Consider the following 57671-nt stretch of genomic DNA (forward strand, 5'->3'; position numbering starts at 1 on the left):
TATCCGCTGGCGCCAAGCACCAGAATATGTTGCGGCACGTGATACTCCTTAACCCTGTAAAAACGCCTGCCAGTGTTTCACCACGTCGGCCAGCTGTTCGCGGCTCACGTCGAGATGCATCACCAGGCGCACGACCGGGGAGGCGTTGATCAGCACGCCACGCGCTTTCATAAACTCACCCAGCGCAGCGGCGTGCTCGTCGCCCACGCGCACAAAAAGCATGTTGGTGTCGTGACGCATCACGTCCGCGCCGATCTCGCGCAGCTGCGTTGCCATCCACGCGGCGTTGTCATGATCGTCCTTGAGGCGCGCCACGTTATTTTTTAACGCGTACAGTCCCGCAGCCGCCAGAATGCCCGCCTGACGCATGCCGCCGCCTGTCATTTTACGCCAGCGGTTGGCGCGCTTGATGTAGTCTGCGCTGCCGACCAGCAGCGAACCCACCGGCGTGCCCAGCCCTTTTGAGAGGCAAATGGTGAACGAGTCGCAATATTGCGTTATCTCTTTCAGCTCGCAGCCATACTCCACCACGGCGTTAAAGATGCGCGCGCCGTCGACGTGCAGGCCGAGGTTGCGCTCGCGGGTAAACGCCCACGCCGCTTTCAGGTATTCGCGAGGCAGCACTTTACCGTTGTGGGTGTTTTCGAGGCTGAGCAGCCGGGTGCGGGCGAAGTGAATATCGTCAGCTTTGATTTTTGCCGCGACTTTATCCAGCGGCAGGGAGCCGTCCGGCGCGGCGTCAATCGGCTGCGGCTGGATGCTGCCAAGCACCGCCGCGCCGCCAGCTTCGTACAGGTAGTTATGCGCACCCTGGCCGACGATATACTCTTCGCCGCGCTCGCAGTGGCTGAGCAGTGCCACCAGGTTAGCCTGCGTGCCGGTCGGCAGGAACAACGCGGCCTCCTTGCCGCTCAGCTCTGCCGCATAGCGCTGCAGTTCGTTGACCGTCGGGTCATCGCCGTAGACGTCGTCCCCGACCGGGGCGGCCATCATCTCTTCGAGCATGGCGCGGCTCGGGCGGGTAACGGTATCACTACGCAAATCAATCATTTCACATCCCTTTATATTAAGAGGTCATGCGAAACGTTTTACCTGAGCCAGTTGGTTTTTGCCAGTTCGATCACTTCGTCACCGCGCCCGCTGATGATGGCGCGCAGCATGTAGAGGCTAAAACCTTTGGCCTGTTCCAGCTTGATCTGCGGCGGGATAGCCAGCTCTTCTTTGGCGACGACGACGTCAACCAGTACCGGACCGTCGATGGAAAAGGCGCGCTGCAGGGCTTCATCCACCTCAGAGGCTTTCTCCACGCGAATACCGGTGATGCCGCACGCTTCGGCGATGCGGGCAAAGTTGGTGTCGTGCAGCTCGGTGCCATCCGTGAGATAGCCTCCGGCCTTCATCTCCATCGCCACGAAGCCCAGCACGCTGTTGTTAAAGACCACGATTTTCAGCGGAAGCTTCATCTGCACCACCGACAGGAAATCCCCCATCAGCATGCTGAACCCGCCGTCGCCGCACATCGCCACGACCTGACGCTCCGGTGCCGTCGCTTTTGCCCCCAGCGCCTGCGGCATGGCGTTGGCCATTGAGCCGTGGTTGAACGAGCCGAGCAGGCGACGTTTGCCGTTCATCTTCAGGTAGCGCGCCGCCCAGACGGTGGGCGTGCCGACGTCGCAGGTAAAAATAGCGTCGTCGTCCGCAAAATGGCTGATCTGCTGCGCCAGATACTGCGGATGAATGGCTTTGTCGCTCGGTTTGGCGAGATCGTCCAGCCCCTTGCGCGCGTCGCGATAATCGCTCAACGCTTTATCAAGGAATTTGCGGTCGGTTTTCTCTTCCAGCAGCGGCAGCAGGGCGGCAAGGGTGGATTTAATATCGCCGATAAGCGCCATATCGACCTTGCTGTGCGCGCCGATGCTGGCCGGGTTGATATCAATCTGAATGATTTTGGCGTCCGTCGGGTAGAACGCGCGGTACGGGAACTGGGTGCCAAGCAGGACCAGCGTGTCGGCGTTCATCATGGTATGGAAGCCGCTGGAAAAACCGATCAGTCCGGTCATGCCCACATCAAAGGGGTTGTCGTACTCGACGTGCTCTTTGCCGCGCAGGGCGTGGACGATCGGCGCTTTAAGCTTTCCGGCAAATTCCAGCAGCTCTTTATGCGCGCCCGCACAGCCGCTGCCGCACATCAGGGCGATATTGCTGGAGTAGCGCAGCAGCTGCGCCAGCTTTTTCAGCTCCTCTTCGGCTGGCGTTACCACCGGCTGCGGGGCGTGATACCAGTGGGTGCTGGCCCCTTCAGGCGCAGCCTTGAGCGCCACGTCTCCCGGGATAACGACCACGGAAACGCCACGGTTTAGTACGGCTTTGCGCATGGCGATCGCCAGCACCTGCGGGATCTGCTCCGGGGATGAAACCAGCTCACAGTAGTGGCTGCATTCACGGAACAGCTCCTGCGGATGCGTCTCCTGAAAATAGCCGCTGCCGATTTCGGAAGAGGGGATATGGGCGGCAATCGCCAGCACCGGCACGTGGTTACGGTGACAGTCGAACAGGCCGTTGATCAGATGCAGGTTGCCAGGTCCGCACGAGCCTGCACACACGGCCAGTTCTCCTGTGAGCTGCGCTTCGGCACCGGCGGCGAAGGCAGCGACCTCCTCATGACGGGTCGGCATCCATTCGATGGTTTTCATCTTGTTCAGGCTGTCGCTAAGCCCGTTCAGGGAATCGCCGGTCACGCCCCAGATACGTTTTACGCCAGCCTGTTCGAGCGTTTTCGCTATATATGCAGCCACGGTTTGTTTCATGGTTGTCCGTCTCCTTTTTGTGATATCGCTTACAAGCTTAGAAGAAAGTCACTGTATTGCCCGTCAAATCCCCCCATTTAAAAGGTGCTTTTCATGCGCCACGCTTCGGCATAATCTGGTGATGTCTCAGTGAAAACAGGAATCATTTCAAATGGTTAAAACATTGTTAATTGCTGTTAATGAAAAGCTATCGTGCGACGATCTCGGCAAACTCTTGTTACGACTTGCCGTCGGTGGGCTGATGCTTTTTCACGGTTTGCATAAGCTGTTTGGTGGGGTGGGCTTTATCAGCGGCATGCTGGTAGAGAAAGGGCTGCCGGGATTTATTGCCTACGGCGTGTTGATTGGCGAAGTGGTGGCACCGATCCTGATTATTGTCGGGCTCTTTACGCGCCCGGCCGCGCTGGTGCTGGCGTTTACGATGATCGTGGCATGGCTGATGGTGGGAGTGGGTGAAACGTTCGCGCTCGATAAGGTTGGGGCATGGGCGATTGAAAGTCTGGTGTACTTCTTTGTTGGCTCGCTGGCGGTGGCGTGTTTAGGGGCAGGGCGGTTTGCGTTAGGGAAAGCGCCTGCGTGGCAATAAAGCTGGGTACTGAAAATATAAGGGTCTCTGGCCTCTTTTTATTGGTGGTTTTTAACTCTTTGATTTTATTAAGCGGAATTATTTGTGATGAAAAAGGGTTTAAGGGGTATTTTTTAGGGGAATTCTTTATCTGACAAGGTGATAGGTGTCGATTGTTCCAGTTCACTGCCGTACAGGCAGCATGCACAACGTAGGCCGGGTAAACGCAGTGCCACCCGGCAAAAAAGCCCGGTGGCGCTGACGCTTACCGGGCCTACGATCGAACGTTTATTGCTTATGCGAGGACCAAATCCCCCTGCGGGTGGCACGAGCACGCCAGCACGTAACCCTCGGCAATTTCCGCGTCGGACAGCATCATGGTGCTGGTGACGGTATATTCCCCGGAAACCACTTTCGTTTTACAGCAGCCGCACACGCCCGCACGGCAGGCCGCGACTACCGGCACCTTGTTGCTTTCCAGCGCTTCCAGCAGCGTGGTGCCCACGCGGCCAAAGAAGGTCTGTGCGGGCTGCAGTTTGGTGAACTGAATCCCGCTGGTTGCCGCTTCCGCCACCGGCGTGAAGAACCGCTCTTTGAAGAAGCGGGTCACGCCAAGCGCTCTAACTTCTTTCTCCACGATATCCATGTACGGCGCCGGGCCGCAAGTCATCACGGTACGGTTCGCAATGTCCGGCACGCTTTGCAGCAGCTCACGGCTCAGGCGACCGGGCACAAAACCGTGGGTCGCGTTGTGTTCCGCCACCAGCGTCACCGGATAATCACGCCACTCATCAGCAAAAATCACATCTTCCGGAGAGCGCACGCTGAAGATTGTCTGCACGTCGGCCTGCGGGCGGTTCTTCGCCAGCCAGCGGCGCATCGACATGATCGGCGTTACGCCACAGCCCGCCGCCAGCAGCAGGAATTTATCGTCTGCCTTGTCGTCACAGGTGAAATCCCCCTGCGCGTCAGACAGCCAGATGTAATCTCCGCGCTTCACGTCACGGGTCAGCCACTGGGAGCCTGCACCGTCATCAATGCGGCGGATAGTGAGCGTAATGTACTCGCTCACGCCCGGCGTGGAGGAGATCGTATAGGCGCGAAGCGTGTCCGCCGAGTTGCGAATGCTGACCAGCGCATACTGGCCCGCACGGTACGGATAGTAGTCGTGGCAGAGCAGCGACAGCGTCCACACATCCGGCGTCTCCTGATGGATGTGATGAACCTGCATCCGCCACGGACATTGTGAGGTTGGCATGGTCATGAATCGCTCCTTATGCGCTCAGCAGCTGCTTCATATCGTCTTCAACGTTGGTCACGGAACGCAGACCGAATTTTTCATTGAGCACCGCCAGCAGGTCCGGCGTCAGGAAGCCTGGCGCGGTCGGGCCGGTTACGATGTTGGTTACGCCCAAAGAGAGCAGGGTGAGCAGGATGACAATCGCTTTCTGCTCAAACCAGGAGAGCACCAGCGAGAGCGGCAGGTCGTTGACGCCGCAGCCGAGTTTTTCCGCCAGCGTGACCGCCAGAATGATGGCCGAGTAAGCATCGTTGCACTGGCCTGCATCAATCAGGCGCGGCAGGCCTTCGATGTTGCCGAAGTCCAGCTTGTTGAAACGGTATTTACCGCACGCCAGGGTCAGGATCAGGCAATCATCCGGCACGCTGGTAGCGAAATCGGTGAAGTAGTTACGCTCGCCGCGCGCGCCGTCGCATCCCCCAACGAGGAAGATGTGGCGCAGCTTTTCACGGCTGACGAGGTCAATCAGAGAATCTGCCGCACCCAGCAGCGTTTCGCGACCGAAGCCGACGGTGATCAGATGTTCGATTTCGCTGTACGGGAAGCCCGCCATCTGCTGCGCCTGCTCAATAACCGGACCGAAATCGTCGCCTTCAAGGTGGCTCACGCCCGGCCAGCCGACGATGCTGCGGGTCCAGATGCGGTCGTCATACGCGCCCACGGTAGGGTCGATGATGCAGTTTGAGGTCATCACGATAGGGCCAGGGAAGCGGGCGAACTCTACCTGCTGATTCTGCCAGCCGCTGCCGTAGTTACCCACCAGATGCTTGAACTTGCGCAGTTCCGGGTAGCCGTGGGCGGGCAGCATTTCGCCGTGGGTATAGACGTTAACGCCGGTGCCTTCGGTCTGCTTCAGCAGGTTGTAGAGATCTTTCAGGTCGTGGCCGGAAATCAGGATGCATTTGCCTTCGGTCGCTTTGACGTTGACCTGCGTCGGGGTCGGATGACCGTAAGTGCTGGTTTCACCGGCATCCAGAATGCTCATGACCCTGAAGTTCATCTGGCCGATTTCCATTGCGCACTCGAGCAGGGCGTTCATGTCGGAAGGCCAGGTGCCGAGCCACGCCATAATTTTGTGGTACTGGGCGTAAATGTCGTTATCTGACTTACCGAGAACGTGCGCGTGTTCCATATAGGCCGCTGCACCTTTCAGGCCGTACAGGCACAGCAGACGCAGGCCGAGGATGTTCTCGCCAATCGCCGCTTTGTCCTTATTAGGGGTAAATTCTGCGGCCTGGCGCTGTAGCTCGCCCAGGTCGTCGCTCACCAGCTGAAGCTCCGCCATTGGGTTGTCCACGCGGGCACTGGTATCGGCATTCAGGCACTGCGCTTTCAAAGCTTCGCGCAGGGCAATCGCTTCGCGGGCATAGCCGACGATGCGCGGAGAATCGAAGTTGACGTTAGTCAGCGTGGAGAAAAACGCGCGCGGCGCGAAGCTGTCGACGTAATGGTCGACGATGCCGTATTCACGGGCTTTGAAGGCCCAGGCGGAAAGACCATGCAGGGCGGCTATCAGCAGATCCTGCAGGTCTGATGTTTCTGCGGTTTTACCGCACATACCCTGCGCGTAAGAGCAGCCGTTGCCTGCCGGGGTACGGATGGTTTGTTCACATTGCACACAAAACATAATCACACCTGTAAAAGTTATATTTAATATACATGTTTAAGGGTATGCCTGTGCCAGAACGGTGAAAAGAGCTTTCTGCGACAAAATAGAGGGAGATTGATTTAGCGCAATTTTGGCGGCAGGAGCCCTACCGCCACAGAGGTATCAGGCAGAGAAAAACGCCATCAGGACGGGAACCAGCAGGCTCAAAATAAAGCCGTGAACGATGGCTGCGGGCACCATCTCCAGCCCGCCCGAACGCTGGAGGACCGGCAGGGTAAAGTCCATCGACGTGGCGCCGCACAGGCCCAATGCCGTCGAGCGGCTGCGGCGAACCAGACCCGGGATCAGCATGATGGCAATCAGCTCTCGCGCCAGATCGTTAAAGAAGGCAGCGCTGCCGATCACCGGGCCGAAGGATTCGGTCAGCAGAATACCGGAGAGGGAGTACCAGCCAAACCCGGAGGCCATCGCCAGGCCGGTTTTTAGCGGCAGATCGAGAATAAAGGCATTAATCACGCCCGCGACCATGGAGCTGACGACAACCATAACGGCAACGATCATTCCCCGACGGTTCAGGACAATCTGTTTCAGCGTCATGCCGTTATTTCGCAGCTGAATACCAATAAGGAACAGCAGGAAGATCAGGGTATATTCGCTGGCGTCCGTCGCGTGCTGCAAAAAAGTCCATCCGGTAAGGCCCAGAAGAAATCCAAGCACCACGACGCCGCAGAGCTTTAATGATTCCAGCGCCATTGCAATTCGGGAGGGAAGCTTTTCCTGGTGGTGATTATTTTTCCACGGAATAGTGCGTTCCAGCCACAGCAGGGCGGCAATATTGCACAGCAAAATAACCACCACGGTGACCGCAGAATAATGCAGGATGGAAAGTAAATTTGTCGCCAGATTATCCAGGAAGGCCAGGCTGATCCCCATAAAGAACAGAATGACGTAAACAATCCAGCTGAGAAAACGGTTAATAAGCTTTAAGGCCGATTCATGACGCAGCGGAATAAGATAGCCCACAATCAGGGGCAGCAGAATAATGAGGAGTCCTGAAAACATGAACAGCCGGTCCTTTTGAGTTTCTGTTAAGCGCCAGAGACACTACCCAATAAAGGCTGCTCAGTAAAGCGGCAAAAGAAAGCCGGGCGGCGGCTGCGCCTTACCCGGCTTGTGTCTATGTGGGGGTGCGGCCTGTTGCCCTCACCCCGACCCTCTCCCACGGGGAGAGGGAGGGAAAGATTAATCGCGTTTTTCCAGCAGAGTGCGGTACAGCACGCCGCCCAGAATACCGCCGACGATCGGCATCACCCAGAACAGCCACAGCTGCTCAAGCGCCCAGCCGCCCTGGAAAATGGCGACGGCGGTGCTGCGCGCCGGGTTAACGGAGGTGTTGGTCACCGGAATGGAGATCAGGTGGATCAGCGTCAGCGCCAGACCAATGGCGATGGGCGCGAAGCCTGCAGGCGCGTGTTTGTCTGCTGCACCGTGGATCACCAACAGGAAGCCTGCGGTCAGTACAATTTCAATTACAATGGCAGAAAGCATGGAATAACCGCCCGGAGAGTGTTCGCCGAAGCCGTTAGAGGCGAAGCCGCTGGCCGCCGCGTCAAAACCTGCTTTACCGCTGGCAATGACGTACAGCACGCCCGCCGCAATAATACCACCAACCACCTGCGCCACGATGTAGCCAATAACCTCTTTCGCCGGGAAACGCCCGCCCGCCCATAAGCCTAATGTCACCGCCGGGTTAAAATGACCGCCGGAAATATGCCCCACGGCGAAAGCCATGGTTAATACGGTTAAGCCAAATGCCAGCGCGACGCCGACAAAACCAATACCTAATTCCGGGAATGCTGCTGCCAGAACGGCGCTACCGCAGCCACCAAATACCAGCCAGAATGTACCAAAGCATTCTGCTGCCAATTTTCTAAACATAACCACCTCAAAATAATTTTCCACGCGTTTTCCCGCGCGCGGGATATATCGCCATAAAGGGATGACGACTCAAAGAGCCCGTATTTTAAAAACCAACAACATCCCTTCGCCACTTAAATAAATTCGGTTAATTTGATTTAAGGCAATGTGATGTTAATCCTTGTTCAAATCAGCGGTAAATAGAGCATAGTTCAAATCCCGCAAGGGTGAATGTTCTGCTGTCGTGCCAGGGTTCCTGCCGCTATACTGCTGATAACTTAAAGGAAAAAGTGATCATTTCGCGGGGGATCTATGCTTCTCGAACGTGTGGAAATTGTCGGGTTTCGCGGTATTAACCGCCTGTCGCTGCAGCTGGAGCAGAACAACGTCCTGATCGGCGAGAACGCGTGGGGTAAGTCCAGCCTGCTTGATGCGCTGACGCTGCTGCTTTCACCCGAAGACAAGCTGTATCACTTCGTCCACGATGATTTCTGGTTCCCGCCCGGCGATATCGCGGGCCGCGAGAAGCACCTGCATATCATCCTGACGTTCCGTGAATCCGAACCCGGCCGTCACCGCGTGCGTCGCTTCCGCCCGCTGTCGCCCTGCTGGGTGCCCTGCGACGACGGTTTCCACCGGATTTTCTATCGGCTGGAAGGTGAGATGGCGGAAAACGAGGGGGTACTGACCCTGCGTGAATTCCTCGATGAGAAAGCCAACCCGATTCCGCTGGAGAATATCGACGATCTGGCGCGTCACCTTATCCGCCTGACGCCGGTGTTACGCCTGCGCGATGCGCGCTTTATGCGCCGTATTCGTAACGGCACCGTACCGAATATGCCGGAGGTGGAAGTCACCGCCCGCGAGCTGGATTTCCTGGCGCGAGAGCTGGTGTCGCGTCCGCAAAACCTCACCGATGGTCAAATTCGTCAGGGGCTGTCGGCGATGGTGCAACTGCTGGAGCACTATTTTTCCGAGCAGGGCACCTCGGAGTCGCGCCATCGTTTGATGCGCCGCCGTTCTCATGATGAACAGCGCAGCTGGCGCTATCTCGACATCATCAACCGGATGATCGACCGGCCCGGCGGGCGTACCCATCGGGTGATTTTGCTGGGGCTGTTTTCAACGCTTCTGCAGGCGAAGGGCACCGTGCGTCTTGACCGGGATGCCCGCCCGCTGCTGCTGGTGGAAGATCCGGAAACGCGCCTGCACCCCATCATGCTCTCCGTGGCGTGGCACCTGCTGAATCTGCTGCCGCTCCAGCGGATTACCACCACCAACTCCGGTGAGCTGCTATCGCTGACGCCGGTGGAGCACATTTGCCGTCTGGTGCGCGAGTCCTCCCGCGTATCCGCGTACCGCCTCGGGCCCGGCGGGATGAACGCCGAAGACGGGCGGCGAATCGCGTTTCATATACGCTTTAATCGCGCCTCGTCGCTCTTCGCCCGCTGCTGGCTGCTGGTGGAGGGGGAAACGGAGACCTGGGTCATCAACGAACTGGCGCGCCAGTGCGGCCACCATTTTGATGCCGAAGGTATTAAGGTGATCGAATTTGCCCAGTCGGGATTAAAACCGCTGATAAAATTTGCCCGGCGAATGGGAATTGAATGGCATGTGCTGGTGGACGGCGACGAGGCGGGGAAAAAATATGCCTCAACCGTGCGCAGCCTGCTGAACAACGAGCGGGAAGAAGAACGGGACCATTTAACGATGCTGCCCGCGATGGACATGGAGCATTTTATGTACCGTCAGGGCTTTGACGACGTATTCCACCGCATTGCGATGGTGCCGGTCGACGTCCCGATGAACATGCGGCGCGTGATCGCCAAAGCGATTCACCGTTCGTCGAAACCGGACTTAGCCATTGAAGTGGCGGCGGAAGCGGGAAGGCGGGGCGTAGAGGCGGTTCCGACCCTGCTGCGGAAAATGTTCTCCCGCGTGCTGTGGCTGGCACGCGGAAGGGCGGATTAACGTTCGGTCGCCTGTTTCACCTGCTGAATCAGGCTATCCAGCAGCGCGTAGCGGCGACGGTATTCGGCGCGTTTCTTGCTCGCGATATCTTCTACGGGTTTACGCGGCATGGCAAGCGGCAGCATAAAGTGGCCGCTCTCCTGTTTTTCCCCACCGAGGGAACTCCAGAAGCCGTCGTAATCGGCCAGCAGTTTTCCCTCTTTTTTCTTGCGGTAGCGCCAGCTGCGATAAATATGGGTGGCATTACTGACGGCAACAATCTGCGCGACCGGGAATGCGGCGCCGAACGTCATGGCGGCTTCAACCAGCAGGCGTTTCGGGAACAGACCGTGGCAGGCCTTCGTCGCTTTCTGGATCAGCTCATGAGGAACATGCGCTTTCGCGCCCTGCAAACCGCCGATGAACAGCGTCGATTTTCCTTCAAACTGGCAGAGCGTAAAGGTTAGCTCCGCCAGCACCGTATTCTGAACGTCGCAGAAGGTAAGGGTCGCCTCTCCCTCTTTATCCAGGAACGCATCGGCACACAGGCGGACGGTAAATTGCTGTTCATCTTTCCCGGTTAAGGTCAGCAGCGTAGTCCCCTGCGTCGAAAGATAGCCCTTCAGGAGCGTGGCCGGGAGCTGGCGGCTCATGGCCTGATAGTGCCAGTTCAGGGATTCCAGCGCGTGCTGGCGATCCATCTTCACCGTCAGCCAGGGACGATGAAGCCGACACGGCAAACCGGGCTGCACCTGCAGCATCTGCATCAGACGCGGCTGCTTAGCGAGGTTTGTTAACAGGCGAGACGTGCTCACGGGCGTCGCCAGAGAACGCAGCATGAACTTACGGCGATAGGCGGGGTTCTGCCATGCAAGGCCGGGCGCGATCTTGCCGAACGCCAGGTTTTTGAAGAGTTGCCAGCCGGATGTCGGCTGCGTCAGGTTTGGAAGAGGTGTATCGACGATAGAAGACATGATAAATCCTGAGTCTTTTGGAATACCGCTATTTCAGCAGGGGAAATATCAACGTCTTGTAAACAAATTAGGGTGATTTCGGAGAACAGGGGTTTCGTTAAGGAGTCGTTTAGATAGAATCAACGTTTATTATTGCCAGAACATTTATTTGGAATATTTATGAACCTCAAGGGAAAACGCAGAACGCTGTTTCTGCTGCTGGCGCTGGTGATTGTAGCCGGTGGATTCTGGTTATGGCAGGTGCTTAACGCGCCTGTGCCGCAGTACCAGACGCTGATCGTTCGTCCGGGTGAACTGCAGCAAAATGTCCTTGCGACGGGCAAACTTGATGCGCTGCGCAAAGTTGACGTCGGCGCTCAGGTCAGCGGCCAGCTGAAAACGCTGTCGGTAGAGATTGGCGACAAGGTGAAAAAAGGCCAGCTGCTTGGCGTTATCGATCCCGAGCAGGCTGAGAACCAGATCCGCGAAGTGGAAGCGACGCTGATGGAGCTGCGCGCGCAGCGTGCGCAGGCGCAGGCAGAGCGTAATCTGGCGCAGGTGACGCTGACCCGCCAGCAGGCGCTGGCGAAAACCCAGGCTATCTCGAAACAGGATTTAGACACCGCCGCGACTGAACTGGCGGTGAAACAGGCGCAGATTGGCACGATCGACGCGCAAATCAAGCGTAATCAGGCCTCGCTGGATACGGCGAAAACCAATCTTGATTACACAAAGATCGTCGCGCCGATGGCCGGGGAAGTGACGCAAATTACCACGCTGCAGGGCCAGACGGTGATTGCCGCCCAGCAAGCGCCAAACATTCTGACGCTGGCGGACATGAGCACCATGCTGGTGAAGGCCCAGGTCTCCGAGGCAGACGTGATCCATCTTAAGCCGGGGCAGAATGCCTGGTTTACCGTACTCGGCGATCCGCAGACCCGCTACGAGGGCGTGCTGAAAGACATTCTGCCGACGCCGGAAAAGGTTAACGACGCCATTTTCTACTATGCGCGTTTTGAAGTGCCAAACCCGAAGGGCGTGCTGCGCCTGGACATGACCGCGCAGGTGCACATCCAGCTGACCGGCGTGAAGAACGTGCTGACCGTTCCGCTCTCCGCGCTGGGTGAATCCGCCGGGGACAATCGCTACAAGGTGAAAGTGCTGCGCAACGGTGAAACGCGCGAGCGCGAGGTGGTGATTGGCGCGCGCAACGACACCGACGTGGTGGTGGAGAAAGGGCTGGAAGAGGGCGAGGAGGTTGTTATCAGCGAAAGCCTGCCCGGAGCCGCTAAATGACCGCGCTGCTTGAGCTGAAGGACATTCGTCGCAGCTATCCGTCCGGCGACGACCCGGTAGAGGTGCTGAAAGGCATCTCCCTGAGCGTGGAGGCGGGCGAGATGGTAGCGATTGTAGGCGCGTCGGGTTCCGGTAAATCGACGCTGATGAACATTCTCGGCTGTCTGGATAAACCCACCAGCGGTACGTACCGCGTGGCCGGGACGGACGTCTCGACGCTCGACGGCGACGCGCTGGCGAAGCTGCGCCGGGAACACTTTGGCTTTATTTTCCAGCGTTACCACTTGCTCTCTCACCTGAGCGCGGCGCAGAACGTGGAGGTTCCCGCGGTGTATGCGGGCGTTGAGCGGAAGAAACGCCTTGAGCGCGCGAAGGCGCTGTTAACGCGTTTGGGGCTGGCGGAGCGGGTGGAGTACCAGCCGTCGCAGCTGTCCGGCGGCCAGCAGCAGCGCGTGAGTATTGCCCGCGCCCTGATGAACGGCGGGCAGGTGATCCTCGCGGATGAACCGACCGGGGCGCTCGACAGCCACTCCGGCGAAGAGGTGATGGCGATCCTGCACCAGCTGCGCGATCAGGGCCACACGGTGATTATCGTTACCCACGATCCGCAGGTGGCAAAGCAGGCCGAACGCATTATAGAGATCCACGACGGCGAGCTGGTGAGCAACCCACCGCCGCGTGAGTCCCGCGCGGCGGCACCGAAGGAAGCGCTGCCTGCGTCGACCGGCTGGGCGCAGTTCTCCAGCGGCTTTCGTGAAGCGCTGACCATGGCCTGGCTGGCGATGGCGGCCAACAAAATGCGCACCCTGCTGACCATGCTCGGCATCATTATCGGTATTGCCTCGGTGGTGTCGATTGTGGTGGTGGGCGACGCGGCCAAGCAGCTGGTGCTGGCGGATATCCGCGCCATCGGGACCAACACCATTGACGTCTATCCCGGCAAAGACTTCGGCGACGACGAGCCGCAGTATCAGCAGGCGCTCAAGTATGACGATCTGGCGGCGATTCAGAAGCAGCCGTGGGTGAACTCCGCCACGCCTGCGGTCTCGCAAAACCTGCGTCTGCGCTACGGCAACATCGACGTGGCGGCCAGCGCCAACGGCGTGAGCGGCGACTACTTCAACGTCTACGGCATGACCTTCAGCGAAGGGGCCACTTTCAACGCCGAGCAGCTGGCGGGGAGGGCGCAGGTGGTGGTGCTGGACGCCAACTCGCGCAGGCAGCTTTTCCCCAATAAAGCGAACGTGGTGGGCGAAGTGATCCTCGTCGGCAACATGCCTGCCACGGTCATTGGCGTGGCGGAAGAGAAGCAGTCGATGTTCGGCAGCAGCAAAATCCTGCGCGTCTGGCTGCCGTATACGACCATCTCCGGGCGGATTATGGGCCAGTCGTGGCTTAACTCCATCACCGTGCGCGTGAAGGAGGGCTACGACAGCGCGCTGGCGGAACAGCAGCTGGAACGGCTGTTAACGTTGCGCCACGGGAAGAAAGATTTCTTCACCTGGAATATGGACGGCCTCTTGAAAACGGCGGAAAAGACCACACGTACTCTTCAGCTGTTCCTGACGCTGGTGGCGGTGATCTCGCTGGTCGTTGGCGGTATCGGGGTGATGAATATCATGCTGGTGTCGGTAACTGAACGCACCCGGGAGATTGGCATCCGCATGGCGGTCGGGGCCAGGGCCAGCGACGTGCTTCAGCAGTTTTTAATTGAAGCGGTGCTGGTATGCCTGGTGGGCGGCGCGATGGGCATTGCGCTCTCGATGATGATTGCCTTTGCGCTCCAGCTTTTTTTACCCGGCTGGGAGATTGGCTTCTCGCCGATGGCGATACTCACCGCGTTTTTGTGTTCCACCTTTACCGGGATTTTGTTTGGCTGGCTGCCTGCGCGCAACGCGGCGCGGCTGGATCCGGTGGACGCGCTGGCTCGGGAATAACCCGAAAATAAAAATGCCAGCCGATCGGGCTGGCATTTTGACTGCGTGATGTACACAATAAAACAGAGAGCTATGCAACCGTTTCTGCTTCAACGGGTACGATTAGGCTTGCATGATTGCCTTTTGGTCCCTGGTGTACATCGAACCGGACGGACTGCCCGGCTTTGAGCGTCCTGTAACCATCCATCTGAATGGTGGAATAGTGAGCGAAGATATCTTCGCCGCCGCCTTCGGGGCAGATGAAGCCAAACCCCTTGGCGTTGTTGAACCACTTAACAGTACCCATTTCCATGCTTCGACATCCTTCGTAAATCTTATAAATTAAGATGGAATGAACCGGTGGTGGAGTGGGGGCTGTTCAAAACCTCGCCATCTCACGCTTGTACAATTTAGATAAACGAAAGACGTCGTCAAGCGTTTGGCGCTGGAGTTGGGACAATAATCAACCAAAGTTTGAAGCAGTTAACGCTATTGCAACAGTTTGTGACAGACATCGCGGATGACAGTAATAGATGATTGTTATCTAACATCTGAGGTAGATTCAAAGTGGTTATGCAAAATGGGTAAGACCAACGACTGGCTGGATTTTGACCAGCTGGCGGAAGATAAAGTGCGCGACGCGCTAAAACCGCCATCTATGTATAAAGTTATGTTAATGAACGATGATTACACGCCGATGGAATTTGTTATTGACGTGCTACAAAAGTTCTTTTCTTATGATGTAGAACGTGCAACGCAACTGATGCTTACCGTTCATTATCGTGGCAAAGCTATCTGCGGCATTTTTACCGCCGAGGTGGCGGAAACCAAAGTGGCGATGGTGAACGACTATGCGAGGGAGAACGAGCATCCGTTGCTGTGTACGCTGGAAAAGGCCTGATAAGGCATAAAATTGGGGGAGGTGCCTATGCTCAATCAAGAACTGGAACTCAGTTTAAACATGGCTTTCGCCAGAGCGCGTGAGCACCGACATGAGTTTATGACCGTCGAGCATTTACTGCTCGCACTGCTTAGCAACCCATCTGCCCGCGAAGCGCTGGAAGCCTGCTCCGTGGATCTGGTGGCGCTACGTCAGGAACTCGAAGCCTTCATCGAACAAACCACACCGGTGCTGCCAGCCAGTGAAGAGGAGCGCGACACGCAGCCGACGCTCAGCTTCCAGCGCGTGCTGCAGCGCGCTGTATTCCACGTCCAGTCTTCCGGACGTAGCGAAGTGACTGGCGCAAACGTCTTAGTCGCCATCTTCAGCGAGCAGGAGTCACAGGCTGCCTACCTGCTGCGCAAACACGAAGTCAGCCGCCTCGACGTGGTTAACTTTATTTCTCACGGAACGCGCAAAGACGAGCCTAACCAGGCATCGGATTCCAGCAATCAGGTCAATAACAATGAAGAGCAAGCAGGCGGGGAGGATCGTATGGAAAACTTCACCACCAACCTTAATCAGCTTGCTCGCGTTGGCGGCATCGACCCGCTGATTGGCCGCGATAAAGAGCTGGAGCGCGCGATTCAGGTGCTGTGCCGTCGCCGCAAGAACAACCCGCTGCTGGTGGGCGAGTCAGGCGTGGGTAAAACGGCGATTGCCGAAGGTCTTGCCTGGCGCATTGTGCAGGGCGACGTGCCGGAAGTGATTGCCGACTGCACCATCTACTCGCTGGATATTGGCTCGCTGCTGGCGGGCACTAAATACCGCGGTGATTTTGAAAAACGCTTCAAGGCGCTGTTAAAACAGCTGGAGCAGGACACCAACAGCATCCTGTTTATCGATGAGATCCACACCATCATCGGCGCAGGTGCGGCCTCCGGTGGCCAGGTGGATGCGGCAAACCTGATCAAACCGCTGCTTTCAAGCGGCAAGATCCGCGTGATGGGCTCCACGACGTACCAGGAGTTCAGCAACATTTTTGAGAAAGATCGCGCGCTGGCGCGTCGTTTCCAGAAAATCGACGTCACCGAGCCGTCGGTTGACGAAACGGTGCAGATCATCAACGGCCTGAAAACAAAGTACGAAGCGCACCACGACGTGCGTTACACCGCGAAAGCGGTGCGTGCGGCGGTGGAGCTGGCGGTGAAATACATCAACGACCGTCACCTGCCGGATAAGGCGATTGACGTGATTGACGAGGCCGGGGCGCGTGCGCGCCTGATGCCGGCCAGCAAGCGTAAGAAAACCGTTAACGTGGCGGATATCGAGTCCGTGGTCGCCCGCATCGCGCGTATTCCTGAGAAGAGCGTTTCTCAGAGCGATCGCGATACGCTGCGTACCCTCGGCAATCGCCTGAAAATGCTGGTCTTTGGTCAGGATAAAGCCATTGAGGCCTTAACCGAAGCGATCAAGATGGCCCGTGCTGGCCTGGGGCATGACCACAAGCCCGTTGGTTCCTTCCTGTTTGCCGGCCCGACCGGCGTGGGGAAAACCGAGGTGACGGTTCAGCTCTCCAAAGCGCTGGGCATTGAGCTGCTGCGCTTTGATATGTCCGAGTATATGGAGCGTCACACCGTCAGCCGTTTGATTGGTGCACCTCCGGGCTACGTGGGCTTTGACCAGGGCGGCCTGCTCACCGACGCGGTGATCAAGCATCCGCACGCGGTACTGCTGCTCGATGAAATCGAGAAAGCGCACCCGGACGTGTTCAACATCCTGTTGCAGGTGATGGACAACGGGACGCTGACCGATAACAACGGGCGCAAGGCGGACTTCCGCAACGTGGTGCTGGTGATGACCACTAACGCCGGGGTACGTGAAACCGAGCGCAAATCCATCGGCCTGATCCACCAGGATAACAGCACCGATGCGATGGAGGAGATCAAGAAGATCTTCACGCCGGAGTTCCGTAACCGTCTGGACAACATTATCTGGTTCGATCACCTGTCTACCGAGGTGATCCATCAGGTGGTGGATAAGTTCATCGTCGAGCTGCAGGTTCAGCTGGATCAGAAAGGCGTCTCGCTGGAAGTGAGCCAGGAGGCCCGCAACTGGCTGGCCGAGAAAGGCTACGACCGCGCGATGGGGGCCCGTCCGATGGCGCGCGTGATTCAGGACAACCTGAAGAAACCGCTGGCGAACGAGCTGCTGTTTGGCTCGCTGGTAGACGGCGGTCAGGTGACCGTGGCGCTGGACCAGGCGAAGAACGAATTGACGTACGATTTCCAGAGTGCGGCGAAGCACAAGCCGGAAGCGGCTCACTGAGTTGTAAGGTAGGTCTTAAAAACCGGGCTATAGCCCGGTTTTTTTATGCCTGCTTTTCTCCCTATCCCCGTGGGAGAGGGCAGCAGGCCGCAGAGGAATTTTGCGAGGCGCTTTCCAGTTTCTTTCGAAGTCAGTTGCTGGATAAATCCACAGTAATAAAATGGCGGCGCACCTGCAAAATCAGGTGCCGGGATTGGCGTCCTGAAAGTGTGTGCACAGATAATCTTGCGTGCATAAAGGATCACATATGACTAATATTAATAGCTTCGCCCAACTCTACACCGAACTCTCCCTCAACCCCGATCTCCCAACCCTTGCAGAGCGCTGCCAACTGCTCACCGAAATCCTGCTGGATTGCAAATCACTTCCGCAAACGCAGCCCGTTTGCCGTTGTCTCGGAGCCTACCTGGAAGAGGTGAAATCCGGCCTCACAGAATCAATGCGTGATTTTCAGGTGGTGGAATTTGAGGAAGAAGCGGAACAACCGCGACAAAAAGAGTGGTTGCTTGAAGATACAGAAACGAAATGTGACTACTGCCGGGCGTTGAATCATGTGCTGCTGGTGTCGCATTTTGACCGTGATATGCTGCCGCACCTGACGGGATTACTTCATGACATGGCTCATTCTATGGCGGGGGATTTAATCGCTCCTGTACAACCATGGATGACAATACATCTTCCGAAGCAGCAACACTAACGCCATAAATAAAAAAGGCCGGGATTAACCCGACCTTTTATATATTCATCTGCCATTACAGGCGAAAAAATTAGCGACTACGGAAGACAATGCGGCCTTTGCTCAGGTCGTACGGGGTCAGTTCAACAGTCACTTTGTCGCCCGTCAAAATGCGGATGTAGTTTTTGCGCATTTTACCGGAGATGTGCGCAGTTACCACGTGACCGTTTTCCAGCTCTACGCGAAACATGGTATTAGGCAACGTATCAAGTACGGTACCCTGCATTTCAATATTGTCTTCTTTGGCCATCTAATCCTCTGGGGTATCACTACCAAGTTTTGAACCGGCAAGATAATGCCGAAATTCATCAATTAAGTAAAGAATTGCGCGATTAAAACGCAGCAAAACAGTTTCGGCGCATTGCCCAAGCGTCACGGTACAACCGAACAGGAAGCGCATTCGTAAAGGGGAGACAACAGGATAAACGTCAGGACGTTATCTGAAGCGAGGGTCCCAAACGGCGGCGGGGCAACAGGCAGAAGCTACTCTGCGGCATAATTATAACACCCTCACAAAAAATATGCGGAAAACATTTAAGCATTGGGCATAAAGAGCATTCTGGGGATCCAGAAGTCGCGCGGGAGCTTCTCCTGACGGCAGGCGTCAAGATGCTCAATATACTGTCGTCGCGGGATGTCAACTGCACCGAGAGAAGCCGTGTGCTCGTTGAGCACCTGACAATCGATCAGGCGTCCGCCGCGCTGGGCAAAGGCCTCGCAGAAGACCAGCAGCGCGGTTTTCGAGGCGTTAACCGCACGGGAGAACATCGATTCGCCGCAAAACAGCGTCCCTTGCGCCACGCCGTACATGCCGCCAACCAGTTCCCCCTTTTCCCAAACCTCAATGGAGTGGGCGTAGCCAAGCTCATGGAGCTGGTGGTAGGCGTTGACGATATCGCGGGTGATCCACGTCCCTTCATGGCGATCTTCGGCACAGCCTTCGATCACCTGCCCAAAGGCGTGATTCAGCGTGACGCGATATGGGGATTTAGCATGGAAACGCTTCATGCTGCGGCTCAGATGGAACTGCGCTGGCCACAGCACGGCGCGCGGGTCGGGAGACCACCATAAAATCGGGTCGCCGGGAGAAAACCACGGGAAGATGCCGCGCTGGTAGGCCATTAATAGCCGCGCAGGGCTAAGGTCACCGCCAAGGGCCAGCAGCCCGTTGGGCTCACGCAGCGCTCCCTCCGGCGAAGGAAACGCGATGTTATGACGAGAAAGCTGGACCAGGCGCATGACAGCAAAACTCCAGTACGCGAGTGAGGACGCTACAAATATAGTCTACAGACGCTGTTTGAACTGGTAGTAGCGACCCTGTTTCGCCAACAGCTCTGCGTGACTACCTTGCTCAATAATTTGTCCGTTGTCCATCACAATTATCCGATCAAAACTTGCCAGCCCGCGCAGGCGGTGCGTCACCATCAGGACGGTTTTTCCTGCCATAACGTTTGCCAGTAAATCAAGGATTTGACTCTCGGTTGTCGCATCAAGCCCTTCTGTAGGTTCGTCGAGCAGCATCAGAGGTGCATCATGCAGCAGCGCGCGTGCAATGGCCAGACGGCGCAGCTCTCCGCCGGAAAGCTGACGACCGCCTTCTCCCAGCCAGCTGTTCAGTCCTTCGTCCTCAAGCAGCTTTTGCAATCCGACCTGCTCCAGTACGGAGCGAAGATCATCGTCTGAAGCCTCTGGCGCGGCCAGCAGCAGGTTATCGCGCAGGGTGGCGCTAAACAGATGCACGCGCTGTGGAACAACGCTCACGGTCTTGCGCAGGGCCTGCTCGCTGAAATCAGTCAGCAACGTGTTATTAAAACGAATCTGACCGTGCTGTGGATCCCAGGCGCGCGTCAGCAGCTGCAGCAGCGTCGACTTACCGCAGCCGGTACGGCCGAGGATCGCAATCCGCTGCCCTGCATTAACGGAAAGGTTGATACCCTCCAGCGCGTTCTGCGCCTGTTTGTCATAGGCGAAGGTCACGTTATCAAGCGTCAGCGCCACCTGCTCAGGCACGGTGGTTTGCCCGGCACTGAACGTGACTTCAGGCTCCTGTTCGGCAATCTGGGTGATGCGCAGGGCAGAGGCGATCACCTGTCCAAGATGCTGGAAAGCGCCCGTCACCGGGGCCAGAGCCTCAAATGCGGCCAGCGCGCAGAAAACAAAGAGTGCAATAAGAGGGCCTGGCTGGGTATTACCGCCAATCCCGCCGGATGCCAGCCACAGCATGGCGATCACCGCCACGCCGCCGATTAACACCATCAGCGCCTGCGAGAAGGCCGTCAGTTCCGACTGGCGGCGCTGGGCTTCATGCCAGTTCAGCTCCGTACTTTCCATTCGGGCACGGTAGCGCTTGCTGGCACCAAAAATGGTTAGCTCTGCCTGGCCCTGAAGCCAGGAGGTCAGCTGCTGGCGGTAATCCCCGCGCAGCCGCGTCAGGTTTTCCCCGGTGGATTTCCCGGCGCGATAAAACAGCGGCGGCAGAATGATAAGCGTCAGCAGCATGATCCCGCCCAGCGTCAGCGCAACGGGAACATCCAGAACGGACAGCCCCAGCGTAACTACCACAATCACCACAAGCGCGCCCACTATCGGGGAGATCACCCGCAGGTAAAGGTGGTCCAGCGTGTCGACATCCGCAACGACACGGTTCAGTAATTCGCCCTGGCGAAAACGCGCCAGCCCGGCAGGGGAGAGGGGAAGCAGTTTGCTGAAGGTGTAAATGCGCAGGTGCTGCAGGACGCGGAACGTCGCGTCGTGGCTGACCAGCCGCTCGAAATAGCGTCCGGCAGTACGGGTAATGGCGGTACCCCGCACGCCTGCCGCCGGCAGCATATAGTTGAAGCTGTATAATCCGGCGAACCCGGCTACGGCGGAGGCCGACAGGAACCAGCCGGAAAGCGTGAGCAGGCCGATGCTGGCGAGCAGCGTTACAATCGCCAGCACGATCCCCAGCGTCAGCATCCACTTGTGGCGTTTATAGAGCGCAAGATAAGGCAGCAGAGCACGCATCAGATGTCCTCCTGACGGTTCGCCAGCAGGGCGGCGAACGGCCCCTGCGCGGCAACAAGCGCGGCGTAATTGCCTTGCTCAACAATATGACCGTTTTCCATCACCCAGATCTCATCCCAGTCAGCAATGCCTTCCAGCTGATGGGTAACCATAAGGGTGGTTTGCTGCAGGGAAGCGGCGCTCAGGGCCGCCATGACGCGCTGCTCGCTGTGTGAATCCAGGCTGGCAGCAGGCTCATCCAGCAGCATCAGCTGGCACGGGTTCAGCAGCGCACGGGCGACGGCCACGCGCTGTGCCTGGCCGACAGACAGCCCGGCAGACTGATCGCCTACCACGGTATCGACACCCTGCGGGAGCAGCGGCAGAAATTCACTGACCCACGCGCGGTCGAGAACGGACTGCAGTTCATCTTCACGAGCATCCGGGCGTGCCAGGAGCACGTTTTCGCGCAGCGTGGAAGCAGGTAGCTGAGGGTTTTGTCCGACCCAACTGAGCTGCTTACGCCACGCGTCGGGATCGAGATTACGCAGTTCAGTTTTGTTTATCCGCAGAGAACCGGTGTAGGCCATAAAACCGGATAACGCATTCAGCAGAGAACTCTTCCCTGAACCGCTGGTGCCGACCAGCACCACGCGTTTTCCGGCGGGCAGGCTAAAGTTCAGCGGGCCAGCCAGCACTTTTCCTTCCGGTGAGAGAATGCAGAAATCGCTCGCTTCGACGGTTACCGGCTCTTTAGCGTTCAGCGCCACGTCACCGCGCTCCGGGTGCGCCAGCGGCGTCTCCAGGAAGGTTTTCAGGCTGTCGGCCGCGCCAACGGCCTGCGCTTTGGCATGATAGAAGGTCCCCAGGTCGCGAAGCGGCTGGAAAAACTCCGGAGCCAGGATGAGCGCGAGGAAACCGGCAGAGAGGGTCACCGCCGTGCCGTAGTGGCCGAAATCCAGCGCGCCGAGATAGGAGAAACCGAAATAAACCGCCACGAGGGCAATCGACAGCGAGGTAAAGAATTCCAGCACGCCGGACGAGAGGAACGCCAGGCGTAACACTTCCATCGTGCGCTGGCGGAAGTCCTGTGATGCCAGGCGAATGTTCTCGGTTTCCGCTTCACCGCGACCAAAAATACGCAGGGTTTCCATCCCGCGCAGACGATCGAGGAAATGTCCGCTCAGCCGGCCCAGCGCCAGGAAGTTGCGGCGGTTGGCATCAGCCGCACCCATGCCGACCATCGCCATAAACAGCGGGATCAGCGGGGCGGTCCCCAGCAGGATCAGCGCCGCCACCCAGTTAACCGGGAAGATGGCAATAACAATCAACAGCGGCACAAAAACCGCCAGCGCCATCTGCGGAAGATAGCGCGCGTAGTAATCGTGCATATCGTCGATCTGCTCAAGGATCAGCGTCGCCCAGCTTCCGGCCGGTTTACCCTGGATCCACGCGGGCCCGGCTTCCTGCAGGCGGTCGAGCACCTGACGACGGATCTCGTAGCGGATATGCTGTCCGGCGTGGAAGCCGACACGTTCACGCAGCCACACCACCCAGGCGCGCAGGACAAAAACCAGGATCAGAACAATAAAGGGCAGCAGGAGCGCTTCGCGGGGAATGTTCTCCATGATCATGTGATTAAGAATGCGGGCCAGCAGCCATGCCTGGGCAACAATCAACAGACCGCTAACGAACCCCAGAAGACGGGAGATCGTAAGCCAGCGGCGGGAAATAACGCTTTGCTGTTTCAGCCAGCGTGTTAACTCTTGTTGACGGGTTTTTTCCATTGCGTATTTTGCAGGTGACGTTATAAGAAATTAGACATCTGCATGTTACACGCGAGCAAAAATAAAGGCGACCTGTGGCCGCCTTTATTTACGTTTGTTACTGACTTGTAAAGATTATTTACCTTGTTCAGCCAGTCCGTCGAGGTAGCGTTCAGCGTCCAGCGCGGCCATACAGCCGGTGCCCGCAGAGGTGATCGCCTGACGATAAATATGGTCCATCACGTCACCGGCAGCGAACACGCCCGGGATGCTGGTCTGGGTCGCGTTACCGTGAATGCCGGACTGCACTTTGATATAGCCGTTTTCCAGCTCCAGCTGGCCTTCGAAGATCGCGGTGTTCGGGCTGTGGCCGATTGCCACAAACAGGCCCGCCACTTCCAGCGTTTCGACGTTATCGGTGTTCTGGGTATCACGAATGCGCAGACCCGCAACGCCCATCTGATCGCCCGTGACTTCTTCCAGGGTACGGTTGGTGTGCAGCACGATGTTGCCGCTCGCCACTTTATCCATCAGGCGCTTAATAAGGATCTTCTCGGCGCGGAAGGTGTCACGACGGTGGATCAGATGCACTTCAGAGGCAATGTTCGCCAGGTACAGCGCTTCTTCCACCGCGGTATTACCGCCGCCGATAACCGCGACTTTCTGGTTACGGTAGAAGAAACCGTCGCAGGTCGCACAGGCAGAGACGCCGCGGCCTTTGAACGCTTCTTCAGACGGCAGGCCGAGATAACGGGCAGAGGCGCCGGTGGCAATGATTAGCGCATCGCAGGTGTATTCACCGCTGTCACCCGTCAGGCGGAACGGACGGTTCTGCAAATCCACTTTATTAATGTGGTCGAAAAGGATTTCGGTTTCGAATTTGGCGGCATGCTCGTGCATGCGTTCCATCAGCAGCGGCCCGGTCAGATCGTTCGGGTCGCCCGGCCAGTTTTCCACTTCCGTGGTGGTGGTCAACTGACCGCCTTTTTCCATGCCGGTGATCAGAACCGGCTGCAGGTTTGCGCGTGCAGCATAGACCGCCGCGGTATATCCCGCAGGTCCAGAACCAAGGATTAACAACTTACTGTGTTTGGTCGTGCCCATGAGATCCCCATTGTTGTTGGCAGGCAATGGGCTGGATTGTAGGGAATTTGTTGCCGTAAAAAAAGAGCACTGGGATTTTGCTTTCGATATATGTAATAGCTGCGCCCGATGAATCCAGTGCCGTTACGTCACGTTTTCTACTGAAAACCGCTCGTTTATAAAGCAGTAAAATGAGGATTAATACCCCCCCGTAATGAATATCCGGCATCTTGTACTAAAAAACGATGTTTTGCTTTGACAATCCCCTGCGCATTTGCGAAAACATTCAAGGAAGAAAAAAAACCGCGTTAACCGTATGCCGCATAGGCATGCACGTAAATGCCATTTTTACCGTGTCAGTGAAATCTACGCATGGCGTGGACAGACGCCATACGTGATGTCGGTGACAGCCTTCGGGCAGCGGTCTTCTTACCAACAGAACCCGAATCCGCATCGCGTCTAATACATAACCAGGCGATGTGATGACTAACGGGTACAGGCTCTGAACAGTGATGTGCACAGGGTCCAGGCAGGAGTAGGGAAGGAATACAGAGAGACAATAATAATGGTAGATAGCAAGAAGCGCCCTGGCAAAGATCTCGACCGTATCGATCGTAACATTCTTAATGAATTGCAAAAGGATGGGCGTATTTCCAACGTCGAGCTTTCAAAACGTGTGGGACTTTCCCCGACGCCGTGCCTTGAGCGTGTGCGCCGACTGGAAAGACAGGGTTTTATTCAGGGCTATACGGCTCTGCTGAACCCGCATTATCTGGATGCCTCACTTCTGGTATTTGTTGAGATTACTCTGAATCGTGGTGCGCCGGATGTGTTTGAGCAATTTAACGCCGCTGTACAAAAACTTGAAGAAATTCAAGAGTGTCATCTGGTGTCCGGTGATTTCGACTACCTGTTGAAAACGCGTGTGCCTGATATGTCCGCCTACCGTAAGCTGCTGGGGGAAACCCTGCTGCGTCTGCCAGGCGTGAACGACACCCGTACCTATGTGGTGATGGAAGAGGTCAAACAGAGCAATCGTCTGGTTATTAAGACGCGCTAACACGGAACAGGTGCAAAATCAGCGTAGTTTGATTACACTCCTGTTAATCCATACAGCAACAGTGCCGGGGAGCCCCGGCGCTGTTGTCCGTTTTAGCAAACAGGCAGGATATGCCTGATACCTGGAGAGCCTTTCTTGAGCCAGGAATACACTGAAGACAAAGAAGTCACACTATCGAAGCTAAGCAGCGGACGTCGTCTCCTCGAGGCTTTGCTGATCGTTATTGCCCTTTTTGCCGTCTGGCTGATGGCAGCCTTACTCAGTTTCAACCCCTCCGATCCCAGCTGGTCGCAAACCGCGTGGCATGAGCCTATCCATAATTTAGGTGGCGTACCCGGAGCCTGGCTTGCGGACACGCTCTTTTTCATTTTCGGTGTGATGGCCTACACCATTCCCGTCATAATCATTGGCGGATGCTGGTTTGCATGGCGTCATCGTCAGAACGATGATTACATCGACTATTTTGCGGTTTCCCTGCGCCTGATTGGCGCCCTGGCGCTGATCCTCACCTCCTGCGGGCTGGCGGCGATTAATGCCGATGATATCTGGTACTTCGCCTCCGGTGGGGTGATTGGCAGCCTGCTGAGCTCTGCGCTACAGCCGATGCTTCACAGCAGCGGCGGCACGCTGGCGCTGCTCTGCATCTGGGCGGCCGGGCTGACGCTGTTTACCGGCTGGTCATGGGTGAGCATTGCCGAGAAGATCGGCAGCTTTATTCTGACGATCCTGACCTTTGCGAGCAACCGTACCCGCCGCGACGACACGTGGGTCGATGAAGAAGAATATGAAGATGAGTACGAAGAGGAAGACGATGCGCCGGTGCAACGTCGTGAATCTCGTCGTGCCCGTATTCTGCGCGGTGCCCTGGCGCGTCGCCAGCGCGTTGCTGAAAAATTTGCCAACCCGCTTGGACGTAAAACCGATGCGGCGCTCTTCTCCGGTAAGCGTATGGATGAAGACGAGCAGGTGGAGTACCGCGCAGCGGGTAGTACAGTCGATCCTGATGATGTACTTTTCTCCGGCAACCGTGCGATGCCGGGGGATTTCGATGAATACGATCCGCTGCTTAACGGCCATACCGTTACCGCGCCGGTTGACGCGGCCGCAGCCGCAACGACAGCATCACAGGCGTATGCCGCGCCTGTCGAAGCCGTGATGCCATCCGCGCCGGTTCCGCCTCCGGAATCCGCTATTCAGCAGCCTCAGGTTGCCTGGCAGACCGCGCCGGGTGTCCACACGCCGGAGCCTGTTATCGCGCCGGAACCAGAGAGCTATATCCCCGTGCAGCAGGAGCAGTGGCAGCAGCCTTATCAGCCGCCGCAACCTGAGTATGAACAGCCGCACTATGAGCAGCCTGTGGCCCAGCCTTATCAGGAGTACGTGCCTGAACCGGTTGAACCTGTGCAGCCTTATGTCGAGCCTCAGCCTGAACCTGAGGTGGTGGAAGAGGTGAAACCGTCTCGTCCGCCAATGTACTATTTTGAAGAAGTTGAAGAACGCCGTGCTCGTGAGCGCGAACAGCTGGCGGCATGGTATCAGCCTGTGCCTGAACCGGTGCAGGAACCTGCGCCAAAAGCCCCGTCGGTTTCGGTTCCACCGGTCGACCCGACGCCTGCTGTTGCCCCCGTAGCGGAAAGCGTGAAGCAGGCTACCGCAGCCGCAGCGGCGGCGGCACCTGTCTTTAGCCTGGCAACGGGCGGTGCGCCGCGTCCGCAGGTGAAAGAGGGAATTGGTCCGCAACTGCCTCGCCCTAACCGCGTCCGCGTTCCAACTCGTCGTGAGCTTGCCTCCTATGGGATCAAGCTGCCTTCCCAGCGGATGGCCGAAGAGAAAGCGCGTGGAACGGACTACGAAGATGATGCTGATGAAATGCAGCAGGACGAGCTGGCGCGCCAGTTCGCCGCGCAGCAGAATCAGCGCTACGGTGAAGACTATCAGCATGATGAACCGATGCTGGAAGACGAAGATGACGCGGCTGAAGCCGAATTAGCGCGTCAGTTTGCGGCAACCCAGCAGCAGCGTTACTCAGGTGAACAGCCAACTGGTGCGAACCCGTTCTCATTATCGGATTTCGAGTTTTCGCCGATGAAAGATCTGGTGGATGATGGCCCGAGCGAGCCACTGTTCACCCCGAGCGTGATGCCTGAAGCAGAGCCTGTGCGCCAGCCGCCAGCGCCGCAGGCACAGACTTACGCGCAGCCGCAGCAACCTGTTCAGCAGCCGTATGCGCAACCGCAGCAGCCACAACAGCAGCCGCCGCAGTACCAGCAGCCAGCACCGCAGCCGCAGGAGAGCCTGATTCACCCGCTGCTGATGCGTAACGGTGATAGCCGTCCGCTGCAGCGTCCGAGCACGCCGCTGCCGTCGCTGGATCTGCTGACGCCGCCACCGGCTGAAGTCGAACCGGTTGATACGTTTGCCCTGGAGCAGATGGCCCGTCTGGTGGAAGCCCGTCTGGCAGACTTCCGCATCAAGGCGGACGTGGTGAACTACTCGCCCGGTCCGGTGATCACCCGCTTCGAACTGAACCTGGCGCCGGGCGTCAAAGCCGCGCGTATTTCTAACCTCTCCCGCGACCTGGCGCGTTCTCTGTCGACCGTGGCGGTACGTGTGGTGGAAGTGATTCCGGGTAAACCGTACGTTGGCCTTGAGCTGCCGAACAAGAAACGTCAGACCGTTTACCTGCGTGAAGTGCTGGATAACACCAAGTTCCGCGATAACCCTTCTCCGCTGACCGTGGTGTTGGGTAAAGATATCGCCGGCGACCCGGTAGTGGCAGACCTCGCGAAAATGCCTCATCTGCTGGTAGCGGGTACCACCGGTTCCGGTAAATCGGTCGGCGTGAACGCCATGATCCTTAGCATGCTCTACAAAGCGCAGCCTGAAGACGTGCGTTTCATCATGATCGACCCGAAAATGCTCGAACTGTCGGTCTACGAAGGCATTCCGCACCTGCTGACGGAAGTGGTCACCGACATGAAGGACGCCGCCAACGCCCTGCGCTGGAGCGTCAATGAAATGGAGCGTCGCTACAAGCTGATGTCTGCGCTGGGCGTGCGTAACCTGGCCGGTTATAACGAGAAGATCGCCGAGGCGGCGCGCATGGGTCGTCCGATTCCGGACCCATACTGGAAGCCGGGTGACAGCATGGATGCCCAGCATCCTGTGCTGGAGAAACTGCCTTATATCGTCGTGCTGGTGGATGAATTCGCCGACCTGATGATGACCGTCGGGAAGAAAGTGGAAGAGCTGATCGCGCGTCTGGCACAGAAAGCGCGTGCGGCAGGTATTCACCTGGTGCTGGCGACCCAGCGTCCGTCCGTGGACGTTATCACCGGTCTGATTAAGGCGAATATTCCGACCCGTATTGCGTTTACCGTTTCGAGCAAAATCGACTCCCGTACCATTCTTGACCAGGGCGGCGCTGAGTCGCTGCTGGGAATGGGTGACATGCTGTACTCCGGCCCGAACTCCACCTCTCCAGTGCGCGTACACGGCGCGTTTGTTCGCGACCAGGAAGTACACGCCGTGGTGCAGGACTGGAAGGCGCGCGGACGTCCGCAGTACGTTGACGGCATTACCTCCGACAGCGAAAGCGAAGGCGGCGGTGGTGGCTTTGACGGCGGCGAAGAGCTGGATCCGTTATTCGACCAGGCGGTTAATTTCGTTACTGAAAAACGCAAAGCGTCCATCTCTGGCGTGCAGCGTCAGTTCCGCATCGGCTATAACCGCGCGGCGCGCATCATCGAGCAGATGGAAGCGCAGGGCATTGTGAGCGAGCAGGGGCACAACGGTAACCGTGAGGTGCTGGCTCCGCCGCCGTTTGATTAACCTTCAGCGATTGCAAAGAAGGGTAAATCAGCAAAAATTAAGCATATTCTTCTGTCGCCTGCCTTCGGGCAGGTCCAGAATAGAAACGGAAACCCCATTTCGGGAAGACGTATTTTAAGGAATAACAATGAAAAAAATCGCCATCGCCTGTGCATTACTCACCAGTTTTGTAGCCAGCAGCGTCTGGGCTGATGCAGCCAGCGACCTTAAAAGCCGACTGGATAAAGTAAGCAGCTTCCACGCCAGCTTCACGCAAAAAGTGACGGACGGCAGCGGCAACGCGGTGCAGGAAGGACAGGGTGATTTGTGGGTGAAACGCCCCAATCTGTTTAACTGGCACATGACCCAGCCGGATGAGAGCATCCTGGTTTCTGACGGTAAAACCCTGTGGTTCTTCAACCCGTTTGTTGAGCAGGCCACTGCGACCTGGCTGAAAGACGCGACCAGCAATACGCCGTTTATGCTGATCGCCCGCAACCAGACCAGCGACTGGCAGCAGTACAACATTAAACAGAACGGTGATGAATTTGTCCTGACGCCGAAAGGCAGCAACGGCAATCTGAAGCAGTTCACCATCAACGTCAGCACCAACGGTACCATTAATCAGTTCGGCGCGGTTGAGCAGGACGATCAGCGCAGCAGCTACCAGCTTAAGTCTCAGCAAAACGGCGCCGTTGACGCATCGAAATTCACCTTTACCCCGCCGCAGGGCGTAACGGTGGACGACCAACGCAATAAGTAAGAGGCGTGAGTGAGCAACCTGTCGCTCGATTTTTCAGATAATGCGTTTCAACCTCTGGCCGCCCGTATGCGGCCAGAAAATTTAGCGCAGTACATCGGTCAGCAGCATCTGCTGGCTGCGGGGAAACCCTTGCCGCGCGCTATTGAGGCGGGGCATCTGCACTCCATGATCCTCTGGGGGCCGCCCGGCACCGGAAAAACCACGCTCGCTGAAGTGATTGCCCGCTATGCCAACGTGGACGTTGAGCGTATCTCAGCGGTAACATCTGGCGTGAAGGAGATCCGCGAGGCGATCGAGCGCGCGCGTCAGAACCGCAATGCCGGACGCCGCACCATTCTCTTTGTCGATGAAGTCCACCGCTTCAACAAGAGCCAGCAGGATGCTTTCCTGCCGCACATTGAGGACGGGACGATCTTCTTCATCGGCGCGACTACCGAAAACCCGTCGTTTGAACTCAACTCGGCGCTGCTGTCCCGCGCCCGCGTCTACCTGCTTAAATCCCTGACCACGGAAGATATCGAAAAGGTTCTGACCCAGGCAATGGACGACAAAGCGCGGGGTTACGGCGGGCAGGATATCGTTCTGCCTGACGACACGCGACGTGCGATTGCGGAGCTGGTCAACGGCGATGCGCGCCGCGCGCTGAACACGCTCGAAATGATGGCCGATATGGCAGAAGTGGACGATGCGGGCAAGCGCGTATTGAAGCCTGAACTGCTCACGGAAATTGCCGGCGAGCGCAGCGCGCGTTTCGATAATAAAGGCGACCGTTTCTACGACCTGATCTCGGCGCTGCATAAGTCGGTGCGCGGCAGCGCGCCGGATGCTGCGCTCTACTGGTACGCACGTATCATTACCGCAGGTGGCGATCCGCTATACGTTGCGCGCCGCTGTCTGGCGATTGCGTCAGAAGATGTTGGCAATGCTGACCCACGCGCCATGCAGGTTGCGCTTTCAGCCTGGGACTGCTTCACCCGCGTAGGCCCGGCGGAAGGCGAACGCGCCATTGCGCAGGCGATTGTCTATCTGGCCTGCGCGCCGAAAAGCAATGCGGTCTATACCGCGTTCAAAGCGGCGATGTCGGATGCGCGCGAGCGCCCGGACTATGATGTGCCGGTTCATCTGCGCAATGCGCCAACCAAACTGATGAAAGAGATGGGTTACGGGCAGGAGTATCGCTACGCCCATGATGAGCCTAACGCCTACGCCGCCGGGGAGGAATATTTCCCGCAGGAGATGGCACAAACGCGCTATTATCATCCCACAAACAGAGGTCTTGAAGGCAAGATTGGTGAAAAGCTCACCTGGCTCGCCGGACAGGATCAAAATAGCCCTATAAAACGCTACCGTTAGTTCAATCGTTGCGGTAATGTTGGCAATTGTATCCTTGTGACCGCAGGCTGTGGTCACATTTCCTATTTTAATTCGATAAGCACAGGATAAGCATGCTCGATCCCAATCTGCTGCGTAATGAGCCAGACGCAGTCGCTGAAAAACTGGCACGCCGGGGCTTTAAGCTGGATGTAGATAAGCTGCGCGCTCTTGAAGAGCGTCGTAAAGTACTGCAGGTACAAACTGAAAATCTGCAGGCAGAGCGTAACTCTCGATCGAAATCCATTGGCCAGGCGAAAGCGCGCGGGGAAGATATTGAGCCATTACGCCTGGAAGTGAACAAGCTGGGTGAAGAGCTGGATCAGGCGAAAGCGGAGCTGGACGTTCTTCAGGCCGAAATTCGTGACATCGCTCTGGCTATCCCGAACATTCCTGACGAGAGCGTGCCTGTCGGCAAAGACGAGAACGACAACGTTGAAGTGAAGCGCTGGGGTACGCCTCGCGAGTTTGACTTCGAAGTGCGCGATCACGTGACGCTGGGCGAAATGCACGCGGGCCTGGACTTTGCCGCTGCGGTTAAGCTGACCGGCTCTCGCTTCGTAGTAATGAAAGGTCAGATTGCCCATCTGCACCGCGCCCTGGCGCAATTCATGCTGGATCTGCACACCGAGCAGCACGGCTACAGCGAAACCTATGTTCCGTATCTGGTTAACCACGATACGCTGTACGGTACGGGCCAGCTGCCGAAATTTGCCGGCGATCTGTTCCATACCCGTCCGCTGGATGAAGAAGCAGACAGCAGCAACTATGCGCTGATCCCAACCGCGGAAGTGCCGCTGACCAACCTCGTGCGTGATGAGATCATTGACGAAGACGATCTGCCAATCAAGCTGACGGCACACTCTCCGTGCTTCCGTTCAGAAGCCGGTTCTTACGGTCGCGACACCCGTGGTCTGATCCGTATGCACCAGTTCGACAAAGTCGAGATGGTGCAGATTGTCCGTCCGGAAGAATCTATGGACGCGCTGGAAGAGATGACTGGCCATGCGGAAAAAGTGCTGGAGCTGCTGGGCCTGCCGTATCGCCGCATGGCGCTGTGCACCGGTGACATGGGCTTTGGTGCCTGCAAAACCTTCGACCTGGAAGTCTGGGTGCCTGCACAGAACACCTACCGTGAAATCTCCTCCTGCTCTAACGTCTGGGATTTCCAGGCGCGCCGCATGCAGGCACGCTGCCGCAGCAAATCTGACAAGAAAACCCGTCTGGTGCATACCCTGAACGGTTCTGGTCTGGCTGTTGGCCGTACGCTGGTTGCCGTGCTGGAAAACTACCAGCAGGCAGATGGCCGCATCGAGATCCCTGAAGTGCTGCGTCCATACATGAAAGGACAGCAGTACATCGGCTAATTCTTTGCCTCACAACAAAAAAGCGCCTTCGGGCGCTTTTTTTATGCCTATGAATTGACACGACGCAATACCCCCTCCCTCTAAAGTAGTAATACTCCTCCGAATGAAAGTCAGCATAAGACGCTGATAACGAAGTAATTCGTTATTTACAAAACTATATAGCGGTTCGTGCCGCCTCTTTTTTCTTTGTGAGCAACCAAAGTGAGTCTCTATGAAAATCAAAGCGCCTGAAGCGTTAATGGCTGCCGAGGTCACTCGCCGTGGGTTGATGAAAACCACGGCAATAGGCGGCCTGGCTGTAGCCAGCAGCGCCTTCACGCTCCCTTTTACCCGGCTGGCGTCGGCGGCGGACGCACTATCCGCAGCCGCAGCTCCGGAAAAAGTGGTGTGGAGTGCGTGTACCGTAAACTGCGGTAGCCGTTGTCCGCTGCGTATGCATGTGGTGGATGGCGAAATTAAGTATGTCGAAACCGACAACACCGGGGACGATAACTACGAAGGGTTACACCAGGTTCGCGCCTGCCTGCGCGGTCGGTCCATGCGTCGCCGCGTCTACAACCCGGATCGTCTGAAATACCCAATGAAGCGTGTCGGTAAGCGTGGGGAAGGGAAGTTTGAGCGCATTAGCTGGGACGAAGCCTACGACATTATCGCCACCAACATGCAGCGCCTGATCAAAGAGTACGGCAACGAGTCCATCTACCTGAACTATGGCACCGGGACGCTGGGTGGCACGATGACCCGCTCCTGGCCACCGGGTAAAACGCTGGTCGCGCGTCTGATGAACTGCTGCGGCGGTTATCTCAACCACTACGGCGACTACTCTTCCGCACAGATTGCCGCAGGTCTGAACTACACCTACGGCGGCTGGGCCGACGGCAACAGCCCGTCCGATATCGAAAACAGTAAGCTGGTCGTCCTGTTCGGTAACAACCCGGGCGAAACCCGCATGAGCGGCGGCGGGGTGACGTACTACCTCGAACAGGCCCGCGCCAAATCTAATGCCCGCATGATCATTATCGATCCGCGCTATACCGACACCGGTGCCGGGCGCGAAGATGAGTGGATCCCCATTCGTCCCGGTACCGATGCGGCACTGGTTTCCGCGCTGGCGTGGGTGATGATTACTGAAAACCTCGTCGATCAGCCGTTCCTTGATAAATACTGCGTCGGTTATGACGAGAAAACGCTGCCAGCCAGTGCCCCTGCCAATGGTCACTACAAGGCATATATTCTCGGCCAGGGCAGCGACGGCGTAGCGAAAACGCCGGAGTGGGCCTCCACCATCACCGGTATTCCGGTCGAGCGCATTGTTCAGCTGGCGCGTGAGATTGGTTCAGCTAAACCGGCCTACATCAGCCAAGGCTGGGGACCGCAGCGTCATGCGAACGGTGAAATCGCCACCCGCGCTATCTCCATGCTTTCAATTCTGACCGGCAACGTCGGCGTTCATGGCGGTAACACCGGCGCGCGCGAAGGTTCCTATGAAGTGCCGTTTGAGCGGATGCCGACGCTGGATAACCCGGTTCAGACCAGCATCTCCATGTTTATGTGGACTGACGCGATCGAGCGCGGCCCGGAAATGACCGCGCTGCGCGACGGCGTTCGGGGCAAAGACAAGCTGGATGTGCCGATCAAGATGATCTGGAACTACGCCGGCAACTGCCTTATCAACCAGCACTCGGAAATCAACCGCACCCATGAAATTCTGCAGGACGACAAGAAGTGCGAGATGATTGTGGTGATCGACTGCCACATGACCTCCTCGGCAAAATATGCCGATATTCTGCTGCCGGACTGCACCGCGTCTGAGCAGATGGATTTCGCGCTGGACGCTTCCTGCGGCAACATGTCCTACGTGATCTTTACCGACCAGGCCATCAAGCCGCGCTTCGAGTGCAAAACCATCTATGAGATGACCTCCGAACTGGCGAAGCGATTGGGCGTCGAACAGCAGTTTACCGAAGGGCGTACTCAGGAAGGGTGGATGCGCCATCTGCACGAGCTCTCTCGTAAAGCCATTCCAGACCTGCCGGACTTCGACACCTTCCGCAAGCAGGGCATGTACAAGCAGCGTGACCCGGAAGGGCATCACGTGGCGTATAAAGCGTTCCGTGAAGATCCGCAGGCGAATCCGCTGACCACGCCGTCGGGCAAAATCGAAATCTACTCCGAAGCGCTGGCAAAAATCGCGTCTACCTGGGAGCTGCCGGAGGGAGATGTTATCGATCCGCTGCCGATCTACACGCCGGGGTTCGAAAACTATAACGATCCGCTGACGGCGAAATTCCCGCTGCAGCTGACCGGTTTCCACTACAAGGCGCGCGTGCACTCCACCTACGGCAACGTTGACGTACTGAAGGCCGCCTGCCGCCAGGAGATGTGGATCAACCCGATGGATGCCAAAGCACGTGGTATCCGTAACGGGGATCGCGTGCGTATCTTTAACGGTCGCGGCGAGGTACACATTGAAGCCAAAGTGACACCGCGCATGATGCCTGGCGTAGTGGCACTGGGGGAAGGGGCCTGGTACAGCCCGGATGCCAACCGCATCGACCAGGCAGGCAGTATTAACGTCCTGACCACGCAGCGTCCGTCGCCGCTGGCGAAAGGCAACCCGTCTCACACAAACCTTGTCCAGGTTGAAAAGGTTTAAGGAGTAACCGATGACAACCCAGTATGGATTTTTCATTGATTCCAGCCGTTGCACCGGGTGCAAAACCTGCGAGCTGGCCTGTAAAGATTATAAAGATCTCACCCCGGACGTGAGCTTCCGCCGCATTTACGAATACGCCGGGGGCGACTGGCAGGAAGATAACGGCGTCTGGCATCAGAACGTCTTTGCTTATTACCTGTCGATTGCCTGTAACCACTGTGAAGATCCGGCCTGCACAAAAGTGTGCCCGAGCGGGGCGATGCACAAACGGGAGGACGGTTTTGTGGTGGTGGATGAAGATGTCTGCATCGGCTGTCGCTACTGCCATATGGCGTGCCCGTACGGCGCGCCGCAGTACAACGCCGCCAAAGGACATATGACCAAGTGCGACGGCTGCCACAGCCGCGTAGCGGACGGCAAAAAGCCAATCTGCGTCGAGTCCTGCCCGCTGCGCGCGCTGGATTTTGGTCCTATAGATGAGCTGCGTCAGAAACACGGTCAGCTTGCCGCAGTGGCACCGCTGCCGTCCGCGCACTTCACCAAGCCGAGTATTGTCATTAAACCTAACGCCAACAGCCGTCCGACGGGTGACACCACCGGCTACCTGGCAAATCCGAAGGAGGTGTGAGATGGGAAGTGGATGGCATGAATGGCCGCTGATGATCTTCACGGTCTTTGGGCAGTGCGTAGTGGGCGGCTTTATTGTTCTGGCGCTGGCGCTGTTAAAAGGGAACCTCAATGCCGAACAGCAGCAGCGTTTAGTGTTGAGCATGTTTGGCCTGTGGGTGCTGATGGGGATTGGATTTATCGCCTCTACGCTGCACCTGGGCTCACCGATGCGCGCGTTTAACTCCCTGAACCGCGTGGGGGCGTCGTCGCTCAGTAACGAAATTGCCAGCGGGGCAATCTTCTTTGCCGTCGGCGGGCTGGGGTGGCTGCTGGCTGCGTTGAAGAAATTGCCTGCGGGCCTGCGCAGCCTGTGGCTGATCGTCACCATGGTACTGGGCGTGGTGTTCGTGTGGATGATGGTGCGCGTCTATAACACCATCGATACCGTTCCAACCTGGTACAGCGTCTGGACGCCGATGAGCTTCTTCCTGACGATGTTTATCGGCGGGCCGCTGCTGGGCTACCTGCTGCTGCGCGTGGCGGGGGTAAACGGTTGGACAATGCGTCTGCTGCCAGCCGTTTCGCTGCTGGCGCTGGTGGTGAGCGCGATGGTCGCCCTGATGCAGGGGGCCGAGCTGGCAACCATTCACAGCTCTATCCAGCAGGCTTCTGCACTGGTGCCGGACTACGGTTCGCTGATGGCCTGGCGCGTGGTGTTGCTGGCAGCTGCGCTGGTGTGCTGGATCGCCCCTCAGCTTAAAGGTTATCAGCCTGCACTGCCGCTCCTGTCACTGGCTTTTGTGCTGGTGCTGGCAGGGGAGTTAATTGGTCGCGGTGTGTTTTACGGCCTGCATATGACGGTCGGTATGGCTATCGCCAGCTAATTTCATTTTTCGTTATAAAAAGCCGGGACATAGCGCCCGGCTTTTCTTTTTTTCATTCATGAAATTTTTCGACTGTCGTTTTGTTTTAATTTAGGTCATTAATAAATAAAAACAGATACATAATTAATATCTATAGCAGGCGCTGCATTAGCAGGATAAGTTTTTTAAATCGACAGGGAACATATTGTGCGAGCCGGCTAAATCTGTGGATTGACTTTGTTTTTGCCAGTGGCATGATGCGCACGAAATCTGAACTTCCTCACGGTTTTTAATCCATGACCACCTATACCCGGCCAGTGCTCCTGTTGCTCTGTGGCCTGCTTCTGTTGACCCTGGCGATCGCCGTGTTAAACACGCTCGTCCCGCTGTGGCTCGCCCATGAAAACTTACCTACCTGGCAGGTGGGTATGGTCAGCTCGTCCTTTTTCACCGGGAACCTGTTGGGCACATTATTAACCGGTAGCCTGATTAAGCGTTTTGGCTTTAATCGCAGCTATTATCTGGCCTCGCTGATTTTCGCTGCCGGGTGCGCCGGTCTGGGTCTGATGGTGGGCTTCTGGAGCTGGATGGCATGGCGCTTTATCGCCGGCGTCGGCTGCGCGATGATTTGGGTGGTGGTTGAAAGCGCGCTGATGTGTAGCGGTACCTCCCGCAACCGCGGACGTCTGCTGGCGGCCTATATGATGGTTTACTACGTCGGTACCGTTCTGGGTCAACTGATGGTCAGCAAACTGCCAACCGACCTGATGAGCGTACTGCCGTGGGTAACCGGCATGGTGCTGGCCGCGATCCTGCCGCTGCTCTTTACGCGCATTGTTAACCAGAACAGCGAACATCAGGAAGCGACCCACGTCTGGCCGATGTTGAGACTCCGTCAGGCGCGTCTGGGCGTAAACGGCTGCATTATTTCGGGAATTGTACTGGGCTCGCTCTATGGCCTGATGCCGCTCTACCTGAATCATCAGGGCGTCAGCGATTCCGGAATTGGTTTCTGGATGGCGGTGATGGTCAGTGCGGGTATTGTGGGGCAATGGCCGATTGGCCGCCTGGCGGACCGTTTTGGTCGTCTGCTGGTGCTGCGCGTTCAGGTCTTCGTGGTGATCATGGGATGCCTTGCGATGCTCAGCAACGCCGCGATGGCGCCTGCACTGTTTATTCTCGGGGCCGCAGGATTCACGCTTTACCCGGTCGCGATGGCGTGGGCCTGTGAGAAAGTCGAGCATCACCAGCTGGTGGCAATGAACCAGGCGCTGTTACTGAGCTATACCATCGGCAGTTTATTAGGGCCGACGTTTACCGCGATGCTGATGCAGAATTACTCGGACAATTTGCTGTTTATCATGATTGCCAGCGTGTCGTTTATTTATCTCCTGATGCTGCTGCGCAAAGCGGGCGAGCATCCAACCCCTGTGGCGCACGCCTGATTAAACAAAAGCCTGTCGATGACAGGCTTTTTTGTCTCTGTCACATCTCAGAATTTTACTTATTGTTTGTTTATTGCGCCGGACGATAATTCAGGTGAGTCCTACCACAATAAGGCAGCAATCATGTCTATTCGTCGTTTTTCCACTACCGCACTGGCCGTAGTGTTGTCTTTAACGTTTGCAACGGCTCCGGTCATGGCTAACCCAGGAAACGGGAATGGCAATGGTCACGGAAACGGGGGCGGACAGGGTAACAGCGGCAATCATGGTAACGGGAATTCTGGTAATTCCGGTAACCATGGTAATAAGCAAAATAGCGGAAAGGAAAACCCTGGAAAATCGGATAAGAGCTTCAAAAACAGCAAAGATTTCGGTAATGACGTCGACGCTCGCGTGAGCTTCGATCATGCCCGCCACCTGGCCCTGAATTATGGCTTAACGGGCTATGAGTCTCTGCCTCCGGGGATTGCGAAAAACCTCGCACGCGGTAAACCGCTTCCTCCGGGCATTGCGAAGAAGACTGTGCCAGCCTCTATGCTCGGCCAGCTTCCTTCCTACCCGGGCTATGAATGGCGCGTGGTCGGGGACGACCTGGTCTTAATTGCGCTGAGTACGGCAATTGTGACCTCCGTAATTAACGGCGTCTTTAAATAGAACATAAAAAGGCCCGGTGTTTACCGGGCCTTCTCTTTAATACATGACCTTGTGGCCATACTGCTCAAGAATACCTTTCACGCGTTCCATCGTCTCTTTTTTCGGCGGCTTCACGCCATCAAGCTTGTACTCTTCGCCCATCGCCACCCATTTATGTTTACCCAGTTCGTGATAGGGCAGAAGCTCAATTTTCTCGACGTTGCCCATGTCGCGGGTAAATTCACCCAGGCGATGCGCGGAGTCATCGTCATCTGACCAGCCGGGAACAACAACGTAGCGAATCCAGGTTTTGATGCCCTTGTCGGCAATGTACTTGGCAAACTCCAGCGTACGGTGGTTAGAAACGCCAACCAGATTCTGGTGGATCTCATCGTTCATCTGTTTGAGATCGAGCATCACCAGATCGGTCACGTCGAGCAGTTCATCAATGACCGGATCGTAGCGGCGCACAAAGCCGTTGGTGTCGAGACAGGTATGAATGCCTTCTTTATGGCAGGCGCGGAACCAGTCGCGGACAAACTCAGCCTGAAGAATAGCTTCACCGCCGGACGCGGTCACGCCACCGCCGGATGCGTTCATAAAGTGGCGGTAGGTCACCACCTCTTTCATCAGATCTTCCACGGTGACTTCTTTACCGCCGTGCGTGTCCCAGGTGTCGCGGTTATGGCAGTACAGGCAGCGCATCAGGCAGCCCTGGAAAAAGGTAATAAAGCGGATCCCCGGGCCATCGACGGTGCCACAGGATTCAAAGGAGTGAATGCGACCAATAGTTGACATTGCGGTGATATCTCCGAATTTGGCCCATCCGGGGGCCTGTGTAGTTGCACAGCTCAAAGGCTATGTCGAGTCTGTTTTGGCTGTTATCCATAAAGTATAGATAGCGGACAAAAGAGACTGGTGAAGCGAGGGTGTTAAAAAGGCCCCACTTGCGTGGAGCCTTTATTGTACGCTTTTTAACGCGTGATTTCAGTCAATTCCACTTACATGGACTGAGTGAAAGTACGGGTAATAACGTCCTGCTGCTGTTCTTTCGTCAGGGAGTTAAAACGTACTGCGTAGCCAGATACGCGGATGGTCAGCTGAGGATATTTCTCAGGATGTTCCATCGCGTCGAGCAGCATTTCACGGTTCATTACGTTCACGTTCAGGTGCTGACCACCTTCGATGGACGCTTCGTGGTGGAAGTAACCATCCATCAGACCCGCGAGGTTAGTTTTACGCACTTCGTCGTCTTTACCCAGCGCGTTTGGCACGATAGAGAAGGTGTAAGAGATACCATCTTTCGCGTAAGCAAACGGCAGTTTAGCAACGGAGGTCAGAGATGCTACAGCACCTTTCTGGTCACGACCGTGCATTGGGTTAGCACCTGGGCCAAATGGCGCGCCAGCACGACGACCGTCTGGGGTGTTACCGGTTTTCTTACCATACACAACGTTAGAGGTGATGGTCAGAACAGACTGAGTCGGGATAGCGTTACGGTAGGTAGTGAGTTTCTGAATTTTCTTCATGAAACGTTCTACCAGGTCAACCGCCATGTCATCAACGCGAGCGTCGTTGTTACCAAACTGCGGGTATTCGCCTTCGATTTCGAAGTCTACGGCCAGGCCGTCTTCGTCACGAATTGGTTTAACTTTCGCGTATTTGATTGCAGAAAGGGAGTCAGCCGCAACGGACAGACCTGCGATACCACACGCCATGGTGCGGATAACGTCACGGTCGTGCAGCGCCATCAGAGAGGCTTCGTAGCTGTACTTGTCGTGCATGTAGTGGATAACGTTCAGCGCGGTCACGTACTGCTTAGCCAGCCAGTCCATGAAGTGGTCCATGCGCTCCATGACTTCGTCATAGTTCAGCACGTCGCCTTTGATTGGCTCAGACTTAGGACCAACCTGCATTTTCAGTTTTTCATCAACGCCGCCGTTGATAGCGTACAGCATGGTTTTCGCCAGGTTTGCACGCGCACCGAAGAACTGCATTTGTTTACCAACAACCATTGGGCTCACGCAGCAAGCGATAGCGTAGTCGTCGTTGTTGAAGTCCGGACGCATCAGGTCATCGTTCTCGTACTGCAGAGAAGAGGTGTCGATGGACACTTTAGCGGCGAATTTCTTGAAGTTCAGAGGCAGTTTTTCAGACCACAGAACGGTGATGTTTGGCTCCGGAGAAGGACCCATGGTGTACAGGGTGTTCAGGAAGCGGAAGCTGTTTTTGGTAACCAGCGTACGGCCGTCAACGCCCATACCGCCGATAGATTCGGTTGCCCAGATTGGGTCACCAGAGAACAGTTCATCATATTCTGGGGTACGCAGGAAGCGAACCATACGCAGTTTCATGACCAGGTGGTCAATCATTTCCTGAGCGTCTTGCTCGGTGATTTTGCCTGCTTTCAGGTCACGTTCGATGTACGCATCCAGGAAGGTGGATACGCGGCCGAAGGACATTGCTGCACCGTTCTGAGACTTAACAGCGGCCAGGTAGCCGAAGTAGGTCCACTGGATAGCTTCCTGAGCGTTGGTCGCAGGACCAGAGATATCGCAGCCGTATTTAGCCGCCATCTCTTTGATCTGACCCAGCGCGCGGTGCTGTTCAGCAATTTCTTCACGCAGACGGATAGTCGCTTCCAGGTTTACGCCGTTTTCCAGGTCAGACTGCAGGGAAACGAACTGCGCGTATTTGTCTTTCATCAGGAAGTCGATACCGTACAGCGCAACGCGACGGTAGTCACCGATGATACGGCCACGGCCATAGGCATCTGGCAGACCGGTCAGAACGCCAGATTTACGGCAGTTCAGAATGTCTTTGGTATAAACATCGAATACGCCCTGGTTATGGGTTTTGCGGTATTCGGTGAAGATTTTTTTCAGCATTGGGTCCAGCTCGCGGTTATACGCTTTGCAGGAACCTTCAACCATTTTGATACCACCGAACGGGATGATGGCGCGTTTCAGTGGTGCTTCAGTCTGCAGACCAACAATTTTCTCAAGGGCTTTGTTGATGTAGCCAGCATCGTGAGAAGTGATGGTGGATGCAACGGAGGTGTCAAAATCAACTGGCGCGTGAGTGCGGTTTTCCAGTTTAACGCCTTCCATTACGCTGTCCCACAGCTTGGTGGTCGCGTCAGTTGCGCCAGCCAGGAAGGATTCGTCACCTTCATACGGGGTATAGTTTTTCTGAATGAAGTCACGGACGTTGACTTCATTCTGCCAGTCACCTTTCGCAAAACCTTCCCAGGCTGTGGCTAACTTTTCATTAAGCTCGGACATGTAACACCTACCTTCTTAAGTGGATTTTTTATTTACTGCCTGAGACAACCATTAATGATGGTCGCCGCCACGCAGGTAAATGACCCAGTATGTCAACCCAACTAACAGACCCCCACCGATAATGTTCCCGATAGTGACGGGGATCAGGTTATCAGTAATGAAATTCATAATAGTCAGGTGAGAGAAACTTTCCGGGGATGAACCAACTGCGGTCCAGAACTCCGGGCTTGCAAAGTTGCGGATAACAATCCCCATCGGGATCATGAACATATTCGCAATACTGTGCTCGAAGCCGCTGGCAACAAACATCGCAACCGGCAGAACCATAATCATGGCTTTATCCATCAGGCTACGGCCAGAGTAGCTCATCCAGACCGCCAGGCAGACCATCAGGTTTGCGAGGATGCCGAGAGCAACGGCTTCGATAAATGTGTGATGCATTTTGTGGTCAGCGGTTTGCAGGACATTAAGCCCCCAGCCACCGTTGGCGGTCATATACTCGCCAGAGAGCCACATCAACAGAACAAAGAGCAGACAGCCAATCAGGTTACCAACGTAGACGTTAAGCCAGTTGCGCGCCAGTTGACCCCAGGTAATTCTTCCGCTGGCTTTCGCCACAACAATCAGCACCGTTGAGGTGAAGAGGTCGGCGCCGCAAATGACGCAGAGAATCAGACCCAGTGAGAAGCAAATGCCGCCAATCAGTTTGGCCATGCCGAAAGGCATTCCGGCAGTACCGGTGGTGGCGGTGATGTAGAAGACGAAAGCGATAGAGATGAACACACCAGCGGTGATCGCCAGATAGAACGTCTTCATCGGGTGTTTCGTTGCTTTATAGACACCCGCTTCTTCGGCAACTTTTGCCATCGCGGCGGGGAGTAAAAGATCAAAAGGGTTGTCAGCTTTCACACTAACTCTCTCTTTATTAAGTCGGCGACGAGATACTAACAAAGCATTATAGAAGAGAAATTGATATAGATCATATCTCGCCTGGCTTATAGGCCCGCAGTATGTATGGTTTTACAACAAATGCGGAGTAAGTATTTGATTATCCGTATAAAAATAAATTTTAAAAGTTATGAAAAGAGTTGAATTTTTTCGTTCGGCCCCCTTCGAAACAGTTAATTAATATGGAGTATTTACCATAAAAAGTAACAATAAAGCCCAGGCAAATATTATTATATTTACCCGTGTTTAACTTTATTATTACAATCAACAATCATTGCCGAAGAGAATAAAAAACGGGGCAATGAAATTGCCCCGTAATATAGCCCAGACGATTGAATACGCCTACTGCCGTTAATGTTATATGCGTTTATTTTGACCAGTAAGCGGCTTTTGCTTTCTGCAGTTTTTCATAGGCCTTCAGCAGAGACTGATGCGCCGGGAAGGCTTTCAGATCGCTGTCAACCGCCTGCAGACCGTAGAACGGCTCTTCACCGCTCAGCGCCGCGCTGGCGGCTTCAACCGCTTCAGCACCGTACATACGTACAAAAGCGTTCAGGTACTGCAGTGGCTCGCGATCGTCTTCCTGTGCAAGCAGCAGCAGGGTTTGCAGGCAGCGGTAATAGTTGGTGCGCTCGGCGGAGAAGACCGACTGGTTAAACTCCATGGTCCATTCTGTCCAGGCCAGAGCCTGATCCAGATCGCCGCCCGCGAGGGCCAGCATCGCTTTCAGTTCACCGATGCGCAGCGTGTACCAGCCGTTGTCTTTCCCGGTCGCCAGACCCAGCAACTCGCGCACGCGGGTAAAGTCATCGTGGCCTTCATCGTCTAGCTGGGCTATCAGGTTGAGATAATCTTCTTTTTCCCACTCGCTGCCCGGCAGGGAGAGTAGGGTTTCACGCAGGTGCGCGCCCATGCTGTTGTTTGCGAGCCACAGATCTTCCGCCGGGTAGATATCGGACATGCCAGGTACGATGATGCGGCACGCGTAAACGCCCAGGTGTTCGTAGTCGGCAATGTAGACTTCCTGATCTTCGGCGTCGAAGATTGCCATCAATGTAGCGAACTCTTCTTCGGTGGTACCGGCAAAGCTCCAGTCCACGAACGGATAGTCCGCGTCCTGCTTGAACATATCCCAGGAGATCAAACCGCTGGAGTCGATGAAGTGGGTTTCGAGGTTGGTGTGCTCGGCCACTTCTTCATCGTCAAACGTTGGCGGGGTGAATACGTCGAGATCTTTCAGGCTACGGCCCTGCAGCAGCTCGGTCACGGTTCGCTCCAGCGCCACGCCGAAGTCAGGATGCGCGCCGAAGGAGGCGAAGCAGGTTCCGTTAGTCGGGTTAAACAGCACGACGCAGATAACCGGATATTTACCGCCCAGCGAGCCGTCATACGCAAAGATTGGGAAACCTTCGGCTTCCAGTTTGGCGATGGATTCCACCACGCCCGGGTAGCGCGCCAGCACGTCTGCCGGAATTTCAGGCAGGCTGATGGATTCGGCAATAATGCGGTTTTTGATATGACGCTCGAAGACTTCAGAGAGACCCTGCACGCGCGCTTCATTGCGGGTGTTACCGGCGGACATACCGTTAGACACATACAGGTTGCCGACGATGTTCATCGGGATATAGACGGTCTGCTCGTCAGACTGACGGGTGAACGGCAGGGCGCAGATCCCACGCTCTTCATTCCCAGACTGCAGATCGATCAGCATGCTGGCGGTCAGTTCGTTTTCCGGATCGTAGAAGGCACGCAGACGGCCATCCAGAATGCCTTCCGGCAGTTCATCGTCTTCGGTCAGCGGGAACCATTTTTCGTTCGGATAGTGAACGAACGGACCGTTGGCGATGGTTTCACCCAGCCAGAAGTCAGCGAAGAAATAGTTGGTGGACAGACGCTCAAAATACTCACCCAGCGCAGAGGCCAGTGCCGCTTTTTTCGTCGCACCTTTACCGTTGGTAAAGCAGAGCGCGCAGTCTTTGTCGCGAATGTGCACGGACCAGACGTGAGGCACCGGATTGAGCCAGGAGGCTTCTTCGATGTTAAAGCCCAGGTCGGTCAGTTTCTGCTGGAAGCGAGCGATGGAATCTTCCAGAGCGGCGTCTTTGCCGGGGATAAACGTTTGAGTCATGGCGTTCACTTTTATCGTACGTAAAGCGCGCAATGATACGGGTTTTGCGTGACGGGTGCTATCTCCGGCGAAAATAAATGGCTGGGCTATGCTTAGTAGCAGTAACTGACTGTTAAGGCATAGAAAAATGAAAGCATTTGATCTCCAGCGGATGGCGTTTGATAAAGTTCCACCTGAATTTCTGGGCGAAGTGGCGCTGCGCAGCCTGTATACCTTCGTACTCGTCTTCCTGTTTCTCAAAATTACCGGCCGTCGTGGCGTTCGTCAGATGTCGCTGTTTGAAGTGCTGATCATCCTGACGCTGGGCTCGGCGGCGGGGGATGTTGCCTTCTATGACGACGTGCCGATGGTGCCGGTGTTTATCGTTTTTGTTTCCCTCGCCTTGCTTTACCGGCTGGTGATGTGGCTAATGTCGAAAAGTGAAAAGCTGGAAGATCTGCTTGAAGGGAAGCCGGTCGTTATCGTCGAGGACGGTCAGCTGGCCTGGGAAAATGTGCAAAGCGCCAATATGACCGAGTTTGAGTTCTTCATGGAGCTGCGCCTGAATAGCGTTGAACAGCTCGGACAGGTGCGGCTGGCGATCATGGAAACCAATGGGCAAATCAGCGTCTATTACTATGCTGATGACGACGTTAAGCCCGGCCTGTGTATCCTGCCGGATATGTTAGTAGAACGGTTCAGGGTGATACCTGAAACCGGGGAGTATGCATGTATAAAATGTAGTCATGTTGTGGGGATGCATGCGGGCGATCATCAATTATGCCCTCGTTGTGCAAATCCGGAATGGACAAAGGTTAGCCGGGCTAAACGCCTCGTCTGACAGCGATTTTGTCGGTTTTGTGACGACGAGGCGGCAGATTGTTTTGTGTGACGAAGGGCACATTTCCCCGGTCATAAGTTTTAGACATTGCGGCGCGTGTCACTGAATGATAAAACCGATATCCACAGTTATAACTTATGGCTTTTAGCGTGGTGAGGGGAAATGGCTCAAGTTTTTAATTTCAGTTCAGGTCCGGCAATGTTACCGGCAGACGTGCTCAAACAGGCTCAACAGGAGCTGTGTGACTGGAACGGTCTGGGTACGTCGGTGATGGAAATCAGCCACCGGGGTAAAGAGTTTATTCAGGTGGCGGAAGAGGCAGAAAAGGATTTTCGCGATCTGCTGAACATTCCCTCGAACTACAAAGTATTGTTCTGTCACGGCGGTGGACGCGGCCAGTTTGCTGGCGTACCCCTGAATATCCTGGGCGACAAAACGACGGCTGACTACGTTGACGCGGGTTACTGGGCGGCAAGCGCCGTAAAAGAAGCGCACAAATACTGCACGCCGAACGTTATTGACGCCAAAGTGACCGTTGACGGTCTGCGCGCCGTGAAGCCGATGAGCGAGTGGCAGCTGTCTGACAACGCCGCGTATCTCCACTACTGCCCGAACGAAACCATCGACGGCATCGCCATTCACGAAGAGCCAGACTTTGGCGACAATGTCATTGTGACGGCGGACCTCTCTTCAACCATTCTGTCCACTCCGCTGGACGTCAGCCGCTACGGCGTCATTTACGCAGGTGCTCAGAAAAACATCGGTCCTGCTGGGCTGACTATTGTCATCGTTCGTGAAGACCTGCTGGGGAAAGCCCATAAGTCCTGCCCGTCGATTCTCGATTACACCGTCCTGAATGACAACGACTCCATGTTCAACACCCCACCTACGTTTGCCTGGTATCTCTCCGGCCTGGTCTTCAAATGGCTGAAGCAAAACGGCGGTGTGGCGCAGATGGACAAGATCAATCAGCAGAAAGCCGAACTGCTGTACGGCACGATCGACAAGAGCGATTTCTACCGTAACGATGTGGCGAAAGCGAACCGTTCCCGCATGAACGTACCGTTCCAGCTGGCAGACAGCAGCCTGGACAGCGTGTTCCTGGAAGAGTCGTTCGCGGCGGGTCTGCACGCGCTGAAAGGCCATCGTGTGGTGGGCGGGATGCGTGCTTCCATTTATAACGCCATGCCGCTGGAAGGCGTTAAGGCCCTGACCGATTTCATGATCGACTTCGAACGTCGTCACGGTTAATTTGCTGTTTTTCACCCCCGCAGCGTCCCTGCGGGGTTTTTATTATGTTGAGTTGAGAGTTTAGTTTTCATGGAATCCCTGACGTTACAACCTATCGCGCGGGTAGATGGCACCATCAATCTGCCTGGTTCAAAAAGTGTCTCGAACCGCGCTCTGCTGCTGGCAGCTCTGGCAAACGGCACCACCGTCCTCACCAACCTGCTGGACAGCGATGACGTGCGCCATATGCTCAATGCGCTGAAAGCGTTGGGCGTTCATTACACACTCTCTGACGATCGTACCCGCTGCGAAGTGACCGGCAACGGCGGCGCGCTGCAGGCGAGTGACGAGCTTGAGCTGTTTCTGGGTAACGCGGGTACCGCGATGCGTCCGCTGGCGGCAGCCCTGTGCCTCGGGAGCAATAACATCGTGCTGACCGGCGAGCCGCGCATGAAGGAACGTCCGATCGGCCATCTGGTAGATGCCCTGCGTCAGGGCGGCGCGCAGATTGAGTATCTGGAGCAGGAAAATTACCCGCCACTGCGTCTGCGCGGGGGCTTTACCGGCGGTACCGTCGAGGTTGACGGCAGCGTCTCCAGCCAGTTCCTGACGGCGCTGCTGATGACCGCGCCGCTGGCCCCGCAGGATACGGTTATCACGATTAAAGGTGAGCTGGTCTCCAAACCGTATATTGATATTACGCTGCATCTGATGAAAACCTTCGGCGTTGAGGTTGAAAACCAGTCTTATCAGCGTTTCGTGGTTCGCGGCGCGCAGAAGTACCAGTCGCCGGGCAACTACCTGGTTGAAGGCGATGCTTCATCCGCATCCTATTTCCTTGCCGCTGGCGCGATTAAAGGCGGTACGGTAAAAGTGACCGGCATTGGCCGCAACAGCGTGCAGGGCGATATTCGTTTTGCTGACGTGCTGGAAAAAATGGGCGCGGTTGTCACCTGGGGGGATGATTTCATCTCCTGTACCCACGGTGAGCTGAACGCCATCGACATGGACATGAACCATATCCCGGATGCGGCGATGACCATTGCCACGGCGGCGCTGTTTGCCAAAGGCACCACCACGCTGCGCAACATTTATAACTGGCGCGTAAAAGAGACGGACCGCCTGTTCGCGATGGCAACCGAGCTGCGTAAAGTTGGCGCTGAGGTAGAAGAGGGCGAAGATTACATTCGCGTTACCCCTCCGGCAAAACTGCAGTTTGCTGAAATCGGGACCTATAACGATCACCGTATGGCGATGTGTTTCTCGCTGGTGGCGCTGTCCGATACCCCTGTGACCATTCTCGATCCGAAATGTACGGCGAAAACCTTCCCGGACTATTTCGAACAGCTGGCGCGCATTAGCACCCTGGCATGATGAAGTCTTGCCGCATCACCTGATGCGGCATTTCCTTACGCTTCCTGACGATCTTTCCCGCTCATTTCTTCTACACTCTGCTTCTATCATTCCGTAATTTGCACGCAAAGGTAACAGTTGCGCACGTTGGCGCGTATAATGCGCGGCGTTCATGTTAACGGTATGCCTTATTTAAGGAGAAAAAGATGACGGCAGTTGCCCCGGTAATCACCATTGATGGGCCGAGTGGCGCAGGGAAAGGTACTCTGTGCAAAGCGATGGCGGAAGCATTGCAATGGCATCTTTTAGATTCGGGAGCAATCTATCGCGTGCTGGCGCTGGCTGCGCTGCATCATCACGTGGATGTCGCCTCTGAAGAAGCGCTGGTACCGCTGGCTGCGCATCTGGATGTGCGTTTTGTTTCTACCGATGGCAACCTGGAAGTGATCCTGGAAGGGGAAGACGTGAGCGGCGAGATCCGTACGCAGGAAGTCGCTAATGCGGCCTCCCAGGTGGCGGCTTTCCCACGCGTTCGTGAGGCGCTGCTGCGTCGCCAGCGAGCGTTTCGTGAAGCCCCGGGTCTGATCGCTGATGGACGCGACATGGGAACCGTGGTCTTCCCTGATGCGCCAGTAAAAATCTTCCTTGACGCCTCTTCGGAAGAACGTGCTCAACGCCGTATGCTTCAGTTGCAGGAAAAGGGGTTTAGTGTTAACTTTGATCGCCTTTTATCCGAGATAAAAGAGCGCGATGACCGCGATCGTAACCGCGCCGTCGCACCGCTTGTTCCTGCAGAAGATGCATTAGTTCTGGATTCAACCAGTTTAACTATTGAGCAAGTGATTGAAAAAGCGCTACAATATGCGCGCCAAAAACTGGCACTCGCGTAATCGCGACCGATTTAGCAGTACCCCCGCTGCAATGGATTGACGGCGGGTATGTGAAACAACCCCATCCGGCACGGAGCCAGGTGGACGTTAATATTAACCTGAAGATTAAACATGACTGAATCTTTTGCTCAACTGTTTGAAGAATCCTTAAAAGAAATCGAAACCCGTCCGGGTTCCATCGTTCGCGGTGTTGTTGTTGCTATCGATAAAGACGTAGTACTGGTTGACGCCGGTCTGAAATCTGAGTCCGCCATTCCGGCTGAGCAGTTCAAAAACGCCCAGGGCGAGCTGGAAATCCAGGTTGGTGACGAAGTTGACGTTGCTCTGGACGCAGTAGAAGACGGCTTCGGCGAAACCCTGCTGTCTCGTGAGAAAGCTAAACGTCACGAAGCATGGATCACGCTGGAGAAAGCTTACGAAGAAGCTGAAACTGTGGTCGGTGTTATCAACGGCAAAGTTAAAGGTGGCTTCACTGTTGAGCTGAATGGTATTCGTGCGTTCCTGCCAGGTTCACTGGTAGACGTTCGTCCAGTCCGTGACACCCTGCACCTCGAAGGCAAAGAGCTTGAGTTCAAAGTAATCAAGCTGGACCAGAAGCGTAACAACGTTGTTGTTTCCCGTCGTGCCGTTATCGAATCCGAAAACAGCGCAGAACGCGATCAGCTGCTGGAAAACCTGCAGGAAGGCATGGAAGTCAAAGGTATCGTTAAGAACCTCACTGACTACGGCGCATTCGTTGACCTGGGCGGCGTTGATGGCCTGCTGCACATCACCGACATGGCGTGGAAACGCGTTAAGCACCCAAGCGAAATCGTGAACGTGGGCGACGAAATCACTGTTAAAGTGCTGAAGTTCGACCGCGAGCGTACTCGTGTATCCCTCGGCCTGAAACAGCTGGGCGAAGATCCATGGGTAGCTATCGCTAAGCGTTACCCAGAAGGTACTAAACTGACTGGTCGCGTAACCAACCTGACCGACTACGGCTGCTTCGTTGAAATCGAAGAAGGCGTTGAAGGCCTGGTGCACGTTTCCGAAATGGACTGGACCAACAAAAACATCCACCCATCCAAAGTTGTTAACGTTGGTGATGTAGTGGAAGTGATGGTTCTGGATATCGACGAAGAACGTCGTCGTATCTCCCTGGGCCTGAAGCAGTGCAAAAACAACCCATGGCAGCAGTTCGCGGAAACCCACAACAAGGGCGACCGTGTTGAAGGTAAAATCAAGTCTATCACTGACTTCGGTATCTTCATCGGCCTGGACGGCGGCATCGATGGCCTGGTTCACCTGTCTGACATCTCCTGGAACGTTGCAGGCGAAGAAGCAGTTCGTGAATACAAAAAAGGCGACGAAATCGCTGCAGTTGTTCTGCAGGTTGACGCAGAGCGTGAGCGTATCTCCCTGGGCGTTAAACAGCTCGCAGAAGATCCGTTCAACAACTGGGTTGCACTGAACAAGAAAGGCGCAATCGTAAACGGTAAAGTGACTGCAGTTGACGCTAAAGGCGCAACCGTAGAACTGGCTGACGGCGTTGAAGGTTACCTGCGCGCTTCTGAAGCTTCACGTGACCGCGTTGAAGATGCCACTCTGGTTCTGAACGTAGGCGACGACGTTGAAGCTAAGTTCACCGGTGTTGACCGTAAGAACCGTGCAATCAGCCTGTCTGTACGTGCTAAAGACGAAGCTGATGAGAAAGATGCAATCGCAACTGTTAACAAACAGGAAGATGCAAACTTCTCTAACAACGCAATGGCTGAAGCTTTCAAAGCAGCTAAAGGCGAGTAATATCAGGTTCTCAGCATCATTTGAGCTGTAACGCATTTACAGCGCGAAGGATGATGAGCAGACTTGACAGATTGCAGGATTCGTCCTGTAATCAATAACAAAGGGCGGCTACGGCCGCCCTTGTTTAATGAGCTGTTCAGCTAATTGGTTTGAAAGGAACCGGAGGAATCATGACCAAGTCAGAATTGATTGAAAGACTTGCCAGTCAGCAACCGCATATCCCTGCCAAGGCAGTGGAAGATGCCGTAAAAGAGATGCTGGAGCATATGGCCTCCACTCTTGCCCAGGGCGAGCGCATTGAAATCCGCGGTTTCGGTAGTTTTTCTCTGCACTATCGTGCTCCACGTACCGGGCGTAACCCGAAAACTGGTGATAAAGTCGAGCTGGAAGGGAAGTACGTTCCACACTTTAAGCCGGGTAAAGAACTGCGCGATCGCGCCAATATTTACGGCAACTGAGTTTAGCCAGCCGGTTAAACTGGGTTCGAAAGAAAGCACCTGCGGGTGCTTTTTTTGTCTCCGTCACTTTCATTCTGAAGGTGTCTCGCATTTTAAGTTGCGTTTTCTGCAACGCGCTAAAAACCTTGCAGCGCTTGCTGTAGATTGCATTTTTCACGCCTGACACCCCGCTCGATCTGCCCGCATACTGCCGCCCAGAAACAGGGAGGTAGCAATGGGAATTCCCGCTTTAGGTATCTGCGCCATTCTGGCGATAGCCCCGTTACTCTGGTTACCTGAACTGCCATCGCGTTATACCATCTGGATAATGATGGCTGGCGGGGTTGCACTAGCCGCACGCCAAAACGTACGGCTGAAGTATGTGGGGTTGACGCTGTTATTTTGCGTGTGGGGCATTCTGGCCGCGCAAGAGAGCGTCTGGCCGATGCAGCATTTAACCGCAGGTGCCGTACAGGTCGAGGTGGAGATCGCCGCGACTGATGGTGCCACTGTGCATCAGGGAAAAATACTCACCGTTGATGGCCAGCGCTGGTGGGCGTCAACGGGCGTAACGCTTTATGGTCATTATCTGCCGCAGAAAGCGTGTGCCGGTCAGCGCTGGGCGATGACGCTCCGGCTCAGGCCTGTACACGGCGAACTGAACGACGGAGGGTATGACCCCCAGCGCAGCGCTATTGCCCGCCATCAAACGCTAAGTGGGCGTTTTACACATGCAGAACTCATCGATGGACGCTGTAGCCTGCGAGCGCAATACCTGACATCGCTGCAAAACCGACTTTCAGTTTATCGCTGGGGCGCGGTTATCCTCGGGCTGGGCATGGGAGAACGTCTGGATGTCCCCAGGGAAATAAAAGACCTGATGCGTGAAACCGGCACGCTGCATCTGATGGCGATTTCGGGTCTGCATATCGCGCTGGCGGCCTCCATCGTCTGGTTTCTTGTGCGCGGGCTTCAGTTTTTATTACCTTGCCATCGGGTCAACTGGCAAATGCCTCTGCTGGCAGGGTTATTCTTTGCTGCTTTCTACGCCTGGCTGACCGGTCTGCAACCGCCCGCGCTACGCACGGTCATCGCACTTGCTGTACTGGCGGCGCTGCGGATCGGTTCCCGGCAATGGTCTCCATGGCAGGTGTGGATCTGCTGTGTCGCGGCGATCCTGATAAGCGATCCCTTAGCCATACTTTCGCAGAGTCTGCTTTTGTCTGCATTTGCCGTCGCCGCGCTGATTTTCTGGTTTCAGTGGTTGCCGCTTCCTTACTGGCAGTGGGCTCGCCGGATACGTCCGCTGCTTAACCTGGTCTATCTGCAGGTCGGCATGCTGTTACTTCTCATGCCGCTACAGGTTCTGATTTTCCATGGCTTTAGCATTTCATCGTTGATCGCCAATTTCTTTGCCGTGCCGTTGGTGACGTTTGTCTGCGTACCGCTGATTTTACTCGGCATGCTGCTCCATCTGCTGCCGCTGGCGGGGCTGGAAAGCGGCATCTGGTATGCAGCCGATAAGACGCTTGCCGGGTTGTTCTGGTTGCTGATGCGCCTGCCAGACGGCTGGCAGAGTGTGGACCAGCGCTGGCAGTACATGACGTTACTGCCGTGGCTTATCCTCATCGGCTGGCGTTTCCGTGCCTGGAAAACCGTTCCTGCCGTTTGTCTGGCGGGATGTGTCTTGCTGGCTTCTCCCCTCTGGCGGACGGCGAAAAGCGACGCCTGGACGCTCCATATGCTGGACGTGGGGCAGGGACTGGCAATGGTTATTGAACGACAGGGAAAAGCCATTCTTTACGATACCGGGCTTGCCTGGCCGGGCGGGGATAGTGCACAGCGGTTAATTATTCCATGGCTGCGCTGGCATCATCTGCAGCCGGAAGGCGTTATTCTCAGCCATGAGCATCTCGACCATGCGGGAGGCCTTGTATCGCTGCAAAAAACATGGCCCGAAATGTGGGTAAGAAGTCCGTTGCACCAGACCGGGCATCGTCCCTGCTTTCGCGGGCAAAGATGGCAATGGCAGGGGTTAACGTTCACCGTCCACTGGCCCACTGAAAATTATCCGGCTCAGGGTAACAATCACTCCTGCGTGGTAAAAATTGACGACGGCGAGCAGAGCGTTCTGCTGACGGGAGACATTGAAGCACAGGCAGAACAGGCTATGCTTAGCCATTACTGGCAGCATCTAACGTCCACCCTCATACAGGTACCTCATCACGGCAGCAATACCTCGTCGTCATTGCCGCTGGTACAGCGGGTTGAGGGACAGATAGCTCTGGATTCAGCGGCCCGCTATAACGCATGGCGATTCCCGTCGGCTAAAGTAGTCCGGCGCTATCGAAAAGAGGGATATATCTGGCACGATACCCCCCATTCCGGGCAAATATCGGTGACATTTTCGCACCATCGCTGGCAAATCCGGCGCGTGCGGGATCAATTTTTACCCCCCTGGTATCATCAGTGGTTTGGCGCGCCCGTAGATAACGGGTAGAATATGCGGCTATTTCAACAAATGCTGGTTTTTTGAATGCATAACGACAAAGATCTCTCCACGTGGCAAACCTTCCGCCGACTCTGGCCGATGATTGCACCCTTTAAAGCAGGCCTGATCGTGGCGGGTGTAGCGTTAATCCTCAACGCAGCCAGCGATACTTTTATGTTATCGCTCCTCAAACCGTTACTGGACGACGGTTTTGGTAAAACGGATCGCTCAGTGTTGCTATGGATGCCTCTGGTGGTTATCGGGCTGATGATCTTACGTGGTATCACCAGCTATATCTCCAGCTACTGCATCTCCTGGGTTTCCGGGAAAGTGGTTATGACCATGCGCCGTCGTCTGTTCAGCCACATGATGGGCATGCCGGTTTCATTCTTTGACAAGCAATCCACCGGGACGCTGCTGTCTCGTATTACCTACGATTCAGAGCAGGTTGCCTCCTCCTCTTCAAGCGCGCTGATTACCGTCGTGCGCGAAGGAGCGTCGATCATCGGTCTGTTTGCAATGATGTTCTATTACAGCTGGCAGCTGTCGCTGATCCTTATCGTGCTGGCACCGGTCGTGTCCATTGCTATCCGCGTCGTCTCAAAGCGCTTCCGCAATATCAGTAAGAATATGCAGAACACCATGGGGCAGGTGACGACCAGCGCAGAACAGATGCTGAAAGGGCACAAAGAAGTGTTGATCTTCGGCGGTCAGGAAGTTGAAACCAAACGCTTTGACAAAGTCAGCAACAAAATGCGTCTGCAGGGGATGAAGATGGTCTCGGCCTCTTCCATCTCTGACCCGATCATTCAGCTGATTGCCTCACTGGCGCTGGCGTTCGTTCTTTATGCGGCAAGCTTCCCGAGCGTAATGGAGACGCTGACGGCGGGTACTATCACCGTAGTCTTCTCCTCGATGATTGCCCTGATGCGCCCGCTGAAATCCCTGACCAACGTGAACGCCCAGTTCCAGCGCGGGATGGCCGCCTGCCAGACGCTGTTCAGCATTCTGGATTCTGAACAGGAAAAAGACGAAGGTACACGCGAGGTAGAGCGCGCGCGTGGCGACGTGGAGTTCCGCAACGTGACCTTCACCTATCCAGGCCGCGAAACGCCGGCTCTGCGCAATATCAACCTGACGATTCCGGCAGGTAAAACCGTTGCGCTGGTAGGCCGCTCCGGCTCCGGTAAATCCACCATTGCGAGCCTCATCACTCGTTTCTACGATATTAACGAAGGTGAGATCCTGCTGGATGGTCACGATCTGCGGGAGTACACCCTGCAGTCGCTGCGTAACCAGGTTGCGCTGGTTTCTCAGAACGTGCATCTCTTCAACGATACGGTCGCCAACAACATTGCTTATGCACGCACTGACGAGTACAGCCGCGAGCAGATTGAGAACGCCGCGCGTATGGCGTATGCAATGGACTTTATCAACAAGATGGATAACGGTCTGGACACGATAATCGGTGAAAACGGGGTACTGCTCTCCGGCGGTCAGCGCCAGCGTATCGCCATTGCGCGCGCGCTGCTGCGCGATAGCCCGATACTGATCCTGGACGAAGCAACATCTGCACTGGATACGGAATCTGAACGCGCGATTCAGTCGGCGCTGGATGAACTGCAAAAGAACCGTACTTCGCTGGTGATTGCGCACCGTCTGTCCACTATTGAGCAGGCAGATGAGATCGTCGTGGTTGAAGACGGCATCATTGTTGAACGCGGAAGCCATGCCGATCTGCTGGAACATCGTGGCGTTTACGCCCAGCTTCACAAGATGCAGTTCGGCGAATGATTGCACGCATCTGGTCCGGTGAATCCCCGCTGTGGCTGCTGCTTTTGCCGCTCTCCTGGCTGTACGGCCTGGTGAGCGGCATTATTCGCCTGTTTTACCGTCTGGGGATCAAGCGTGCCTGGCGCGCGCCGGTTCCGGTAGTCGTGGTGGGTAACCTCACGGCGGGCGGCAACGGCAAAACGCCAGTGGTGATCTGGCTGGTGGAGCAGTTGCAAAAACGCGGCATCCGCCCCGGCGTGGTGTCGCGTGGGTATGGTGGTAAAGCGGCGCACTACCCATTGCTGCTGTCGGCGGAAACCACGACCGCAGAAGCGGGTGATGAGCCAGTATTGATTTTCCAGCGTACCGGTGCGCCGGTTGCGGTCTCCCCGGTGCGCAGCGACGCCGTGCAGGCCCTGCTTGCTGAACACGCGGCACAAATCATCATCACTGACGACGGCCTGCAGCATTACGCTCTGGCGCGTGATAAAGAGATTGTAGTTATCGACGGCGTTCGTCGTTTCGGCAACGGCTGGTGGCTGCCCGCTGGCCCCATGCGTGAACGCGCTTCGCGTCTGAAGTCCGTTGATGCGGTGATTGTTAACGGCGGTGAAGCAAAGTCGGGTGAAATTCCTATGCGTCTGTTACCGGGAATGGCGGTCAACCTGGTGACGGGTGAACGCCGGGCGGTTGCAGAACTGCCTTCGCTGGTGGCAATGGCGGGTATTGGTCATCCGCCGCGCTTCTTCGCGACGCTGGAACAGTGTGGCGCCCGGCTGGAAAAACGCGTTCCGCTGGCTGACCATCAGGCGCTGGTGTCAGAACAGGTTGAGGCGCTTACCGCGCCTGGCCAGACGCTCATTATGACCGAAAAAGATGCGGTGAAATGCCGTGCCTTTGCGAAAGAAAACTGGTGGTATCTGCCGGTTGACGCTGAACTCAGCGGCGAACAGCCGGAACAATTGCTTAAGGAACTGATTGCGTTGGTGCAGTAGAGGCTTACGCGGTTCTGGTGGCGCTTTGACTGACAGGAAAACGCATGTCTTTACCGCAACTCTCGCTTTCAGCCGCACGTCATTTACACCTTGCCGCGCAGGGGCTGCTCAAAAAGCCCCGTCGCCGCGCGCAGCCTGCCGATATCCTCTCTACCGTCCAGCGCATGTCGCTGCTCCAAATCGACACCATTAACATTGTCGCCCGTAGCCCTTACCTGGTGCTGTTTAGCCGCCTGGGGAGTTATCCTCCGCAGTGGCTGGATGAGGCGCTCTCCAAAGGGGAGCTGATGGAGTACTGGGCTCACGAAGCCTGCTTCCTGCCCCGTAGCGATTTCGCCCTGGTGCGTCACCGTATGCTTGCTCCGGAAAAGATGGGATGGAAATACCGGCAGGCGTGGATGGAGGAGCATGAGGCTGAAATAGAGCAGCTTATCAGCCATATTCAGGAAAACGGCCCCGTTCGATCCGCCGATTTTGAACATCCGCGCAAAGGTGCAGGCGGATGGTGGGAGTGGAAGCCGCACAAGCGTCATCTTGAAGGGTTGTTCACGTCAGGCAAAGTCATGGTCATTGAACGGCGTAATTTTCAGCGCGTTTATGATCTGACGCATCGCGTGATGCCTCACTGGGACGACGAGCGGGATCTGCTTACCCAGGAGGTGGCCGAGGCCATCATGCTGGAGAACAGCGCCCGCAGCCTGGGCATTTTCCGTCCGCAATGGCTGGCAGACTATTACCGCCTCCGTCAGCCTGCGCTGAAGCCTCTGCTGGAGATGTGGCAGCGTGAACAGCGAGTTATTCCCGTTATGGTGGAAACGCTGGGAGAAATGTGGCTGCATGCGGATCTTGTCCCTCTGCTGCCCGAGGCT

The 57671-nt window shown here is 56.0% G+C and carries 45 protein-coding genes (2 of these 45 running past the window's edge); 27 read left to right on the forward strand and 18 right to left on the reverse strand.

What is annotated here, in order from left to right; genetic code table 11:
- The 3 genes in view from IM291_RS00290 to poxB are tightly spaced (at most 38 nt apart) and all read right to left on the reverse strand, a layout consistent with a single transcriptional unit that may run on beyond the window.
- Nucleotides 1-38, reverse strand: partial view of an SDR family oxidoreductase gene (locus tag IM291_RS00290; protein ID WP_192985885.1) — the beginning only. It extends 1399 nt beyond the left edge of the window; 38 of the gene's 1437 nt are visible here — the first part of the coding sequence; the start codon lies at nt 36-38; the stop codon falls past the left edge of the window.
- A gap of 10 nt (nt 39-48) precedes the next feature.
- Nucleotides 49-1050, reverse strand: coding sequence for a low-specificity L-threonine aldolase (ltaE, locus tag IM291_RS00295; protein ID WP_192970845.1), 1002 nt, complete (start codon nt 1048-1050; stop codon nt 49-51).
- Nucleotides 1051-1088: 38 nt separating this feature from the next.
- Nucleotides 1089-2807, reverse strand: a complete 1719-nt coding sequence (gene poxB / locus IM291_RS00300; protein ID WP_192985886.1) for a ubiquinone-dependent pyruvate dehydrogenase — start codon at nt 2805-2807, stop codon at nt 1089-1091.
- A gap of 151 nt (nt 2808-2958) precedes the next feature.
- Between poxB and IM291_RS00305 the strand changes: the two genes are divergently transcribed.
- Entirely contained in the window at nt 2959-3393 is a 435-nt protein-coding gene (locus IM291_RS00305; protein WP_048999358.1) for a DoxX family protein, read from the forward strand.
- A gap of 274 nt (nt 3394-3667) precedes the next feature.
- Here IM291_RS00305 and hcr read toward each other — a convergent pair whose 3' ends face one another.
- From hcr to aqpZ, 4 genes are all read right to left on the reverse strand, one after another.
- Nucleotides 3668-4636 (reverse strand): NADH oxidoreductase, encoded by a 969-nt coding sequence (gene hcr / locus IM291_RS00310; protein WP_192985887.1) that lies wholly within the window; start codon nt 4634-4636, stop codon nt 3668-3670.
- Nucleotides 4637-4646: 10 nt separating this feature from the next.
- On the reverse strand, nt 4647-6299 hold the full coding sequence (hcp, locus tag IM291_RS00315; protein ID WP_041910645.1) for a hydroxylamine reductase: 1653 nt from the start codon (nt 6297-6299) through the stop codon (nt 4647-4649).
- Nucleotides 6300-6443: 144 nt separating this feature from the next.
- Nucleotides 6444-7343, reverse strand: coding sequence for a lysine exporter LysO family protein (locus IM291_RS00320; RefSeq protein WP_028012543.1), 900 nt, complete (start codon nt 7341-7343; stop codon nt 6444-6446).
- Nucleotides 7344-7523: 180 nt separating this feature from the next.
- Nucleotides 7524-8219: an aquaporin Z gene (gene aqpZ, locus IM291_RS00325; RefSeq protein ID WP_192985888.1), complete on the reverse strand. Its 696-nt coding sequence runs from the start codon at nt 8217-8219 to the stop codon at nt 7524-7526.
- Nucleotides 8220-8510: 291 nt separating this feature from the next.
- Here aqpZ and IM291_RS00330 point away from each other — a divergent pair, with 291 nt between their 5' ends.
- Nucleotides 8511-10169, forward strand: a complete 1659-nt coding sequence (locus IM291_RS00330; RefSeq protein ID WP_192985889.1) for an ATP-dependent endonuclease — start codon at nt 8511-8513, stop codon at nt 10167-10169.
- Here the strand turns inward: IM291_RS00330 and IM291_RS00335 are convergent.
- Entirely contained in the window at nt 10166-11122 is a 957-nt protein-coding gene (locus IM291_RS00335) for a VirK/YbjX family protein (protein ID WP_192985890.1), read from the reverse strand. The genes IM291_RS00330 and IM291_RS00335 overlap by 4 nt on opposite strands.
- Before the next feature lie 159 nt (nt 11123-11281).
- On the opposite strand from IM291_RS00335, the gene macA reads away from it, so the two are divergent.
- The gene (gene macA, locus IM291_RS00340) at nt 11282-12397 is read left to right on the forward strand and encodes a macrolide transporter subunit MacA (protein ID WP_028012548.1); all 1116 of its coding nucleotides are present in this window, start codon (nt 11282-11284) and stop codon (nt 12395-12397) included.
- Nucleotides 12394-14334 carry a macrolide ABC transporter ATP-binding protein/permease MacB gene (gene macB / locus IM291_RS00345; protein WP_192985891.1) on the forward strand — a complete coding sequence of 647 codons (1941 nt, stop codon included), beginning with the start codon at nt 12394-12396 and terminating at the stop codon, nt 14332-14334. The genes macA and macB overlap by 4 nt, the downstream gene beginning before the upstream one ends.
- 70 nt (nt 14335-14404) lie before the next feature.
- Here the strand turns inward: macB and cspD are convergent, their stop codons facing one another.
- Nucleotides 14405-14626, reverse strand: a complete 222-nt coding sequence (gene cspD / locus IM291_RS00350) for a cold shock-like protein CspD (RefSeq protein ID WP_006809408.1) — start codon at nt 14624-14626, stop codon at nt 14405-14407.
- A 267-nt stretch (nt 14627-14893) separates the two neighbouring features.
- Between cspD and clpS the strand changes: the two genes are divergently transcribed.
- The 3 genes from clpS (at nt 14894) to IM291_RS00365 (ending at nt 18218) form a co-directional block, all read left to right on the forward strand.
- A complete protein-coding gene (clpS, locus tag IM291_RS00355) occupies nt 14894-15214 on the forward strand; it encodes an ATP-dependent Clp protease adapter ClpS (RefSeq protein ID WP_006174393.1) in 321 nt (106 codons plus the stop codon).
- Nucleotides 15215-15241: 27 nt separating this feature from the next.
- Nucleotides 15242-17521: an ATP-dependent Clp protease ATP-binding subunit ClpA gene (clpA, locus tag IM291_RS00360; RefSeq protein WP_028012550.1), complete on the forward strand. Its 2280-nt coding sequence runs from the start codon at nt 15242-15244 to the stop codon at nt 17519-17521.
- Nucleotides 17522-17768: 247 nt separating this feature from the next.
- Nucleotides 17769-18218: a hypothetical protein gene (locus tag IM291_RS00365; protein ID WP_192985892.1), complete on the forward strand. Its 450-nt coding sequence runs from the start codon at nt 17769-17771 to the stop codon at nt 18216-18218.
- 70 nt (nt 18219-18288) lie between these two features.
- On the opposite strand, the gene infA is transcribed toward IM291_RS00365, so the two are convergent.
- The 5 genes from infA to trxB form a co-directional block, all read right to left on the reverse strand.
- On the reverse strand, nt 18289-18507 hold the full coding sequence (infA, locus tag IM291_RS00370) for a translation initiation factor IF-1 (protein WP_002211347.1): 219 nt from the start codon (nt 18505-18507) through the stop codon (nt 18289-18291).
- Nucleotides 18508-18791: 284 nt separating this feature from the next.
- Nucleotides 18792-19496, reverse strand: coding sequence for a leucyl/phenylalanyl-tRNA--protein transferase (gene aat, locus IM291_RS00375; protein ID WP_192985893.1), 705 nt, complete (start codon nt 19494-19496; stop codon nt 18792-18794).
- A gap of 45 nt (nt 19497-19541) precedes the next feature.
- Entirely contained in the window at nt 19542-21263 is a 1722-nt protein-coding gene (gene cydC / locus IM291_RS00380; protein ID WP_192985894.1) for a cysteine/glutathione ABC transporter ATP-binding protein/permease CydC, read from the reverse strand.
- Nucleotides 21263-23029, reverse strand: a complete 1767-nt coding sequence (gene cydD, locus IM291_RS00385; RefSeq protein ID WP_049136502.1) for a cysteine/glutathione ABC transporter permease/ATP-binding protein CydD — start codon at nt 23027-23029, stop codon at nt 21263-21265. The genes cydC and cydD overlap by 1 nt, the downstream gene beginning before the upstream one ends.
- A gap of 114 nt (nt 23030-23143) precedes the next feature.
- Entirely contained in the window at nt 23144-24112 is a 969-nt protein-coding gene (trxB, locus tag IM291_RS00390; protein ID WP_028012555.1) for a thioredoxin-disulfide reductase, read from the reverse strand.
- A gap of 544 nt (nt 24113-24656) precedes the next feature.
- On the opposite strand from trxB, the gene lrp reads away from it, so the two are divergent.
- The 10 genes from lrp to IM291_RS00440 all read left to right on the forward strand — a co-directional run bounded on the left by lrp (nt 24657) and on the right by IM291_RS00440 (nt 38689).
- On the forward strand, nt 24657-25151 hold the full coding sequence (gene lrp / locus IM291_RS00395; protein ID WP_000228469.1) for a leucine-responsive transcriptional regulator Lrp: 495 nt from the start codon (nt 24657-24659) through the stop codon (nt 25149-25151).
- Nucleotides 25152-25286: 135 nt separating this feature from the next.
- A complete protein-coding gene (locus IM291_RS00400) occupies nt 25287-28982 on the forward strand; it encodes a DNA translocase FtsK 4TM domain-containing protein (protein ID WP_192985895.1) in 3696 nt (1231 codons plus the stop codon).
- Nucleotides 28983-29109: 127 nt separating this feature from the next.
- Entirely contained in the window at nt 29110-29724 is a 615-nt protein-coding gene (gene lolA, locus IM291_RS00405) for an outer membrane lipoprotein chaperone LolA (RefSeq protein WP_028012557.1), read from the forward strand.
- 9 nt (nt 29725-29733) lie between these two features.
- The gene (rarA, locus tag IM291_RS00410) at nt 29734-31077 is read left to right on the forward strand and encodes a replication-associated recombination protein RarA (protein WP_192985896.1); all 1344 of its coding nucleotides are present in this window, start codon (nt 29734-29736) and stop codon (nt 31075-31077) included.
- A 92-nt stretch (nt 31078-31169) separates the two neighbouring features.
- Nucleotides 31170-32462, forward strand: coding sequence for a serine--tRNA ligase (gene serS, locus IM291_RS00415; protein ID WP_063154575.1), 1293 nt, complete (start codon nt 31170-31172; stop codon nt 32460-32462).
- A 211-nt stretch (nt 32463-32673) separates the two neighbouring features.
- Nucleotides 32674-35118, forward strand: coding sequence for a dimethylsulfoxide reductase subunit A (gene dmsA / locus IM291_RS00420; protein WP_047362717.1), 2445 nt, complete (start codon nt 32674-32676; stop codon nt 35116-35118).
- A 10-nt stretch (nt 35119-35128) separates the two neighbouring features.
- A complete protein-coding gene (locus tag IM291_RS00425; RefSeq protein WP_192985897.1) occupies nt 35129-35746 on the forward strand; it encodes a DMSO/selenate family reductase complex B subunit in 618 nt (205 codons plus the stop codon).
- Nucleotide 35747: 1 nt separating this feature from the next.
- Nucleotides 35748-36611, forward strand: coding sequence for a dimethyl sulfoxide reductase anchor subunit family protein (locus IM291_RS00430; protein ID WP_192985898.1), 864 nt, complete (start codon nt 35748-35750; stop codon nt 36609-36611).
- Between the two features lie 275 nt (nt 36612-36886).
- Nucleotides 36887-38035, forward strand: a complete 1149-nt coding sequence (locus IM291_RS00435) for an MFS transporter (protein WP_045261768.1) — start codon at nt 36887-36889, stop codon at nt 38033-38035.
- A gap of 123 nt (nt 38036-38158) precedes the next feature.
- Complete coding sequence (locus tag IM291_RS00440; protein ID WP_192985899.1) at nt 38159-38689, forward strand: anti-virulence regulator CigR family protein; 531 nt, start codon at nt 38159-38161, stop codon at nt 38687-38689.
- A gap of 36 nt (nt 38690-38725) precedes the next feature.
- Here IM291_RS00440 and pflA read toward each other — a convergent pair whose 3' ends face one another.
- The 4 genes from pflA to ycaO all read right to left on the reverse strand — a co-directional run bounded on the left by pflA (nt 38726) and on the right by ycaO (nt 45028).
- On the reverse strand, nt 38726-39466 hold the full coding sequence (pflA, locus tag IM291_RS00445) for a pyruvate formate lyase 1-activating protein (RefSeq protein ID WP_028012563.1): 741 nt from the start codon (nt 39464-39466) through the stop codon (nt 38726-38728).
- 203 nt (nt 39467-39669) lie between these two features.
- Nucleotides 39670-41952, reverse strand: a complete 2283-nt coding sequence (pflB, locus tag IM291_RS00450) for a formate C-acetyltransferase (RefSeq protein WP_023338210.1) — start codon at nt 41950-41952, stop codon at nt 39670-39672.
- 51 nt (nt 41953-42003) lie between these two features.
- Nucleotides 42004-42861, reverse strand: a complete 858-nt coding sequence (gene focA / locus IM291_RS00455; RefSeq protein ID WP_028012564.1) for a formate transporter FocA — start codon at nt 42859-42861, stop codon at nt 42004-42006.
- Nucleotides 42862-43267: 406 nt separating this feature from the next.
- Nucleotides 43268-45028, reverse strand: a complete 1761-nt coding sequence (gene ycaO, locus IM291_RS00460) for a 30S ribosomal protein S12 methylthiotransferase accessory factor YcaO (RefSeq protein ID WP_049136587.1) — start codon at nt 45026-45028, stop codon at nt 43268-43270.
- 127 nt (nt 45029-45155) lie between these two features.
- Between ycaO and IM291_RS00465 the strand changes: the two genes are divergently transcribed.
- The 10 genes from IM291_RS00465 to IM291_RS00510 all read left to right on the forward strand — a co-directional run.
- Nucleotides 45156-45848 (forward strand): DUF421 domain-containing protein, encoded by a 693-nt coding sequence (locus tag IM291_RS00465; RefSeq protein WP_028012566.1) that lies wholly within the window; start codon nt 45156-45158, stop codon nt 45846-45848.
- A gap of 162 nt (nt 45849-46010) precedes the next feature.
- Entirely contained in the window at nt 46011-47099 is a 1089-nt protein-coding gene (gene serC / locus IM291_RS00470; RefSeq protein ID WP_192985900.1) for a 3-phosphoserine/phosphohydroxythreonine transaminase, read from the forward strand.
- A gap of 69 nt (nt 47100-47168) precedes the next feature.
- A complete protein-coding gene (aroA, locus tag IM291_RS00475) occupies nt 47169-48452 on the forward strand; it encodes a 3-phosphoshikimate 1-carboxyvinyltransferase (RefSeq protein ID WP_192970860.1) in 1284 nt (427 codons plus the stop codon).
- Nucleotides 48453-48637: 185 nt separating this feature from the next.
- Entirely contained in the window at nt 48638-49321 is a 684-nt protein-coding gene (cmk, locus tag IM291_RS00480; RefSeq protein WP_013097305.1) for a (d)CMP kinase, read from the forward strand.
- 111 nt (nt 49322-49432) lie between these two features.
- The gene (rpsA, locus tag IM291_RS00485) at nt 49433-51106 is read left to right on the forward strand and encodes a 30S ribosomal protein S1 (RefSeq protein WP_008499966.1); all 1674 of its coding nucleotides are present in this window, start codon (nt 49433-49435) and stop codon (nt 51104-51106) included.
- A gap of 170 nt (nt 51107-51276) precedes the next feature.
- Complete coding sequence (ihfB, locus tag IM291_RS00490; protein WP_008499965.1) at nt 51277-51564, forward strand: integration host factor subunit beta; 288 nt, start codon at nt 51277-51279, stop codon at nt 51562-51564.
- Between the two features lie 214 nt (nt 51565-51778).
- Nucleotides 51779-54043: a ComEC family protein gene (locus IM291_RS00495; RefSeq protein WP_192985901.1), complete on the forward strand. Its 2265-nt coding sequence runs from the start codon at nt 51779-51781 to the stop codon at nt 54041-54043.
- 36 nt (nt 54044-54079) lie between these two features.
- A complete protein-coding gene (msbA, locus tag IM291_RS00500) occupies nt 54080-55828 on the forward strand; it encodes a lipid A ABC transporter ATP-binding protein/permease MsbA (RefSeq protein WP_028012570.1) in 1749 nt (582 codons plus the stop codon).
- On the forward strand, nt 55825-56802 hold the full coding sequence (lpxK, locus tag IM291_RS00505; RefSeq protein WP_063154562.1) for a tetraacyldisaccharide 4'-kinase: 978 nt from the start codon (nt 55825-55827) through the stop codon (nt 56800-56802). Before msbA ends, lpxK begins: the two co-directional genes overlap by 4 nt.
- Nucleotides 56803-56846: 44 nt before the next feature.
- Nucleotides 56847-57671, forward strand: the 5' portion of a protein-coding gene (locus IM291_RS00510) for a winged helix-turn-helix domain-containing protein (RefSeq protein WP_192985902.1). Its footprint extends 405 nt past the window's final position; 825 of the gene's 1230 nt are visible here — the first part of the coding sequence; it begins with the start codon at nt 56847-56849; the stop codon falls past the right edge of the window.

Source organism: Enterobacter cloacae complex sp. P27C (assembly GCF_014895705.1).
Lineage (GTDB): Bacteria > Pseudomonadota > Gammaproteobacteria > Enterobacterales > Enterobacteriaceae > Enterobacter > Enterobacter bugandensis.

Bases quoted from the DNA above. Each gene is read 5' to 3' on its own strand.
- IM291_RS00465 (WP_028012566.1), top strand. From the start codon at position 45,156: ATGAAAGCATTTGATCTCCAGCGGATGGCGTTTGATAAAGTTCCACCT.
- IM291_RS00305 (WP_048999358.1), top strand. From the start codon at position 2,959: ATGGTTAAAACATTGTTAATTGCTGTTAATGAAAAGCTATCGTGCGAC.
- dmsA (WP_047362717.1), top strand. From the start codon at position 32,674: ATGAAAATCAAAGCGCCTGAAGCGTTAATGGCTGCCGAGGTCACTCGC.
- IM291_RS00440 (WP_192985899.1), top strand. From the start codon at position 38,159: ATGTCTATTCGTCGTTTTTCCACTACCGCACTGGCCGTAGTGTTGTCT.
- trxB (WP_028012555.1), bottom strand. From the start codon at position 24,112: ATGGGCACGACCAAACACAGTAAGTTGTTAATCCTTGGTTCTGGACCT.
- IM291_RS00495 (WP_192985901.1), top strand. From the start codon at position 51,779: ATGGGAATTCCCGCTTTAGGTATCTGCGCCATTCTGGCGATAGCCCCG.
- cmk (WP_013097305.1), top strand. From the start codon at position 48,638: ATGACGGCAGTTGCCCCGGTAATCACCATTGATGGGCCGAGTGGCGCA.
- pflB (WP_023338210.1), bottom strand. From the start codon at position 41,952: ATGTCCGAGCTTAATGAAAAGTTAGCCACAGCCTGGGAAGGTTTTGCG.
- ihfB (WP_008499965.1), top strand. From the start codon at position 51,277: ATGACCAAGTCAGAATTGATTGAAAGACTTGCCAGTCAGCAACCGCAT.
- hcp (WP_041910645.1), bottom strand. From the start codon at position 6,299: ATGTTTTGTGTGCAATGTGAACAAACCATCCGTACCCCGGCAGGCAAC.
- ltaE (WP_192970845.1), bottom strand. From the start codon at position 1,050: ATGATTGATTTGCGTAGTGATACCGTTACCCGCCCGAGCCGCGCCATG.
- ycaO (WP_049136587.1), bottom strand. From the start codon at position 45,028: ATGACTCAAACGTTTATCCCCGGCAAAGACGCCGCTCTGGAAGATTCC.
- IM291_RS00365 (WP_192985892.1), top strand. From the start codon at position 17,769: ATGACTAATATTAATAGCTTCGCCCAACTCTACACCGAACTCTCCCTC.
- aat (WP_192985893.1), bottom strand. From the start codon at position 19,496: ATGCGCCTGGTCCAGCTTTCTCGTCATAACATCGCGTTTCCTTCGCCG.
- cspD (WP_006809408.1), bottom strand. From the start codon at position 14,626: ATGGAAATGGGTACTGTTAAGTGGTTCAACAACGCCAAGGGGTTTGGC.
- IM291_RS00430 (WP_192985898.1), top strand. From the start codon at position 35,748: ATGGGAAGTGGATGGCATGAATGGCCGCTGATGATCTTCACGGTCTTT.
- msbA (WP_028012570.1), top strand. From the start codon at position 54,080: ATGCATAACGACAAAGATCTCTCCACGTGGCAAACCTTCCGCCGACTC.
- macB (WP_192985891.1), top strand. From the start codon at position 12,394: ATGACCGCGCTGCTTGAGCTGAAGGACATTCGTCGCAGCTATCCGTCC.
- aqpZ (WP_192985888.1), bottom strand. From the start codon at position 8,219: ATGTTTAGAAAATTGGCAGCAGAATGCTTTGGTACATTCTGGCTGGTA.
- lrp (WP_000228469.1), top strand. From the start codon at position 24,657: ATGGTAGATAGCAAGAAGCGCCCTGGCAAAGATCTCGACCGTATCGAT.
- serC (WP_192985900.1), top strand. From the start codon at position 46,011: ATGGCTCAAGTTTTTAATTTCAGTTCAGGTCCGGCAATGTTACCGGCA.
- poxB (WP_192985886.1), bottom strand. From the start codon at position 2,807: ATGAAACAAACCGTGGCTGCATATATAGCGAAAACGCTCGAACAGGCT.
- clpA (WP_028012550.1), top strand. From the start codon at position 15,242: ATGCTCAATCAAGAACTGGAACTCAGTTTAAACATGGCTTTCGCCAGA.
- serS (WP_063154575.1), top strand. From the start codon at position 31,170: ATGCTCGATCCCAATCTGCTGCGTAATGAGCCAGACGCAGTCGCTGAA.
- IM291_RS00330 (WP_192985889.1), top strand. From the start codon at position 8,511: ATGCTTCTCGAACGTGTGGAAATTGTCGGGTTTCGCGGTATTAACCGC.
- pflA (WP_028012563.1), bottom strand. From the start codon at position 39,466: ATGTCAACTATTGGTCGCATTCACTCCTTTGAATCCTGTGGCACCGTC.
- IM291_RS00425 (WP_192985897.1), top strand. From the start codon at position 35,129: ATGACAACCCAGTATGGATTTTTCATTGATTCCAGCCGTTGCACCGGG.
- clpS (WP_006174393.1), top strand. From the start codon at position 14,894: ATGGGTAAGACCAACGACTGGCTGGATTTTGACCAGCTGGCGGAAGAT.
- macA (WP_028012548.1), top strand. From the start codon at position 11,282: ATGAACCTCAAGGGAAAACGCAGAACGCTGTTTCTGCTGCTGGCGCTG.
- cydD (WP_049136502.1), bottom strand. From the start codon at position 23,029: ATGGAAAAAACCCGTCAACAAGAGTTAACACGCTGGCTGAAACAGCAA.
- cydC (WP_192985894.1), bottom strand. From the start codon at position 21,263: ATGCGTGCTCTGCTGCCTTATCTTGCGCTCTATAAACGCCACAAGTGG.
- aroA (WP_192970860.1), top strand. From the start codon at position 47,169: ATGGAATCCCTGACGTTACAACCTATCGCGCGGGTAGATGGCACCATC.
- IM291_RS00435 (WP_045261768.1), top strand. From the start codon at position 36,887: ATGACCACCTATACCCGGCCAGTGCTCCTGTTGCTCTGTGGCCTGCTT.
- infA (WP_002211347.1), bottom strand. From the start codon at position 18,507: ATGGCCAAAGAAGACAATATTGAAATGCAGGGTACCGTACTTGATACG.
- IM291_RS00335 (WP_192985890.1), bottom strand. From the start codon at position 11,122: ATGTCTTCTATCGTCGATACACCTCTTCCAAACCTGACGCAGCCGACA.
- lpxK (WP_063154562.1), top strand. From the start codon at position 55,825: ATGATTGCACGCATCTGGTCCGGTGAATCCCCGCTGTGGCTGCTGCTT.
- hcr (WP_192985887.1), bottom strand. From the start codon at position 4,636: ATGACCATGCCAACCTCACAATGTCCGTGGCGGATGCAGGTTCATCAC.
- lolA (WP_028012557.1), top strand. From the start codon at position 29,110: ATGAAAAAAATCGCCATCGCCTGTGCATTACTCACCAGTTTTGTAGCC.
- IM291_RS00320 (WP_028012543.1), bottom strand. From the start codon at position 7,343: ATGTTTTCAGGACTCCTCATTATTCTGCTGCCCCTGATTGTGGGCTAT.
- rpsA (WP_008499966.1), top strand. From the start codon at position 49,433: ATGACTGAATCTTTTGCTCAACTGTTTGAAGAATCCTTAAAAGAAATC.